The sequence below is a fragment of the Streptomyces sp. NPDC059851 genome (assembly GCF_042732005.1).
Taxonomy (GTDB): domain Bacteria; phylum Actinomycetota; class Actinomycetes; order Streptomycetales; family Streptomycetaceae; genus Streptomyces.
Genome location: NZ_JBHWJJ010000047.1, coordinates 1 through 52,182, shown reverse-complemented (window position 1 = coordinate 52,182; position 52,182 = coordinate 1). Strand labels below are relative to the sequence as shown.

At 73.7% G+C, this 52,182-nt stretch carries 47 protein-coding genes; 21 read left to right on the top strand and 26 right to left on the bottom strand.

Annotated features, from left to right (window positions below; genetic code table 11):
- Positions 1-70: 70 nt before the first annotated feature.
- The 9 genes from pssA to ACFV7Q_RS18560 all read right to left on the bottom strand — a co-directional run bounded on the left by pssA (position 71) and on the right by ACFV7Q_RS18560 (position 11,228).
- Positions 71-853 carry a CDP-diacylglycerol--serine O-phosphatidyltransferase gene (pssA, locus tag ACFV7Q_RS18600; protein WP_385429622.1) on the bottom strand — a complete coding sequence of 261 codons (783 nt, stop codon included), beginning with the start codon at positions 851-853 and terminating at the stop codon, positions 71-73.
- Between the two features lie 67 nt (positions 854-920).
- Positions 921-1,577, bottom strand: coding sequence for a phosphatidylserine decarboxylase (locus tag ACFV7Q_RS18595; protein ID WP_385429614.1), 657 nt, complete (start codon positions 1,575-1,577; stop codon positions 921-923).
- Positions 1,578-1,763: 186 nt separating this feature from the next.
- Positions 1,764-2,969 (bottom strand): acyl-CoA dehydrogenase family protein, encoded by a 1,206-nt coding sequence (locus tag ACFV7Q_RS18590; RefSeq protein ID WP_385429612.1) that lies wholly within the window; start codon positions 2,967-2,969, stop codon positions 1,764-1,766.
- A gap of 27 nt (positions 2,970-2,996) precedes the next feature.
- Positions 2,997-3,500: a MaoC family dehydratase gene (locus ACFV7Q_RS18585; protein WP_385429610.1), complete on the bottom strand. Its 504-nt coding sequence runs from the start codon at positions 3,498-3,500 to the stop codon at positions 2,997-2,999.
- Between the two features lie 4 nt (positions 3,501-3,504).
- Positions 3,505-4,485 (bottom strand): HpcH/HpaI aldolase/citrate lyase family protein, encoded by a 981-nt coding sequence (locus tag ACFV7Q_RS18580; RefSeq protein WP_385429608.1) that lies wholly within the window; start codon positions 4,483-4,485, stop codon positions 3,505-3,507.
- On the bottom strand, positions 4,482-6,542 hold the full coding sequence (locus ACFV7Q_RS18575; RefSeq protein WP_385429606.1) for a protein meaA: 2,061 nt from the start codon (positions 6,540-6,542) through the stop codon (positions 4,482-4,484). The genes ACFV7Q_RS18580 and ACFV7Q_RS18575 overlap by 4 nt, the downstream gene beginning before the upstream one ends.
- An 83-nt stretch (positions 6,543-6,625) precedes the next feature.
- Positions 6,626-7,963 (bottom strand): crotonyl-CoA carboxylase/reductase, encoded by a 1,338-nt coding sequence (gene ccrA / locus ACFV7Q_RS18570; protein WP_385429604.1) that lies wholly within the window; start codon positions 7,961-7,963, stop codon positions 6,626-6,628.
- 441 nt (positions 7,964-8,404) lie between these two features.
- Positions 8,405-9,250, bottom strand: a complete 846-nt coding sequence (locus ACFV7Q_RS18565) for a TetR family transcriptional regulator (protein ID WP_385429602.1) — start codon at positions 9,248-9,250, stop codon at positions 8,405-8,407.
- Between the two features lie 175 nt (positions 9,251-9,425).
- Complete coding sequence (locus ACFV7Q_RS18560; protein ID WP_385429600.1) at positions 9,426-11,228, bottom strand: 3-hydroxyacyl-CoA dehydrogenase family protein; 1,803 nt, start codon at positions 11,226-11,228, stop codon at positions 9,426-9,428.
- A gap of 540 nt (positions 11,229-11,768) precedes the next feature.
- Here ACFV7Q_RS18560 and ACFV7Q_RS18555 point away from each other — a divergent pair.
- Entirely contained in the window at positions 11,769-12,338 is a 570-nt protein-coding gene (locus tag ACFV7Q_RS18555) for an adenylosuccinate lyase (RefSeq protein ID WP_385429599.1), read from the top strand.
- An 11-nt stretch (positions 12,339-12,349) separates the two neighbouring features.
- Here ACFV7Q_RS18555 and ACFV7Q_RS18550 read toward each other — a convergent pair whose 3' ends face one another.
- From ACFV7Q_RS18550 to ACFV7Q_RS18540, 3 genes are all read right to left on the bottom strand, one after another.
- Positions 12,350-12,766 (bottom strand): RidA family protein, encoded by a 417-nt coding sequence (locus ACFV7Q_RS18550; protein WP_385429598.1) that lies wholly within the window; start codon positions 12,764-12,766, stop codon positions 12,350-12,352.
- A gap of 130 nt (positions 12,767-12,896) precedes the next feature.
- On the bottom strand, positions 12,897-14,489 hold the full coding sequence (locus ACFV7Q_RS18545) for an alpha/beta hydrolase (RefSeq protein WP_385429597.1): 1,593 nt from the start codon (positions 14,487-14,489) through the stop codon (positions 12,897-12,899).
- A 298-nt stretch (positions 14,490-14,787) separates the two neighbouring features.
- Complete coding sequence (locus ACFV7Q_RS18540; protein WP_385429595.1) at positions 14,788-15,399, bottom strand: hypothetical protein; 612 nt, start codon at positions 15,397-15,399, stop codon at positions 14,788-14,790.
- Between the two features lie 171 nt (positions 15,400-15,570).
- Between ACFV7Q_RS18540 and ACFV7Q_RS18535 the strand changes: the two genes are divergently transcribed.
- The 5 genes from ACFV7Q_RS18535 (at position 15,571) to ACFV7Q_RS18515 (ending at position 21,449) form a co-directional block, all read left to right on the top strand.
- Positions 15,571-16,368 (top strand): hypothetical protein, encoded by a 798-nt coding sequence (locus ACFV7Q_RS18535; protein WP_385429593.1) that lies wholly within the window; start codon positions 15,571-15,573, stop codon positions 16,366-16,368.
- An 82-nt stretch (positions 16,369-16,450) separates the two neighbouring features.
- The gene (locus tag ACFV7Q_RS18530) at positions 16,451-16,894 is read left to right on the top strand and encodes an SRPBCC family protein (RefSeq protein WP_179178179.1); all 444 of its coding nucleotides are present in this window, start codon (positions 16,451-16,453) and stop codon (positions 16,892-16,894) included.
- 203 nt (positions 16,895-17,097) lie between these two features.
- The gene (locus ACFV7Q_RS18525; RefSeq protein ID WP_385429591.1) at positions 17,098-17,931 is read left to right on the top strand and encodes a M55 family metallopeptidase; all 834 of its coding nucleotides are present in this window, start codon (positions 17,098-17,100) and stop codon (positions 17,929-17,931) included.
- Positions 17,924-19,381 carry a M20/M25/M40 family metallo-hydrolase gene (locus ACFV7Q_RS18520; protein WP_385429589.1) on the top strand — a complete coding sequence of 486 codons (1,458 nt, stop codon included), beginning with the start codon at positions 17,924-17,926 and terminating at the stop codon, positions 19,379-19,381. Before ACFV7Q_RS18525 ends, ACFV7Q_RS18520 begins: the two co-directional genes overlap by 8 nt.
- Positions 19,382-19,391: 10 nt before the next feature.
- The gene (locus ACFV7Q_RS18515; protein ID WP_385429588.1) at positions 19,392-21,449 is read left to right on the top strand and encodes a prolyl oligopeptidase family serine peptidase; all 2,058 of its coding nucleotides are present in this window, start codon (positions 19,392-19,394) and stop codon (positions 21,447-21,449) included.
- A 28-nt stretch (positions 21,450-21,477) separates the two neighbouring features.
- Here the strand turns inward: ACFV7Q_RS18515 and ACFV7Q_RS18510 are convergent, their stop codons facing one another.
- Positions 21,478-22,191, bottom strand: a complete 714-nt coding sequence (locus tag ACFV7Q_RS18510) for a hypothetical protein (protein WP_385429620.1) — start codon at positions 22,189-22,191, stop codon at positions 21,478-21,480.
- Between the two features lie 37 nt (positions 22,192-22,228).
- Here ACFV7Q_RS18510 and ACFV7Q_RS18505 point away from each other — a divergent pair, with 37 nt between their 5' ends.
- The 6 genes from ACFV7Q_RS18505 to ACFV7Q_RS18480 all read left to right on the top strand — a co-directional run bounded on the left by ACFV7Q_RS18505 (position 22,229) and on the right by ACFV7Q_RS18480 (position 29,002).
- Positions 22,229-22,780 (top strand): GNAT family N-acetyltransferase, encoded by a 552-nt coding sequence (locus ACFV7Q_RS18505; protein ID WP_385429586.1) that lies wholly within the window; start codon positions 22,229-22,231, stop codon positions 22,778-22,780.
- Positions 22,781-22,838: 58 nt separating this feature from the next.
- Positions 22,839-23,738: an arginase family protein gene (locus ACFV7Q_RS18500; protein WP_385429584.1), complete on the top strand. Its 900-nt coding sequence runs from the start codon at positions 22,839-22,841 to the stop codon at positions 23,736-23,738.
- 90 nt (positions 23,739-23,828) lie between these two features.
- On the top strand, positions 23,829-25,841 hold the full coding sequence (locus ACFV7Q_RS18495; protein WP_385429582.1) for a DUF5107 domain-containing protein: 2,013 nt from the start codon (positions 23,829-23,831) through the stop codon (positions 25,839-25,841).
- A gap of 115 nt (positions 25,842-25,956) precedes the next feature.
- A complete protein-coding gene (locus ACFV7Q_RS18490; protein ID WP_385429581.1) occupies positions 25,957-26,529 on the top strand; it encodes a TIGR03086 family metal-binding protein in 573 nt (190 codons plus the stop codon).
- A gap of 107 nt (positions 26,530-26,636) precedes the next feature.
- Positions 26,637-27,854, top strand: a complete 1,218-nt coding sequence (locus tag ACFV7Q_RS18485) for an aminotransferase class I/II-fold pyridoxal phosphate-dependent enzyme (RefSeq protein WP_385429579.1) — start codon at positions 26,637-26,639, stop codon at positions 27,852-27,854.
- 41 nt (positions 27,855-27,895) lie between these two features.
- Positions 27,896-29,002: an MBL fold metallo-hydrolase gene (locus ACFV7Q_RS18480; RefSeq protein ID WP_385429577.1), complete on the top strand. Its 1,107-nt coding sequence runs from the start codon at positions 27,896-27,898 to the stop codon at positions 29,000-29,002.
- Positions 29,003-29,033: 31 nt separating this feature from the next.
- Here ACFV7Q_RS18480 and ACFV7Q_RS18475 read toward each other — a convergent pair whose 3' ends face one another.
- Together ACFV7Q_RS18475 and ACFV7Q_RS18470 are read right to left on the bottom strand one after the other, a co-directional pair.
- The gene (locus tag ACFV7Q_RS18475; RefSeq protein WP_385429575.1) at positions 29,034-29,681 is read right to left on the bottom strand and encodes a DedA family protein; all 648 of its coding nucleotides are present in this window, start codon (positions 29,679-29,681) and stop codon (positions 29,034-29,036) included.
- Complete coding sequence (locus tag ACFV7Q_RS18470) at positions 29,678-30,454, bottom strand: MBL fold metallo-hydrolase (protein WP_385429573.1); 777 nt, start codon at positions 30,452-30,454, stop codon at positions 29,678-29,680. Before ACFV7Q_RS18470 ends, ACFV7Q_RS18475 begins: the two co-directional genes overlap by 4 nt.
- A gap of 139 nt (positions 30,455-30,593) precedes the next feature.
- On the opposite strand from ACFV7Q_RS18470, the gene ACFV7Q_RS18465 reads away from it, so the two are divergent.
- The 4 genes from ACFV7Q_RS18465 to ACFV7Q_RS18450 all read left to right on the top strand — a co-directional run bounded on the left by ACFV7Q_RS18465 (position 30,594) and on the right by ACFV7Q_RS18450 (position 35,381).
- Positions 30,594-30,998 carry a hypothetical protein gene (locus ACFV7Q_RS18465; RefSeq protein ID WP_385429572.1) on the top strand — a complete coding sequence of 135 codons (405 nt, stop codon included), beginning with the start codon at positions 30,594-30,596 and terminating at the stop codon, positions 30,996-30,998.
- A gap of 241 nt (positions 30,999-31,239) precedes the next feature.
- Positions 31,240-33,369: an alkaline phosphatase family protein gene (locus tag ACFV7Q_RS18460; protein ID WP_385429618.1), complete on the top strand. Its 2,130-nt coding sequence runs from the start codon at positions 31,240-31,242 to the stop codon at positions 33,367-33,369.
- A gap of 123 nt (positions 33,370-33,492) precedes the next feature.
- Complete coding sequence (locus tag ACFV7Q_RS18455; RefSeq protein ID WP_385429570.1) at positions 33,493-34,884, top strand: amino acid permease; 1,392 nt, start codon at positions 33,493-33,495, stop codon at positions 34,882-34,884.
- A gap of 56 nt (positions 34,885-34,940) precedes the next feature.
- The gene (locus tag ACFV7Q_RS18450) at positions 34,941-35,381 is read left to right on the top strand and encodes an SRPBCC family protein (RefSeq protein WP_385429568.1); all 441 of its coding nucleotides are present in this window, start codon (positions 34,941-34,943) and stop codon (positions 35,379-35,381) included.
- Positions 35,382-35,480: 99 nt separating this feature from the next.
- On the opposite strand, the gene ACFV7Q_RS18445 is transcribed toward ACFV7Q_RS18450, so the two are convergent.
- Complete coding sequence (locus ACFV7Q_RS18445; protein ID WP_385429566.1) at positions 35,481-37,100, bottom strand: RNA polymerase sigma factor; 1,620 nt, start codon at positions 37,098-37,100, stop codon at positions 35,481-35,483.
- 238 nt (positions 37,101-37,338) lie between these two features.
- Positions 37,339-38,100, bottom strand: a complete 762-nt coding sequence (locus ACFV7Q_RS18440; RefSeq protein ID WP_385429564.1) for a class I SAM-dependent methyltransferase — start codon at positions 38,098-38,100, stop codon at positions 37,339-37,341.
- A 275-nt stretch (positions 38,101-38,375) separates the two neighbouring features.
- On the opposite strand from ACFV7Q_RS18440, the gene ACFV7Q_RS18435 reads away from it, so the two are divergent.
- Complete coding sequence (locus ACFV7Q_RS18435) at positions 38,376-39,245, top strand: bifunctional 5,10-methylenetetrahydrofolate dehydrogenase/5,10-methenyltetrahydrofolate cyclohydrolase (protein WP_385429563.1); 870 nt, start codon at positions 38,376-38,378, stop codon at positions 39,243-39,245.
- A 179-nt stretch (positions 39,246-39,424) separates the two neighbouring features.
- Positions 39,425-40,702 carry an NADH:flavin oxidoreductase/NADH oxidase family protein gene (locus ACFV7Q_RS18430; RefSeq protein ID WP_385429561.1) on the top strand — a complete coding sequence of 426 codons (1,278 nt, stop codon included), beginning with the start codon at positions 39,425-39,427 and terminating at the stop codon, positions 40,700-40,702.
- Between the two features lie 61 nt (positions 40,703-40,763).
- Here ACFV7Q_RS18430 and ACFV7Q_RS18425 read toward each other — a convergent pair whose 3' ends face one another.
- On the bottom strand, positions 40,764-41,219 hold the full coding sequence (locus ACFV7Q_RS18425) for a TetR-like C-terminal domain-containing protein (RefSeq protein WP_385429560.1): 456 nt from the start codon (positions 41,217-41,219) through the stop codon (positions 40,764-40,766).
- A gap of 68 nt (positions 41,220-41,287) precedes the next feature.
- On the opposite strand from ACFV7Q_RS18425, the gene ACFV7Q_RS18420 reads away from it, so the two are divergent.
- Positions 41,288-42,136: an MBL fold metallo-hydrolase gene (locus tag ACFV7Q_RS18420; RefSeq protein ID WP_385429616.1), complete on the top strand. Its 849-nt coding sequence runs from the start codon at positions 41,288-41,290 to the stop codon at positions 42,134-42,136.
- On the opposite strand, the gene ACFV7Q_RS18415 is transcribed toward ACFV7Q_RS18420, so the two are convergent.
- The 4 genes from ACFV7Q_RS18415 to ACFV7Q_RS18400 all read right to left on the bottom strand — a co-directional run bounded on the left by ACFV7Q_RS18415 (position 42,133) and on the right by ACFV7Q_RS18400 (position 46,549).
- Positions 42,133-43,320, bottom strand: a complete 1,188-nt coding sequence (locus ACFV7Q_RS18415; RefSeq protein ID WP_385429559.1) for an MAB_1171c family putative transporter — start codon at positions 43,318-43,320, stop codon at positions 42,133-42,135. The two genes, ACFV7Q_RS18420 and ACFV7Q_RS18415, sit on opposite strands and share 4 nt — an antisense overlap.
- Positions 43,317-44,795: an NAD(P)/FAD-dependent oxidoreductase gene (locus tag ACFV7Q_RS18410; RefSeq protein ID WP_385429557.1), complete on the bottom strand. Its 1,479-nt coding sequence runs from the start codon at positions 44,793-44,795 to the stop codon at positions 43,317-43,319. Before ACFV7Q_RS18410 ends, ACFV7Q_RS18415 begins: the two co-directional genes overlap by 4 nt.
- Before the next feature lie 117 nt (positions 44,796-44,912).
- Positions 44,913-45,476, bottom strand: coding sequence for a toxin-antitoxin system, toxin component (locus tag ACFV7Q_RS18405; RefSeq protein WP_385429555.1), 564 nt, complete (start codon positions 45,474-45,476; stop codon positions 44,913-44,915).
- Positions 45,473-46,549, bottom strand: a complete 1,077-nt coding sequence (locus ACFV7Q_RS18400) for a hypothetical protein (protein ID WP_385429553.1) — start codon at positions 46,547-46,549, stop codon at positions 45,473-45,475. The genes ACFV7Q_RS18405 and ACFV7Q_RS18400 overlap by 4 nt, the downstream gene beginning before the upstream one ends.
- 362 nt (positions 46,550-46,911) lie before the next feature.
- On the opposite strand from ACFV7Q_RS18400, the gene ACFV7Q_RS18395 reads away from it, so the two are divergent.
- Complete coding sequence (locus tag ACFV7Q_RS18395) at positions 46,912-47,358, top strand: hypothetical protein (protein WP_385429552.1); 447 nt, start codon at positions 46,912-46,914, stop codon at positions 47,356-47,358.
- Here ACFV7Q_RS18395 and ACFV7Q_RS18390 read toward each other — a convergent pair.
- Positions 47,344-48,165, bottom strand: a complete 822-nt coding sequence (locus ACFV7Q_RS18390; RefSeq protein ID WP_385429550.1) for a helix-turn-helix domain-containing protein — start codon at positions 48,163-48,165, stop codon at positions 47,344-47,346. The two genes, ACFV7Q_RS18395 and ACFV7Q_RS18390, sit on opposite strands and share 15 nt — an antisense overlap.
- Positions 48,166-48,343: 178 nt before the next feature.
- Between ACFV7Q_RS18390 and ACFV7Q_RS18385 the strand changes: the two genes are divergently transcribed.
- On the top strand, positions 48,344-48,649 hold the full coding sequence (locus ACFV7Q_RS18385) for a 4a-hydroxytetrahydrobiopterin dehydratase (RefSeq protein ID WP_385429548.1): 306 nt from the start codon (positions 48,344-48,346) through the stop codon (positions 48,647-48,649).
- 61 nt (positions 48,650-48,710) lie between these two features.
- Here the strand turns inward: ACFV7Q_RS18385 and ACFV7Q_RS18380 are convergent, their stop codons facing one another.
- The 3 genes from ACFV7Q_RS18380 to ACFV7Q_RS18370 all read right to left on the bottom strand — a co-directional run bounded on the left by ACFV7Q_RS18380 (position 48,711) and on the right by ACFV7Q_RS18370 (position 51,955).
- Positions 48,711-49,136 carry an RICIN domain-containing protein gene (locus ACFV7Q_RS18380; RefSeq protein ID WP_385429546.1) on the bottom strand — a complete coding sequence of 142 codons (426 nt, stop codon included), beginning with the start codon at positions 49,134-49,136 and terminating at the stop codon, positions 48,711-48,713.
- A gap of 13 nt (positions 49,137-49,149) precedes the next feature.
- Entirely contained in the window at positions 49,150-49,998 is an 849-nt protein-coding gene (locus ACFV7Q_RS18375; protein ID WP_385429544.1) for an aldo/keto reductase, read from the bottom strand.
- Between the two features lie 64 nt (positions 49,999-50,062).
- Positions 50,063-51,955, bottom strand: a complete 1,893-nt coding sequence (locus tag ACFV7Q_RS18370) for an AMP-dependent synthetase/ligase (RefSeq protein ID WP_385429543.1) — start codon at positions 51,953-51,955, stop codon at positions 50,063-50,065.
- Positions 51,956-52,182 lie beyond the last annotated feature (227 nt).

The following is a 52,182-nucleotide window of genomic DNA, read 5'->3' as shown; positions in this document are numbered from 1 at the left end:
GGCCGGGGCAGCGCGAAGGCCCCGGGTCAGGGGGACCCGGGGCCTTCGTACGGTCAAAGCCAGCGCAGCGCTACGGCAGCTGGGCCGCCCGCGCCTCCCGCCGGTTGTGCCGGAACGTGTTCGCCCGGCGGGTGGTCGCGAACAGCGGAATCGTGGCCGCGAGCGCGATCTGCAGGGCGCAGCCGGTCTGGAGCAGCATCTGACCGCCGGGGGCGTCGAACGCCCAGGCCGCCAGCAGGCCCATCGCCGAGACGATCCAGCTGAGCATCGCCACCGCGAGGACGCCCCGCGGCTTCGGGTACTCGACCCGGCTCACCATCAGCCACGCGACACCGATGATCGCCAGCAGCGTCGGGACGAACGGCAGCTCCAGCAGCACGACCGAGACGACCGTGAGCGCGCCGAACGGGCTCGGCATGCCCTGGAACATGCCGTCCTTCATCGTCACGCAGCTGAACCTGGCGAGCCGCAGGACCACGGCCAGCAGTACGACGATCGCCGCGAGCGCCGACACCTTCTGGTGGGCGTCGTCGGCGACCATGCCGTAGACCAGCACGAAGTACGCCGGCGCGAGGCCGAAGCTGATCAGGTCGGACAGGTTGTCCAGCTCGGCGCCCATCGGGGAGCTGCGCAGCTTGCGTGCGACGATGCCGTCGAAGAGGTCGAAGACCGCGGCGAGCAGCATCAGTATCACCGCGGTCGCCGCGCTGTGCCGGGCCATGCCGGACTCGCCGCTGCCGGTGAGGTGCGGGATGAGGATTCCGGTGGTGGTGAAGTACACCGCCATGAATCCGCAGGTCGCGTTGCCGAGGGTGAGGGTGTCCGCTATCGACAGCCGCAGCGAGAGCGGCATGTCGTCCTCGGCGGACTCCTCCTCTTCGGCGGCCTCGGGCACCCAGCCTGTGGCAGGGGTCTCGGGGTCAGTCACGGTCAATTCGGGTCACCCCCGCGGTGGTGGTCTGACCGACCTCGACCGCGACCTCGACGCCCTCGGGGAGGTAGATGTCGACGCGGGAGCCGAAGCGGATCAGACCGATGCGTTCGCCCTGCTCCACCTTGGTTCCGGCCGGCAGGTAGGGGACGATGCGGCGCGCGACCGCACCGGCGATCTGCACCATCTCGATGTCGCCGAGCTCGGTGTCGAAGTGCCAGACAACGCGCTCGTTGTTCTCGCTCTCCTTGTTGAACGCGGGGACGAACCCGCCGGGGACGTGCTCCACGGACGTGATCGTGCCCGCGAGGGGCGCGCGGTTCACGTGGACGTTCAGCGGGCTCATGAAGATCGCGACGCGGGTCCGCCCGTCCTTCCACGGCATGATGCTCTGCACCACACCGTCGGCGGGCGAGATGACGCGGCCCTGGGCGATCTCGCGCTCGGGGTCCCGGAAGAACCACAGCATGCCCGCGGCGAGCGCGGTGGCGGGCACGGCCGCGGCGGCCCAGCGTCCGGACTTACGGGCCCGGGCGAGGCTGAGCGCCGCGGTGGCGACGGTCGGCAGGAGCCACGGCGATGCTCCGCGCGCGAGGCGTACGCCCATGAGGCTGTCGCGAGGTGCAGAGGTTTGGCTGTGGGGCATGGATGACCTTCGTAGCGGTGGATTGCCGCGCCGCAAATAGGGGGACGGGACGGCGGCTTTACTGGAATGCTATCGGTTGCGCGCGACAACTGGGCAAGCCAGAAGCCGAGTCGATGCCCGTCAGCCAGTCACTGCAAGTGATTCTTTTGCGGCGAACCCCTGGAGGATTCGCCGCAAAAGGGACTTTCAGCCCTGGAGTCGGTACTCCTCGAGCAGGCGTCGCCCAATGATCATTTTCTGGATCTCGGCAGTACCTTCACCGATCAGCAGCATCGGAGCCTCGCGGTAGAGGCGCTCGATCTCGTACTCCTTCGAGAAGCCGTAGCCGCCGTGGATGCGGAACGCGTCCTCCACCACCTCCTTGCAGTACTCGGAGGCGAGGTACTTCGCCATCCCTGCTTCGAGGTCGTTTCGTTCCCCGGAGTCCTTTTTGCGTGCTGCGTTGACCATCATGGCATGAGCGGCCTCGACCTTGGTAGCCATCTCGGCCAGCTTGAACTGGATCGCCTGGTGCTGGGCGATCGGCTTGCCGAAAGTGTGACGTTGCTGGGCATACGAGACACCCAGCTCGAAGGCACGCTGAGCGACGCCGCAGCCACGCGCCGCCACGTTGACGCGGCCCACCTCGACGCCGTCCATCATTTGGTAAAACCCTCGGCCGGTGACCCCGCCCAGGACCCGATTGGCCGGAATGCGCAGTCCGTCCATGATGAGCTCGGTCGTGTCGACGCCCTTGTAGCCCATCTTGTCGATCTTGCCCGGGATGGTCAGGCCGGGCCGGACCTCGCCGAAGCCGGGCTCCTTCTCCACCAGGAAGGTCGTCATGGACTTGTGCGGCGCCGTGCCCTCGGGGTGTCCTTCGTCACTCCGGCACAGCACCGCCACCAGCGTCGAGCTGCCGCCGTTCGTCAGCCACATCTTCTGGCCGTTGAGGACGTACTCGTCGCCCTCCTTGACCGCCTTGGACGTGATGGCCGACACATCGGAGCCCAGCCCCGGCTCGGACATCGAGAACGCGCCCCGCACCTCGCCCAGCGCCATGCGCGGCAGGAAGTGGTCCTTCTGCTCCTGCGTGCCGTGCTGCTTGAGCATGTACGCGACGATGAAGTGCGTGTTGATGATGCCCGAGACGGACATCCAGCCGCGCGCTATCTCCTCCACGCACAGCGCGTAGGTGAGCAGGGACTCACCGAGACCGCCGTACTCCTCGGGGATCATCAGCCCGAACAGGCCGAGCTCCTTGAGCCCGTCCACGATCTGCTGCGGGTACTCGTCGCGGTGCTCCAGCTCGGTCGCGACCGGGATGATCTCCTTGTCCACGAATTCGCGGACGGTCTTGAGGATCTCCTGCTGGACGTCGGTCAGCCCGGCGGTCTGGGCGAGTCGTGCCATGGCTACTTCCCCTGTTCCTTGACTCTGTTAATTGGAAAGCGTGGGGCGGCCGGGCTGCTCGCCGCCGCGCTCCTTGATGTACGTCTCGGTCGGGACCATCACCTTGCGCCGGAAGACGCAGACGAGGGTGCCGTCCTGCTTGTAGCCCTTGGTCTCCACGTACACGATCCCGCGGTCGCTCTTGGACTTCGAGGGGGTCTTGTCAAGGACCGTGGTCTCGCCGTAGATCGTGTCGCCGTGGAAGGTCGGCGCCACGTGCCGCAGCGACTCGATCTCCAGGTTGGCGATGGCCTTGCCGGAGACGTCCGGCACGGACATGCCGAGCAGCAGCGAGTAGATGTAGTTGCCCACGACCACGTTCTTGCCGAAGTCCGTCGTCTTCTCGGCGTAGTTCGTGTCCATGTGGAGCGGGTGGTGGTTCATGGTGAGGAGGCAGAAGAGGTGGTCGTCGTACTCCGTGACCGTCTTCCCGGGCCAGTGCTTGTAGACCGCCCCGACCTCGAACTCCTCGTACGTGCGTCCGAACTGCATGGGGTCAGGCCTCCGGAATCTCGAACTTGCTGGTGCGCTGCATGCCGGCGGCCCGGCCCTTGCCCGCGATGACGAGGGCCATCTTGCGGCTGGCCTCGTCGATCATCTCGTCGCCGAGCATCGCCGAGCCCTTCTTGCCGCCGGCCTCGGACGTGCACCATTCGTACGCGTCCAGGATCAGCTCGGCGTGGTCGTAGTCCTCCTGGGAGGGGGAGAAGACCTCGTTGGCCGCCTCGACCTGGCCCGGGTGCAGCACCCACTTGCCGTCGAAGCCGAGCGCGGCGGCGCGGCGGGCGACCTCGCGGTAGCCGTCCACGTTCTTGATCTGGAGGTAGGGGCCGTCGATCGCCTGGAGATCGTTGGCGCGGGCGGCCATCAGGATCTTCATCAGGATGTAGTGGTAGGCGTCCGCCGGGTAGCCGGGCGGCTGCTCGCCGACGACCAGCGACTTCATGTTGATGGAGGCCATGAAGTCGGCCGGGCCGAAGATGATCGTCTCCAGGCGCGGGGAGGCCTGAGCGATCGCGTTGACGTTGTTCAGGCCCTGGGCGTTCTCGATCTGCGCCTCGATGCCGATCTTGCCGACCTCGAAGCCCATGGTCTTCTCGATCTGGGTCAGCAGGAGGTCGAGCGCCACGACCTGCTCGGCGTTCTGCACCTTCGGCAGCATGATGCAGTCCAGGTTCTGGCCCGCGCCCTCGACGACCGTGACCACGTCGCGGTAGGTCCAGTGGGTGGTCCAGTCGTTCACCCGCACGACCCGGGTCTTGCCGGTCCAGTCGCCCTCGTTCAGGAACTTGACGATGGTGTGGCGGGCCTCGGGCTTGGCGAGCGGGGCGCAGGCGTCCTCCAGGTCCAGGAATACCTGGTCGGCGGGCAGGCCCTGGGCCTTCTCCAGGAAGCGCGGGTTCGAGCCCGGGACGGCGAGGCAGGAGCGTCGCGGCCGCAGTCGGTTCACCGGGGACGTGGGCGTGGGCGTGGTCATGCGAGGACCTCCGTGCTGATGAGGGGGGCGAGCTTGTTCGCTTTCCGGATCTCGTCGACGATACGGCCGATGATCTCCGTGATACCGAAGTCTTTGGGGGTGAACACGGCGGCGACACCGGCCGCCTTCAGTTCTGTGGCGTCAGCCTGGGGAATGATGCCGCCCAGGACGACGGGTATGTCACCCGCCCCCGCCGTGCGCAACCGCTCCAGCACCTCCGGCACGAGGGCGCTGTGCGAGCCGGACAGGATGGACAGGCCCACGCAGTGCACGTCCTCGGCCAGGGCCGCGGTGGAGATCTCCTCCGGGGTGAGCCGGATGCCCTGGTAGACCACCTCGAAGCCGGCGTCGCGGGCACGGACGGCGATCTGCTCGGCGCCGTTGGAGTGCCCGTCCAGGCCGGGCTTGCCGACCAGCAGGCGCAGCCGGCCGCTGCCGAGGTCCTCCGCGGTCCGGCTGACCTTCTCGCGGACGAGCGCCAGGGGCGTGCCCTCCTCGGCGGCGACGGCCACCGGGGCCGACGAGACGCCGGTCGGAGCGCGGAACTCGCCGAACACCTCGCGCAGGGCGCTGGCCCACTCGCCCGTGGTGACGCCGGCGCGGGCGCACTCCAAAGTGGCCTCCATCAGGTTCTCGGTCCCGGCGGCGGCCTCCTTCAGCCGGTCCAGGGCCTGCCCGACGGTCGGGAAGACGAACGGGTCGCCGCCGCCCTGCCGGTCCGAGGACTCCTGCCGCTCGGCGCGCCAGCGCACGATCCGCTCGACGATGGTGTCCTCCACGGCCCCGTCCACCGTCATGATCGCGGTGTCCAGGTCGGCGGTGAGCGGGTTGGGCTCGGTCTGCTCGAAGCAGTTCACGCCGACGATCTTGTCCTCGCCGGTCTCGATCCGGGCGCGGCGCTCCGCGTGCGAGGAGACCAGCTGGGACTTCAGGTAGCCGGACTCGACGGCGGCCATCGCGCCGCCCATCTCCTGGATCCGGTCGATCTCGGCCGTGCAGTCGGCGACCAGCGCGTCGACCTTGGCCTCGATGACGTGCGAGCCGGCGAAGATGTCGTCGTACTCCAGCAGGTCGCTCTCGTGGGCGAGGACCTGCTGGATGCGCAGCGACCACTGCTGGTCCCAGGGCCGGGGGAGGCCGAGGGCCTCGTTCCAGGCGGGCAGCTGCACGGCGCGGGCGCGGGCGTCCTTGGAGAGGGTGACGGCCAGCATCTCCAGGACGATGCGCTGGACGTTGTTCTCCGGCTGGGCCTCGGTCAGTCCGAGGGAGTTGACCTGGACGCCGTAGCGGAAGCGGCGCTGCTTGGGGTCCTCGATGCCGTACCGCTCGCGGGTGATCGTGTCCCAGATGCGGCCGAAGGCGCGCATCTTGCACATCTCCTCGATGAAGCGGACGCCCGCGTTCACGAAGAAGGAGATACGGGCGACGACCTCGCCGAACCGCTCCTCGGGCACCTGGCCCGAGTCGCGCACCGAGTCCAGCACGGCGATGGCGGTGGCCATCGCGTAGCTGATCTCCTGGACCGGGGTGGCCCCCGCCTCCTGCAGGTGGTAGCTGCAGATGTTGATCGGGTTCCACTTCGGGATGTGGTTGACCGTGTACGCGATCATGTCGGTCGTCAGGCGGAGCGAGGGTCCGGGCGGGAAGACGTGCGTCCCGCGCGAGAGGTACTCCTTGACGATGTCGTTCTGGGTGGTGCCCTGGAGCTTGGAGATGTCCGCGCCCTGCTCCTCGGCGGCCACCTGGTAGAGCGCCAGCAGCCACATGGCGGTGGCGTTGATCGTCATCGAGGTGTTCATCTGCTCCAGGGGGATGTCCTGGAACAGCCGCCGCATGTCGCCGAGGTGGGAGACCGGGACCCCGACCCGGCCGACCTCGCCGCGGGCGAGGATGTGGTCGGGGTCGTAGCCGGTCTGGGTCGGCAGGTCGAAGGCGACCGACAGGCCGGTCTGGCCCTTGGCGAGGTTGCGGCGGTAGAGCTCGTTGGACGCCTCGGCCGTGGAGTGGCCGGCGTACGTCCGCATGAGCCACGGACGGTCTTTCTGGCGCTCTGTCATCTCAGGCTGTCCCTTTGGCCCTTGATCGGTACGACGACGGTTCGGGTGTCAGATGGTGCGGCTGGCTGGATTCGTCCGCTCCGCTACGCGTCGCGGAACCGGTTGATGGCGTCGAGGTGCTTGTCGCGCATCTCCTGGTCGCGGACGCCCAGGCCCTCCTCGGGGGAGAGGCAGAGCACGCCGACCTTGCCCTGGTGCAGGTTGCGGTGCACGTCGTACGCGGCCTGGCCGGTCTCCTCCAGGGAGTAGACCTTCGACAGGGTGGGGTGGATCTTGCCCTTGGCGATGAGGCGGTTGGCCTCCCACGCCTCGCGGTAGTTGGCGAAGTGCGAGCCGATGATCCGCTTCAGCGACATCCACAGGTAGCGGTTGTCGTACTCGTGCATGTAGCCCGAGGTCGAGGCGCAGGTGGTGATGGTGCCGCCCTTGCGGGTGACGTAGACGCTCGCGCCGAAGGTCTCGCGGCCGGGGTGCTCGAAGACGATGTCGATGTCCTCGCCGCCGGTCAGCTCGCGGATCTTGGAGCCGAAGCGCTTCCACTCCCGCGGGTCCTGGGTGCGCTCGTCCTTCCAGAACTTGTAGCCCTCGGCGTTGCGGTCGATGACCGCCTCGGCGCCCATCTTCCGGCAGATGTCGGCCTTCTCCGGCGAGGAGACCACGCAGATCGGGTTGGCGCCGCCGGCGAGGGCGAACTGGGTGGCGTACGAGCCGAGGCCGCCGCTCGCGCCCCAGATCAGGACGTTGTCGCCCTGCTTCATTCCGGCGCCGTTGCGGGAGACCAGCTGGCGGTAGGCGGTGGAGTTGACCAGGCCGGGGGAGGCGGCCTCCTCCCAGCTCAGGTGGGCCGGCTTGGGCATCAGCTGGTTGGACTTGACGAGGGCGATCTCCGCCAGGCCGCCGAAGTTGGTCTCGAAGCCCCAGATGCGCTGCTCGGGGTCGAGCATCGTGTCGTTGTGGCCGTCGGAGGACTCCAGCTCGACGGAGAGGCAGTGCGCGACGACCTCGTCGCCCGGCTTCCAGGAGTTGACGCCGGGGCCGGTGCGCAGGACGACGCCGGCGAGGTCGGAGCCGATGATGTGGTAAGGCAGGTCGTGGCGCTTGGTGAGCTCGCTGAGCCGGCCGTAGCGCTCCAGGAAGCCGAAGGTGGACAGCGGCTCGAAGATCGAGGTCCACACGGAGTTGTAGTTGACCGACGAGGCCATGACGGCCACCAGGGCTTCGCCCGGGCCGAGTTCCGGCACCGGGACCTGGTCGAGGTGCAGGGACTTGCGCGGGTCCTTCTCGCGGGACGGGAGCCCGGCGAACATCTCCGTCTCGTCCTTGTGCACGGTGACCGCGCGGTACGAGTCGGGGAGCGGAAGGGCCGCGAAGTCGGCGGCGGTGGCGGCCTGGGACTGGATCGCGTCCAGGATGTCCTTCACGGTGTTGCCTCCTGGGGTCCTCCCGGGCGGGGCCGGGGGAGAGCGCTGGATGAGGGTGCGCTGAGGGGTACGCGGGTGCGTTCGGATACGTGGGGCGGTGCTGCTGTGGTGCCGTCGGTCCGGCGGAGCGGTGGTGCGGGAGCGGCGCCCGTGGTGCGGCGCGCGGTGCCTGGTGACGCAGGCGTCCGGGGCGCGTTCCGTGCCGAGTGGGCGTGGACCGCGGGGACATCCGGACGGGATTCAACGTATGGCACCCCGTGTCACTCAGCAAGGCACCGCGTGCCAAAACTTTCTCTCATTTGCCGATTGACCTGCGCAGATGAGCGATGATCGATCATAGTTACCGGTGAGTAGGGGCAACTCGGACAAACGGAAGCGGCCGCTCCCGGAAGGGGAGCGGCCGCTGTGACGAGCGTCGCTTCGTGTGGTTCTTCGTGTTGCTCAGGACACCGCGCCGGGTGGCTGGGTACCGCGCAGGGCCTCTTCGATGGTCCGCATGACCTCTTCCAGCGGGGCGTCCGTCCGCGCCACCGCCACCAGCACCTCGTCCTGCGCGCGGACCGCGGCCGCCGGAGCCGCCGCCGGGGCGGGCGTCGCGGTCAGGGCCCGGCCGGCGCCGATCCCCGTGCCGAAGGTCTTGCGCACGATCGCGAAGGCGTGGTCCAGCTGCGCCTCCACGTCCCCCTGGCCGCCCGACCGCAGCCAGCGCCGCAGCACGTGGTTGTGGGCCGTCACCACCGCCGAGGCGGCCACCTCGGCCAGCAGCGGGTCGTCATTGCCGTCGTGGGGCTCGGTCTCGTCGAAGTGGGCCAGCAGGTAGCGGGTGAAGAGCCGCTCGTACCGGGCCACCGAGGCGATCTCCCGCTCGCGCAGCGCCGGCACCTCCCGGGTCAGCCGGTAGCGCTCGACCGACACCGCCGGGGAGGCGGCGTACATCTTCATGACTTCCTTGATCCCGCGGCACACCGTGTCGAGCGGGTGCTCGTGCGCCGGGGCCACGTCCAGCACGGCCTCGGCCCGGGTCAGCGTGTCGTCGTGGTCCGGGAAGATCGCCTCTTCCTTGGACCGGAAGTGTCGGAAGAAGGTCCGGCGCGCCACCCCCGCGGCCGCGGCGATCTCGTCGACCGTCGTGGCCTCGTACCCCTTGGTCGCGAACAGCTCCATCGCGGCGGCGGCGAGCTCGCGGCGCATCTTGAGCCGCTGGGCGGCCGCCTTGCTGCCGGCCGCGCTCTCGGGGTTGTCGGAGGCCGCGGTGGCGCGGGGTGAGGTCTTGGCGGGCTGGGACATAGAGCGAAAGTACTTCATCCGCGCCGGGGCGCGCGCCTGAGGGGGGCGGTACGGGGATGGATGCGGGGGAGGGCCCGCACTGGGCTCGGAGGGTACGGTCCGCCGTGAGGGTGCGGCAGACCCGAGCAGCCCTCCCCACGCATCCGGATCGGGGGCCCCGTGGGCCGGGCCCGTCTTACCGGCGGGCGTACTCACGGAATCCGCGGCCGGTCTTGCGGCCCAGGCAGCCCGCCGCCACCAGGTGCTCCAGCAGCGGGGAGGGGGCCAGGCCGGGCTCGCGGAACTCCTTGTGGAGCACCTTCTCGATGGCCAGGGAGACGTCCAGGCCGACCACGTCGAGCAGCTCGAACGGGCCCATCGGGTAGCCGCCGCCGAGCTTCATGGCCGCGTCGATGTCGTCGATGCCGGCGTAGTGCTGCTCCACCATCTTGATCGCGTTGTTCAGGTACGGGAACAGCAGCGCGTTGACGATGAAACCGGCCCGGTCGCCGCAGTCGACGGGGTGCTTGCGCACCTTCGTGCAGACCGCGCGGACCGTGGCGTGCACGTCGTCCGAGGTCAGGACCGTCCGGACCACCTCGACCAGCTTCATCGCCGGCGCCGGGTTGAAGAAGTGCATGCCGATCACGTCCTGCGGGCGCGAGGTCGCCCGGGCGCAGGCGATCACCGGCAGCGAGGAGGTCGTGGTGGCCAGCACCGCGCCCGGCTTGCAGATCTTGTCCAGGGTCGCGAACAGTTCCTGCTTGACCGCCAGGTCCTCGGCGACGGCCTCCACGGCCAGGTCGACCTCGGCGAACGCCTCCAGCGACCCGGCCGGAGTGATCCGTGCCAGCGTCTGCGCCGCGGCCTCCTCGGTCAGCCGGCCCTTCGACACGGCGCGGCCCAGGGACTTGCCGATGGCCGCCTTCGCCGCCTCGGCCTTCTCCTGGCTGCGGGCGGCCAGCACGACCGCGTAGCCGGCCTGCGCGAAGACCTGCGCGATCCCGCTCGCCATGGTGCCCGAGCCGGCCACGCCGACCGACGAGACCGGACGGCCCTCTCCGAGCCGGGCCCCCTCCAGCGGGGTCTGCGCGTCGCGGACGATCTCGGAGCTGCCCGGCTCCGCGTACGTGTAGAAGCCGCGCCCGGACTTCTGCCCGGTCAGCCCGGCCTCGGCCAGGTGGCCCAGGATCGGGGCCGGGGCGTGCAGCCGGTCGCCGGAGGAGGCGTACATGGCCTCCAGGACGGTCCGCGCGGTGTCCACGCCGATCAGGTCGAGCAGGGCGAGCGGGCCCATGGGCAGACCGCAGCCCAGCCTCATCGCCGCGTCGATGTCCTCGCGCGAGGCGTACTTCGACTCGTACATGGCGGCGGCCTGGTTGAGGTAGCCGAAGAGCAGGCCGTCCGCGACGAAGCCGGGGCGGTCGCCGACGGAGACCGGCTGCTTGCCCAGATCGCGGGCCAGGGCGGTGACCGCCTCGACGGCCGGCGGGGCGGTCAGGACGCTGGAGACCACCTCGACGAGCTTCATCGCGGGCGCCGGGTTGAAGAAGTGCAGCCCGAGGACCCGCTCGGGACGCAGCGACTCCGCGGCGAGCCGGGTCACCGACAGGGCGTTGGTGCCGGTGGCCAGGATCGCGTCGGGGCGGACGATCGCGTCCAGCTCGGTGAAGATCCGGTGCTTGAGCTCGTAGTCCTCCGGGACGACCTCGATGACGAGGTCGGCGCCGGCGGCGGCGTCCAGCTCGGTGTAGGTCCGCAGCCGGGCGAGCACGCCTTCGCGCTCCTCCTCGGTGAGGCGGCCGCGGGCCACCGAACGGGCCGTGGCGGCCGCGAGCGAGGCCGTCGCCCGGCGGGTGGCGCTCTCGCTGACGTCGATGCCGACGACCTCGCGGCCGGCGCGGGCGAGGACCTCGGCGATGCCGGTGCCCATCGTGCCGAGGCCGACGACGGCGATGGTCTGGAGGGTGGACTGACTGGACGTGGACGGAAGGTCCATCGCGGGACTCCAGTGGATGAGGGTGACGACTGGGGACGGCGCGCGGCGCACGACGCGCGGCCGGAAGAACGGGAGATGTCCGCAGCGACGCCGTGATCGGGCGGGGCGGGGCGGAGAGCGGCGGACCCTGTCCCGGGGCCACGCCGTACGTGGAGCGCAGTCCGCGGACGGCTGACGGCCGCGTGCTGGGAGCGGTACCTAGCGGTACTGGTGGAGCCGTGCGGTACCTGGGTACCGGACCGACCGACTGCACGGGGTGGCTGCGTCACCAGGCCGACCCCGTACGTGTAGCAGCGAGACTAACTCGTCGGTAACTCCTTGGCCAGAGCGCAGGGGAGACCGGCCGGTGTGACGTACGCCGCCCCCGCTGGCCCCGCGTCAGGCGTCCACGTCCCGGGCGGCGTCGGGGCACCGCCCGGCGCCCCCCGGGGTCCGGGGCGGTCGGTTCGTCCGTTCCCCTCCGCCGCCCCTGCCACGGGACCGCGGCCAATGCGGGAGAACGTCGAACCACCCGGCCCGGCAGCCCCTAGGGTGGGCCGCGTGAGCGACGAACGGGACGCGACGGACGTACTGGAACGCCTGCGGGCCGAAGCGGACGGATCCCCCCGCTTCCGGGAACTGCTCACAGCGGACCCGGACGAGCTCGCGGCCTCCCTGACCTCCGCCGGCCTGCCGCTCTGGGCCCGGGAGCTGGCCGCGTACCGGCTGGGGCTGGCCGGAGACCGCCGGGCCTTCGAACCGCTGGTCCTGCTCCTCAACCACCGCGACCCGCCGCGCTGCGCCGCCGCGGCCGAGGCCCTGGCGGCGCTCGGCGACCCGCGCACGGCCCGTGCGGCCGCCGCCCTGGCCACGAACGAGCTGCGCACCGCGTACGCCCTCCAGCCCGTCCGCCTCCTCGTGGCGCTCCGCGCGCCCGAGTCCGCCCCCGCCCTGATCCGGACCCTGTCCCGGCGGCTCTCGCCGCACGACCCGTACTGGCGGGTGGCCCTGGCCTGCGTGGAGGGCCTGGGGGCACTGTCCGACCCGGCCGCCCGCGAGGTCCTCACCCGGGCCCAGGCCCACCCCCGCCTGGCGGTGGCCGCCACCCGGGCCCTGCGCGCGCTGCCCTGACGGACGGGCCGTCAGGGCCGCCCGGGCCCCGGGAGCACGGCGAAGGCCTCGACCTCCATGAGCAGGTCCGGGTGGACCAGGGCCGCGACCTGGACCGCCGAGGAGGCGGGGAGGCGGTCCGGGGCGATCACCGCGTCGCGGGCCGACCGCAGGGCGTCGAGGTGGTCCACGTCCGTCACGAAGTAGGTGAGCTTCACGACGTCGTCGAAGCCCGCCCCGGCGGCGGCCAGGCACCGGCGCAGGTTCTCGAAGACCTGTCGGGCCTGCGCCCCGGGGTCTCCGGTTCCCACGATGCCGCCCTGCTCGTCGAACGCGCACTGGCCGGACACGGCGACGAAGGTCCCGGTCCCCACGACGACGTGGCTGTAACCGGTGCCGGGGGCGACGCCCCCCGGCGCCGCGATACGGGTGAGGTGGTTGTCGGTCATGGTCGATGATCATGCCGGTCGCCCCGGCCCCCTGGCCACCCCGGGCGGCCGCGCGGTGCTGGAGCGGGGCCGGGGCCGGTGCCGGGCTGGTGCCGCACCGCCCCCGCACCCGCCCCTGCCCGTCCTCCGCTCAGTTGCGGAAGCCCAGCAGGCCGTGCAGGGCGGCGCCGCCCGCCGAGGGGGTGGCCGCGCGGCCGGCCGACGCCGGCTTCGGGTCGGGCTGTGCCGGGCAGGTCGCGTCCGCCGCCCGGCCCGTCCGCAGGTACGCCGACACCTTCTCGTCCAGGCAGGTGTTCCCGCTCAGCGAGACCCCGTGGTTCCCGCCGCCCTCCTCCACCACCAGCGCCGAGCCCTTCAGCTTGTCCCGCATGGTCAGCGCGCCCCCGAACGGCGTCGCGGCGTCCTGCGTGGCCTGGAGCAGCAGCGTCGGCGGGAGGTCGGCGTTGGAGACGTCAGGTGCCCGGAGCGGATCCGCCTTCCAGAACGCGCACGGGGCGTTGTACCAGGCGTTGTTCCAGGTCATGAAGGGCGCCACGGCGTGCGTGCGCCACATGTCGCCCCGCCACGTGTTCCAGTCCTTCGGCCAGGCCGAGTCCCGGCACTGCACGGCCGTGTACACGCTGTACCCGTTGCCGGCCGTGGGAGCGACCGCCCCGAACCGCTCGTACGCCGCCACCAGTGGCTTGGCGTCCCCGTCCACCGCGTACGCCGAGAACGCCGCGGCCAGGTCGGGCCAGTAGCCGTTGTAGTAGCCGCCCGGCATGTAGGTGTCCTCCAGCTCCGCCGGACCGACCTTGCCGCCCGCCGGCTCCCCGCGCAGCGCGGCGCGCAGGGCGTACCAGCGCTGCTCGACCTGCGCCGGGTCGGTGCCGAGCCGGTAGGTGGCGTCGTGTTCGGCCACCCAGGCCAGGAACGCCTTGTGGCGGGCGTCGAAGGCGCGGTCCTGCGCGAGGTTGTCCGCGTACCAGACCCCGCTCGGGTCGACGACCGAGTCCAGGACCATGCGGTGGACGCGGCCCGGGTACAGCTTGGCGTACACCGCGCCCAGGTAGGTGCCGTACGAGTAGCCGAAGTAGCTGAGCTTCGGCGCGCCGAGGGCGGTGCGGATCGCCTCGATGTCGCGGGCGGTCGAGACGGTGTCGATGTACGGGAGCACGTCCCCGTGCTTGGCGTGGCAGGCCTCGGCGAAGGTCTGCGCCCGCTCCAGGTTGGCCTGCTCGGTCTGCCGCGAGTACGGCACGGAGTCGGGGCGTACGGGATTGAAGTGGCCGGTCGTGCAGTCGAGGGCGGGCTCGCTCTTGCCGACCCCGCGGGGGTCGAAGCCGACCACGTCGTACTGGGCGGCCACGTCCTTCGGCAGGGCGGAGGCGATGTAGGGGGCGAGGCCCCGGCCGCTGCCGCCGGGGCCACCGGGGTTGACCAGGAGCGGGCCCTGGCCGTTGGCGGCGGTGTGCGGGACGCGGGTCAGCGCCAGGGTGATCTGGCGCCCGGACGGGCGGGCGTGGTCGAGGGGGACCTTGAGGGAGGCGCACTGCAGCGTCGGGTAGCGGCTGGTGGCGCAGCCGGTCCAGCGCAGCGCGGTCGCCGGAGCGGACGCGATGGCGGTGGCGGTGGCGGCGGCCGCGGGGGCCGGTGCGGCCCCGAGCTGGCCGGCCACCGCGGCGACGGTGGCGGTGGCGATCGACAGCAGGACGGCGGCGCGCTTCTTCAAGGGACGGGTCATGGGGCCTCCCAGCCGAGGGTTCTGGGCGGAATCGTCCCGGAAACCCGGCCCGTGAAACCGGATTGGCCCCCGGATTGGCCCGATGGGATGAGGCGGGGTGACGGCCGGTCAGGCGCCGCCGACGCCCACCGCAGCGGGGAACCGCTCGCGCACCCCCGGCCGCAGACGGAGTACCGGGGTTCCGCGCGGGCCGGGCCCCGGGCGCGGCCCCGGTCACCCGGCGGCCCCGCGGAGCGGGGGAGGTCGCGCGCCGGATGAGGGTTTCGGGGCCCTCGGGGCGGCCCCGCCGGAGCCCCGATCAGGGAGACCCGTTGGTCAGGAGCAAGTAGCAGACCCGGTCACGGTGGACGAACGTGGCCGTGTCGGCGTCGCCGCCGTCGAAGTAGACCGGCCGCAACGGCTCCTCCCCGCTGAAGTAGCCGGTCGAGCGGAGGAAATCCGGTTCGACGGAGGCGAACAGCCATGGGCGACCGGGTCGGCCCAGCAGCTGTCGGGTGAACTCGCCGACCAGTCGTTCCGCTTCCGTCGCGGCGAAGTGCCGGCGGTAGGGGCTGAACGCCTCGCAGAGCATCCAGCGCAGCCGTGCCGTGAAACCCGTGGCGTCGAGGGGGGTGACGGTCGCGCGGAACCCGTCGCGCACCAGCGGGCGTCCCGCCGGGATCCCGTGGGCGCGGGAGTCGTCCGACAGGTTGTGCCAGTCGCGCCGACGGGCGGCGGCGACCATCATCTCCTCGAACGGTCCGCTGCGCAGGAAGGAACGGAGAACACGCTGCTGGTCCTCCGCCGTGACCGGCACGTCGACGGCGAACCCGAGCAGCAGGGTGTTGCTGTTCATCGCCCTGTCCACGGCCGACAGGAACCCGTCGACGGCCGGGTGCTCCAGATCGTCCGACCGGTCGGTGAAGCGCACCGTGCACCCCCCTCGCGCCTCTTCGTCGCTGGTCCGGGCGGTCAGGATACGGTCTGCCGTCCCACCTCCCCACGGCGCCGGGACGGGCCGAGCCCGCGGAACGTCCCCCGCCGCCGCCGTCCATCGCTTTCAATGGCCCGGCAGGGGGCTCGCGAGGGACGGGGAGTGGGGATGGGTGTGACGGAACCCGGGCCGGAGGAGACCGGCGGCCGGCAGCCGGGGCGCCGGCTGGGGGAGGTGGCGGCGCTCGTCTCGGCGGTGACCGCCGTCGCCGGACTGCTGCTGGCCGTGTTCGGCCTGCCGGGAGCGATGGTGGCCTCCGGGGCCAGACCCCCAGCCCCGGGGAGCCCCGCCACGCCCGGGCCGAGCGCCACCGCCCCCTCGGGCCCGGGGCAGCCCGCGACCCCGGCGCCTCCCGCACCCTCCGGGCCCGCCCCCGGGACGCCCACCCCCGGGTCGGGCACCACGCAGGCCCCCGCGACGCCCGGCGCGCCCGCACCGTTGCCCGCCGGCTGGCACCGGTTCACCGAGCCGGGGCTCACCCTCTCCGGCGCGGTGCCCGACGGCTGGCAGCCCGACGCGCAGGACGAGCTGCGCCGGAACTGGAAGTCCCCCGACGGCGCGCACGTCCTCGGCTTCAAACGCGACAGCTTCCACGGCACCACCGCCGAGGCCGCCGCCGACGGACAGCTCGCCTGGTACCGGAAGACCGCCGAGTCCGCGATGGAGGGCCTCCAGGTGCAGCGCACCCGCACCGCCCACGACGGCGAGGAGGCCGTCCTCCTCACCCTCGACTACCACTGGCCGGGCCGGAGCGCCCCCCGCAGACGGGTCGAGCTCTTCGTCGCCGGCGCCGACCAGCGGGTCTACCAGCTGCTCGTCGACAGCGAGGCCGGGGCCGGCCGGCCCGCCGAACAGGCCGAGCTGTTCGACACCGCACGCGGCCAACTGCGCACCGAGGTCCGCTGAGCCCGGGCCCGATTTTGGGCCGCCGGCCCCTAAGTGGTTGGCTTGCCGCCGACGAGGCAACACAACCGCTGGAGGAACAGGTATGGCGCAGGTCGAGGCCACCACGGAGCGCATCATCGCCGCGGACGCGGACACCGTGTTCGATGCGCTGGCGGACTACACCGGCACCCGGGGCAAGCTGCTGCCCGAGCACTTCAGCGAGTACGAGGTGCGCGAGGGCGGCGACGGCGAGGGCACCCTCGTCCACTGGAAGCTCCAGGCCACCAGCAAGCGCGTGCGCGACTGCCTGCTGGAGGTCACCGAGCCCACCGACGGCCAGCTCGTGGAGAAGGACCGCAACTCCTCCATGGTGACCACCTGGATCGTCACCCCGGCCGGCGAGGGCAAGTCCAAGGCCGTCGTCACCACCGTCTGGAACGGCGCCGGCGGCATCGGCGGGTTCTTCGAGCGCACCTTCGCCCCCAAGGGCCTCGGCCGGATCTACGACGCGGTCCTGGAGAACCTGGCCCGCGAAGTCGAGGCCTGAGCCCCGCCGTTGCCGGTGGGGCCGGAGAGCGGCCTCACCGGTTCGGGTGGATTCCCGGCGCGGCCGGGCCACCGGTTCCCGGGCGCGCCCGGCGGGCCGGGGCGGGCCCGGAAAGCTAGGGTGGAGACCCGCGTGGACGGCGCCGATCCGCGACGTCCGCGCCGCCCGCCGCGCTGTGCGCGCCACCGACCTCCGGGGGCCCGATGAAGATCCTCATCTCCGCCGACATGGAAGGGGCCACCGGCGTCACCTGGCCCGCCGACGTCCTGCCCGGCACACCCGAGTGGGAGCGCTGCCGCCCGATGTTCACCTCCGACGTGAACGCGGCCGTCCTCGGCTTCCTCGACGGCGGGGCCGACCGGGTGCTCATCAACGAGGCCCACTGGAGCATGCGGAACCTCCTGCTCGAACAGCTCGACGAGCGGGCCGAGATGATCACAGGGCGGCACAAGACCCTGTCGATGGTCGAGGGCGTCCAGCGCGGGGACGTCGACGGCGTCGCCTTCGTCGGCTACCACACCGGCGCCGGAACCGAGGGCGTCCTCGCCCACACCTACCTCGCCAACTCCATCACCGGCGTCTGGCTGAACGGCGTCCGCGCGAGCGAGGGCCTGCTCAACGCCCACGTCGTCGCCGAGTACGGGGTGCCCGTCGTCCTCGTCACCGGGGACGACCTCACCTGCCGCGACGCCGCCGTGTACGCGCCGGACGCCGTCACCGTCGCCGTCAAGGACCACGTCTCCCGCTACGCCGCCGTCTGCCGCACCCCCGCCCGCACCGCCGCCGACATCCGGGCCGCCGCCAAGCAGGCCGCCGCCCTCGCGGTGCGCCGGGACCCGGCACGGGGCGGCCCGTACACGGTGGAGTTGGAGTTCGACGCCGAACACCTGGCGATGTACGCCACCCTCGTCCCGGGCGTGGAACGCAGCGGCGAGCGCCGGGTCGCCTACACCAGTGATGCGATGTACGAGGGGATCCGCACGTTCAAGACGGTCACGACGGTCGTCTCCTCGGCCGTGGAGGAGCAGTATGGCTGACATGTCCCTAGCCACGCCGCAGCACCGTACCGGGGAGATCCCGGCCGGGGAGCCGCCCGTCGGGGAGGCCCCGGCCGCCGGCGTCCAGCCGAACGGCCGGAACCTGACCGGCCGCTCCCCGGACGGCGGCTCCCCGATCGACCGGGTGGCCCTCGACGAGGTCGTCGAGTTCACCTCCCGCCTCATCCGCATCGACACCACCAACCGGGGCGGCGGCGACTGCCACGAGCGCCCCGCCGCCGAGTACGCCGCCGGGCTCCTGGCCTCCGCCGGACTGGAGCCCGTACTCCTCGAACGCACCCCCGGCCGCACCAACGTGGTCGCCCGGATCGCCGGCACCGACCGGTCCGCCGACGCCCTCCTCGTCCACGGCCACCTCGACGTGGTTCCGGCCGAGGCTGCCGACTGGAGCGTGGACCCCTTTTCCGGCGAGGTCCGCGACGGGGTGGTCTGGGGCCGCGGCGCCGTCGACATGAAGAACATGGACGCGATGGTGCTGGCCGTCGTACGGGCCTGGGCGCGCGCCGGGGCGGCCCCCCGCCGGGACATCGTGATCGCGTTCACCGCCGACGAGGAGGACAGCGCCGTCGACGGCTCCGGCTTCCTCGCCGACCACCACCCCGGCCTCTTCGAGGGCTGCACGGAAGGGCTGGGCGAATCCGGCGCCTTCACCGTGCACACCGGCCCCCGGCAGACCCTGTACCCCATCGCAGCCGGCGAACGCGGCACCGCCTGGCTCAAGTTGACCGCCCGCGGCACCACCGGCCACGGCTCCAAGCCCAACCCGGCCAACGCCGTCAGCCGGCTCGCCGCCGCCGTCGCCCGGATCGGCGAACACCGGTGGCCGGTCCGCCTCACCGACACCGTCGCCGCCTGCATCTCCGAACTCGCCGCCCTGCAGGGCCTGTCGGTGGACCCGCGGGGGCGCCAGACCGACCTCGACGAGCTCCTGCCCAAGCTCGGCCCGGCCGCCGCCCTCGTCGAGGCGACCCTGCGCAACAGCGCCAACCCGACCGTGCTCAGCGCCGGCTACAAGGTCAACGTCATCCCGGGCACCGCGACGGCGTACGTGGACGGCCGGACGCTGCCCGGTGGCGAGGAGGAGTTCCTCGCCACCCTCGACGAGCTGACCGGACCCGACGTCACCTGGGAGTTCCACCACCGCGAGGTGGCCCTCGAAGCCCCCGTCGACGGGCGGACCTTCGCCGTGCTGCGCGAGTCCGTGGAGCGCTTCGACCCCGGGGCCCGGGTCGTGCCGTTCTGCATGGCCGGCGGCACCGACGCCAAGCAGTTCTCCCGCCTCGGGATCACCGGCTACGGCTTCTCCCCGCTCCAACTCCCGCCGGGTTTCGACTACTGGTCCCTCTTCCACGGCGTGGACGAGCGGGTCCCCGTCGACGCCCTGCACTTCGGCGTGCGCGTCCTCGACCACGCGCTGCGGACCCTGTGAGGGGGAGCCGGTGAAGGCCGCCCGACCCGACCCCGGGGCAGGCGCCGCGTCCGCGTCCGGCTCCGCCTCCCCGTCCCCGTCCCGGGCCGCGCAGGAGCCGTACGGCAGCTGGCCCTCACCGCTCAGCGCCGAGCTCGCCGCCTCCCTCGACGGCCGGCCCGAGTACGTCGGCACGATCGGCCCCGAGGTGTGGTGGACCGAGCCCCGGCCCGCCGAGGGCGGCCGCCGCACCCTGGTGCGCCGCCCCGCCGACGGTGGCCCCCGAACCCGGGACCTGCCCGCCCCCTGGAACGTCCGCAGCCGGTTCACCGAGTACGGCGGCCGCCCCTGGGCGGGCGCCGAGCGGCCCGAGGGCGGCCCCCTGGTGGTGTTCGTCCACTTCGCCGACCAGCGGATGTACGCGTACGAGCCCGACGCGCCCGGCGGTCCCGCCCCGCGCCCGCTCACCCCGCTCTCCCCGGTCGGTGGCGGGCTGCGCTGGGCGGACCCGGTGCTGCGGGGCGCCGAGGTGTGGTGCGTCCTGGAGGAGTTCACCGGGCCGGCGCCGACCGACGTCCGCCGCGTGCTGGCCGCCGTACCGCTGGACGGGTCGGCCGCCGGCGACCGCTCCCGCGTACGGGAGCTGACCGACGACCGGCACCGGTTCACCACCGGGCCCCGGCTGTCCCCCGACGGGCGGCACGCGGCCTGGCTGGTCTGGGACCACCCGCGGATGCCGTGGGACGGGACCGGGCTGCGGCTCGCCTCCGTCACCGCCGACGGCACCTTGACCGGCGCCCGCACCGTCCTCGGCGGGACCGACGAGGCCGTGGCCCAGGTCGAATGGGGCACCGACGGAAGCCTCCTCGCGGTCAGCGACCGCAGCGGCTGGTGGAACCCGTACCGGGTCGACCCGGACAGCGGCACCGCCGTCAACCTGTGCCTGCGCGAGGAGGAGTTCGGCGGCCCGCTGTGGAAGCCGGGGCTGAGCTGGCTGGCCCCGCTGCCCGACGGGCTCGTCGCCGTCCTGCACGGCCAGGGCTCATCCGTCCTCGGCGTCCTCGACCCGGAGAGCGGCGACCTGGTGGACGCCGCCGGACCCTGGACCGCCTGGCAGCCCACGCTCGCCGCCCACGGCCACCGCGTCTACGGGGTCGCGGCCAGCCCCCGCAGCGCCTACGAGGTGGTGGAGCTCGACACCGAGAGCGGCCACGCCCGCGTGATCGGCGCAGCCGGCGTCGACCCGGTCGACCCCGCCCACTACCCCGAACCGCAGACCCGCACCTTCCTCGGCCCCGACGACCGGGAGATCCACGCCCACGTCTACCCGCCGCACCACCCGGCGCGCCGGGCTCCCGCCGACGAACTGCCCCCGTACGTCATCTGGGCGCACGGCGGCCCCACCGACCACGTGCCGCCCGTGCTCGACCTGCACATCGCCTACTTCACCTCGCGGGGCATCGGCGTCGCCGAGGTCAACTACGGGGGCTCCACCGGCTACGGGCGCGCCTACCGGGAGCGGCTGCGCGAGCAGTGGGGCGTGGTCGACGTCGAGGACTGTGCGGCCGTGGCCCGGGCCCTGGCCGCCGAGGGCACCGCCGACCCGGACCGGCTCGCCATCCGCGGCGGCAGCGCGGGAGGCTGGACCGCCGCGGCCTCACTCGCCTCGACCTCCGTGTACGCGTGCGCCGCCATCCGCTACCCGGTCCTGGACCTGCTGGGCTTCGCCGAAGAGACCCACGACCTGGAGTCCCGCTACGTCGAGGCCCTGGCCGGGCCGCCGCAGACCCTCGCCGTACGCAGCCGCGAGCGGTCCCCCGTGGCCCTCGCCGACCGGATCACCGCACCGTTCCTGCTGCTCCAAGGCCTGGACGACGCGGTCTGCCCGCCCGCCCAGGCGGAGCGGCTGCTCGCCGCCCTGCGCGGGAGGGGCGTGCCGTACGCGTACCTGGCCTTCGAGGGCGAGGGGCACGGCTTCCGCCGGGCCGACACCATGGTCCGCGCCCTGGAGGCTGAACTCGCCCTGTACACACAGGTGTTCGGCATCGAACGGGCGGACGTGCCGCCGCTCCGCCTGGACACCAGCTGACGCACGCGGGCCGCGGTCCGGCGGCGCTTCATGCGGCGTGCAGCCAGACCCGGAGCGGGCCCAGTGCGGCGAAGCCGTGGCGGGCGGCCGTCCGGAGGTCCTCGCCGCTCTCGTACCCCACGACCGGCAGCCCCGGCCACCGCTCCGCGATCCCGGCGAGGGCACCCGCCCAGGCCTCGTCGTCCCCGACCCCTTCGGCGGCGAACACGTTGGACACCCCGACCACGCCGGCGGCGACGTTCGCCGCGGCCCCGGCCACGATCCGTCCGCCGGCGTCCCGCCCGGCGAGGAAGGCGATGTCCACGGTGAGCAGCCGCGGGTGGAACAGGCCCGAGCCGCTCCCCCCGTCCCAGGCGGCCTCCCACCGTTCGAGCTCCGCAGCCTCCCCGACCCGGGACCAGGCCAGGGCCGGCGGCGCCGTCCCCGCCGGCGCGGAGGCGCCCGCCGGGCGGTGGATCCACTGCGCCTCGAACAGCACCTCGAAGCCGGACGGGGCCAGGTCGAGCACGGCGAAGCTGTCCTTGACCGAACAGCCGGGCGAGTCCGTGTCCAGCGCGGCCGCGAGTGCGGCAGCCGGGACGTCCCGACTGAGGGTCACCGCGTCGGGGTAGTAGGGCGGGGTACGGCGCACGCTGGTCCAGGCGTCCGCGGTGAACTCGCCGCCGCCGCAGACCGCGGCGCACCAGGCCGCGTTGTTGCGCGCCGCCGCGTGCAGGAGTTCCTCGTGGTTCGCAAGGGTGATCACGGCGCGATGATCACACACGATCTAGCCTGGCACGATGCGAATGTCCACGTACGTCACCGAGGGGGAGCGGGTCGGGCTGCGCCCCTTCCGGTCCGCCGACGGCCCCGAGTTCACCGCCCGGGTGCGCGAGAGCCGCGAACTGCACCGACCCTGGCTGTTCCCGCCCGCCACGCTGGAGGAGTACGAGCCGTACGCGGCCCGGCTGGCGGAGGGCGACAGCCGCGCCGGATTCCTCGTGTGCGAGCTTTCCACCAGCGCCATCGCCGGATTCATCAACATCAACAACATCGTCCGCGGGGCCTTCCAGTGCGGGGCCCTCGGCTACGGCGCGTTCGCGCACGCCGCCGGGCGCGGGCTCCTCGGCGAGGCGCTCGGCCTCGTCCTCGGTCACGCCTTCGCCCCCGAGCAGCGGGCCGGCCTCGGCCTGCACCGCCTGGAGGCCAACATCCAGCCCGGGAACACCGCTTCCATCGCCCTCGTCCGCGGCCGGGGCTTCCGGCTGGAGGGCCTGTCGCCGGACTTCCTCTTCGTGGACGGGGCCTGGCGCGACCACGAACGCTGGGCGATCACCGCCGAAATGACGTGACCCGGCGGCCCGGCCTTAACGTCTTCGTTCCGCGCCCGCCATGGCGCAGGATGGGGGAATGCGAAGCCTGGTACTCCTCGACGCGCCCTCCAACCTAGGGCTGCGCCCGCCCGCACCCGGCACCGTGCCCGGTGTGTACAAGCTCGCCGGCGCCCTGCGCGATCAGGGCCTACTGAGCCGGCTCGGAGCCCGCGAGGGCGGGGTCGTCGTACCGCCCCGCTACGACCGCGGGGACTGGCAGGAGGGCGACGGGGTGTTCCACGCCGCGCCGCTGGCCGCGTACACCGTCGCCCTCGCCGACCGGATCGAGAAGCACCTGCGGGCCGGGGAGTTCCCCGTCGTGCTCGGCGGGGACTGCTCGATCCAGCTCGGCGCCTCCCTCGCCCTGCGCCGCCTCGGCCGCTACGGGCTGGCCGCGATCGACGGCTCCGCGGACTTCCGCCACCCGGGCAACGAGGCCGTGAACGGGCCCGTGGGTGCTGCCGGCGGGGAGGAGCTCGCCCTCGCGACCGGCCGGGGCCAGGCCGACCTCGCCGACCTGGAGGGCCTCAGCCCCTACCTGCGGGACGAGGACGTACGCCTCTTCGGGCTGCGCGACGGGGACGAGGACCTGCCCGAGCTCCGGGCCGCGGGCATCCGTACCGCCACCGTCGGGGAGATCCGCGCACACGGGGCCGGGGCCGCGGCCCGGGCCGCCCTGGAAGGGCTGCACCCGCCGGTCACCGACGGGTTCTGGGTGCACCTGGACGCCGACGTGCTCGACCCGGAAGTGATGCCCGCCGTCGACGCCCCCGACCCCGGCGGGCTCCTCCCCGGCGAACTGGCCACCCTGCTGCGGGTGCTGGTGGGCTCCCCGCGGTGCGTCGGCCTCAACGTCACCATCTACGACCCGGACCTCGACCCCGACGGGCGGGCCGGCGCCCTGCTCGCCGACCTCGTCGCCGGTGCCTTCGAGTGACCGCCCGGACCACGGCTTTGCGTAATCCTGACCGGTGGTGATCCGCAGAACCCCTGTGCGCCGGCCGCCGTGGCGTGTTCCATTTCCTCCATGGCCACCACCGTCCGCCGTGCCGTACTGACCCTGCCCGCCGCCCCGTTGGGGCCCGAGAACCCCCTACCGGCCCTCGGCGCACCCGCCGACGCCCACGTCCCGGACGAGCGCACCCGGGTCGGCCTGCCCCGCGACACGGCCCGGCAGATCGGCTACGGGCCGCTGCGCTCGCTGCTGCCCGTCAGGATCCTCGACGGGTACGGACGCCGGCGGCAGGAGCGGGAGTTCGAGGCGCTCGTCCTGGAGAACGCCCACCTGCGGGCCACCGTCCTGCCCGGCCTGGGCGGCCGCGTCCACTCCCTCGTCCACCTGCCGACCGGCCGCGAACTGCTCTACCGCAACCCGGTGTTCCAGCCGGCGAACTTCGCCCTGAACGGGGCCTGGTTCTCCGGCGGCATCGAATGGAACATCGGCGCCACCGGCCACACCACCCTGTCCTGCGCCCCGCTGCACGCCGCGGCCGTCCCCGCACCGGACGGCGGCGTGATGCTGCGGCTGTGGGAATGGGAGCGCCTGCGCGACCTGCCGTTCCAGGTGGACCTGTGGCTGCCGGAGGACTCGGAGTTCCTGTTCGTGGGAGTCCGCATCCGCAACCCGCACGAGCGGCCCGCGCCCGTCTACTGGTGGTCCAACACCGCCGTCCCCGAGGACCACGGCACCCGCATCCTCGCCCCCGCCGACGAGGCGTGGCTCCCCCACCGGCCCAAGGGCGGGGGAGGCGCTCCCACCGGCGGCGAACGCACCCTGCGCCGCATCCCGGTCCCCGAATGGCAGGGCGCGGACCGCACGTACCCCCAGCGCAGCGAGTACGCGGCGGACTTCTTCTACGAACTCCACCCGGGCGGCGCGCCCGGAACGCGCCCCTGGATCGCCGCCCTGGACGCCGCCGGCAGCGGCCTCGCCCAGACCTCCACGGACGCGCTGCGCGGGCGGAAGCTCTTCGTGTGGGGCGCCGGAGCGGGCGGCCGGCGCTGGCAGGACTGGCTGACCGAGCCGGGCAGCGGCGGCTACGCCGAGATCCAGGCCGGGCTCACCCGCACCCAGTTGGAACACGTACGCCTGGAGGCCGGGGCGGAGCTGAGCTGGCTGGAAGCGTACGGCCCGCTGACCGCGGACCCGGCGGCCGTGCACGGGCCCGACTGGGCGGCGGCCCGCGCCGAGGCGGGCCGGGCCCTGGACGAGGCCCTTCCCCGGGACCGGGTCCGGACGGCGTACGCGGCCTGGCGGGGCGCGGCCGACACCGAGCCGGGGGAGCGGCTGGCCCGCGGCTCGGGATGGGGAGCCCTGGAAGTGCTGTGCGGCGGCCACGAGCTCCCGGGCACCCCGTTCGCCGAATCCGACCTGGGGGAGGAGCAGCAGCCCTGGCTGGAGCTGTGGCGCAGCGGGGTCTTCCCCGGCCCGGACCGCGCGGCGCCCCCGGGCCCCAGCCTGGTCGCCCCGCACTGGCGGGACATGCTGGAGACGGCCCCCGCCGACCCGCTGGCCGAGTACCACCTGGGTGTGGCCCAGTGGCATGCGGGCGACGTGGCCCAGGCGGTCCGCAGCTGGGAGCGCGGCCTTTCCCGGGCCGCGCCGCGCTGGCCGCTGCTGCGCTGTCTGGCGGCCGCGGACACGCTGTCCGGAGACCCGGTGCGCGGGGCCCTGCGCTACGCGGAGGCCTTCGCCGACCTGGCGCAGGAGGACCGCGGCGGCACCGCGTGGGGGGCCGCGCAGTCCGCACTGGGCCGGGAGGCGATGACCGCCCTGCTGGAGACGGGCCGCCCGGCCGAGGCCCGGGCGGTGTGGGACCGGCTCCGCCCCGCCTTGAGCGAGCAGCCCCGCTTCCGCCTGCTCGCGGCGCTGCTGCTGGCCGCGGAGGGCCACATGGCCGCGGCCCGCCGCGTCTTCGAGGACGGCTTCGAACTCCCGGACCTCAGGGAGGGCGACGAGATCCTGGCGGAGGTCTGGTTCCGGATCACGGACCGACCCCTCCCGCAGGCGTACGACTTCCGCATGCGCCCGCCGGCCTGAGGCCGGCCGGCGGGGCGCCCCGCCCCGCCCGCCCCGCCCTGGGGTGGCGGGTCGGGACGCGGGCGAGGAGAGTGACGTGGAGGGGAGCACGCCACGGCAAGAGGCGGTGAGACCCATGCCGGAGACCCTGCTCGAACAGCACGCCGCCGCGCTCAGGCTCTTCGGCGAGCGCGTGCGGGCCGTCGCGGACGACCAGTGGGGCGCCCCCACCCCGTGCACGGAGTGGACCGTGCGCGACCTCGTCAACCACGTCACCGGCGAGCAACTGTGGGTCCCGCCGCTGGTCACCGACGGCAGCACCGTCGCGCAGGTCGGTGACCGGTTCGCCGGCGACGTGCTCGGCGACGACCCGGTCGCCGCCTGGGACCGGGCCGCCGGGGCCGCGCACGCCGCGTTCGCGGCGCCCGGGGCGCTGGAACGCACCGTCGCGCTGTCGTACGGGCCCGCGAAGGGCACGGCGTACTGTGCGGAGCTGACCGCGGACTGCGTCGTGCACACCTGGGACCTGGCGCGGGCCACCGGCACCGACGACCGGCTGCCCGACGGGCTCGTCGAGTTCTCCCTCAAGGAAGTCATGCCGTACGCGGACGGGCTCGCGGCCAGCGGGATGTACGCCCCGCCGCTGGACGTCCCGCCGGGCGCCGACGCCCAGACCAGACTGCTGGCGCTGGTCGGCCGCAAGGGCTGATACAACGGGCGGAGTCCGGCGAACACTCGTATAAAGGGCATGTTCGGTCGGCGGAGCGGTACGGACGCGTCAGGACGAGCCGGGGAAGGCAGGGCCAGGTGGAGGGGATGCGGCGCACGACGGAGGGCCGGGGGCCGGTCCGGTTCGGGCCGCTCGCGCCCCCGCCCGGGCTGCCCGTGACGCCCGAGCTCACCGCCGTGCTGGCCGCGGCTGCCGAGCGCTCCGCCCCCGAGCCCACGGGCGGCGGCGCACCCGTACGCGAAGCCGCCTGCCGGCACTGGGAGCGGCGCGGCCTCGCCGTCGACCCGGAGCACGTGGCCGCCGCGCCCGGCGCGCCCGCGCTACTGCTGGCGCTGGTCGGCGCGTACGGGGGCGACGTGATGCTGCCCCGGCCGTGCCCGGCGTGGTGGACCCCGCAGGTCCGGCTGCTGGGGCGGCGGGCGTACCACGTGCCGACCCCGGCCGAGTGCGGGGGCGTTCCCGACCCGTACGCCCTGTTGGAGACCGTACGCCGGGTGCGGGCCGAGGGCGGCGACCCGCGAGTGCTGCTGCTGTCCGTCGCCGACGACCCGACCGCGACCGTGCCGCCGCCGGAACTGCTGCTGGAGGCCTGCGAGGCCGCGGTCACCGCCGACCTCTTCGTGATCAGCGACGAGAGCTGGCGCGACACCGTGCACCGGCCGCACGACACGCTCGTCCTCAGCCCCGCCGAGATGCTGCCCGACCGGGTCGCCGTACTCCTCGACCTGTCCGGCGCCCTGCTGCCCGCCGGCTGGCCCGCTGCCGTCGCCCGCTTCCCCGTCACCCCGCAGGGCACGTGGCTGCGGGCCCGCACCCTGGACGTCCTCTCCGCCACCGGCGCCCTGGTCGCGGCGCCCGTCGCCGCCGCGGCGGTGCACGCCCTCCACGAGCCCGACGCCGTCGCCGAACGCGCCCGCGCTGCCGCCGCCCTGCACGGGACGGTGGCCGCCGCCGTCCACCGGCACCTCCTGGCCGCCGGAGCCCTGGCCCGACCGCCGCAGGCCGGCCGTCACGTGTACGCCGACCTGACGCCGCTGCGGCCCGGGCTGGCCCGCCAGGGCGTCCGCGACGCCATGGAGCTGGAGGACTGGCTCGGCGCCCGACTCGGCGCCCCCACCCCCGGCGGGCAGCGCTTCGCCGACGAGCTGGGCGAGCTACGGGTCCGCCTGTCCACCGGGCCGTTCCTCGGCACGGACCCGGACGAGCGGCTCGCCGCGCTCACCGCCCCCCAGCCCCTCGAACTCCCGCAGATACACGCCTCCTTGGACCTCCTCGACTCGGTCCTGGCCGGGCTGGCCACCTGACCGGGTCCCACGCCGACCGACCCGACGAGCGGAGCTCTTCGATGAGGGACCTGCCCCCCGCCGCCCCGGCCCCCACCACGTCGGCCCCCGCCCCACCGGCCCCCGCGCCAACAGCCCCGGCCCCACCGGCCCCCGCCCCGCCGGCGCCCGGCACGCCCGTACCGCCCGACTCCGGGGCGGGCAGCGGTCTGCGGCCGGTCGGGGAGCGGCGGAGCTGGCCGCGGTCCTTCGCCGACCGGCTCACCACCCCGCTGCCGGGGCTGCGCGCGTACGCCCGGCTCGCGCGCGAGGGCGTCTTCCGGCCCGGCCCCGAGGGCCTGCGCGGCATCCCCGACCTGCCCTACGCGCCGGGCCCGCTGCCCGACCTCGCCCCCGGCACCGCATGCGTCACCTGGGCCGGGCACGCCAGCTGGGTGGTGCGGACCGGCGGGCTGACCGTCCTCACCGACCCCGTCTGGTCCCGCCGGATCCTCGCCACCCCGCCGCGGATGAACCCCCCCGGCGTCCGCTGGGAGGACCTGCCGCCCGTCGACGCGGTGGTGATCAGCCACAACCACTACGACCACCTCGACGCCCCCACCCTCAAACGGCTGCCCCGGCACACCCCCCTCTTCGTCCCGGCCGGCCTCGGCCGCTGGTGCCGCCGCCGCGGCTTCACCCGCGTCACCGAGCTCGACTGGTGGGAGGCCGCCGAACTGGGCGGCGTGCGCTTCGACTTCGTCCCCGCCCACCACTGGTCGAAGCGGTCCCTCATCGACACCTGCCGCACCCTGTGGGGCGGCTGGATCCTCACCGACACCCGGTCCGCCGCCCCGCACAAGGTGTACTTCGCCGGTGACACCGGATACGGCCACTGGTTCACCGAGATCGGCCGCCGCCACCCCGGCATCGAGCTGGCCCTGCTCCCGATCGGCGCCTACGCGCCCCGCTGGTGGTTGTGCGACGTCCACGCCGACCCCGAGGAGGCCGTACGGGCGTGCCAGGACGTCGGGGCCCGTCGGATGGCCCCCATGCACTGGGGCATGTTCGTCCTGTCCGCCGAACCCGTCATGGAGCCGCTGCACCGCGTCCGTGCCGCCTGGGCCCGCGCCGGCCTCGACCGCCGGGACCTGTGGGACCTGCCCGTGGGGGCGTCCCGCACGTGGTGAACCCCCCACCGTACGGGCCGCCGTCGCCCACCTACTGCGTCGGCCGCAGCCGGCGCCACACCGCCGGCCCCGCACTGACCAGCAGGGCCAGCGCGACCGCCACCACCACACCCTTCCACGGCTCCGCGAACAGCGACCCGCCCACGATCCCGATCAGCCCGTACGTCGCCGCCCACGCCAGGCACGCCGGCAGGTCGCCCCGCGCGAACCGCCCCAGCGGAAGCTGCGCCAACAGGCAGGCCACCATCACCGGGATCCGGCCCGCCGGAACCAACCGGGACAGCACCAGCACCAGCACCCCGTGCTCGTCCAGCCGCCTCCGGGCCTGGTCCAGCCGCTCCGGCGTGGCCCGCTCGCGCAGCGCCTCCAGCCGCCGCGATCCGCCCGGGGACCGCACCCCGCGCTGCCCCAGCCAGTACAGGGCGACGTCCCCCGTGAACGCCGCCAGCGCGGCCACCCCGAACGCCATCAGCACCGCCACGGGCGGCGACTGCTGATGGACCGCCACCACCGCCGCCGAACTCACCAGCGCCCCCGTCGGCACCACCGGCACCAACGCACCCAGCGCCACCAGCACGAACAGCGCCGGATATCCGACCGCCTGCTGGGTGGTCTCCGGCGGCACCCGCCCGACCGACGCCGCTGCCGACGCCACCACCGCGAGCCCGGGCCGGATCACGGCAGCCGCACCCGCTCCCCGTGCCCCGGCACCCGGACCGCCACCTTCGGCGCCAGCCGCCCCGCATGCCGCAGGAAATCGTCGCCCGGCGCATGGAACTCGTGCGGCCGCACCGCGTCCAGCCCGATCGGCCAGTACGTCCCGTAGTGCACCGGCACCGCCGCGGCCGGCGCCAGCGCGGCCAGCGCCCGGGCCGCCCGGGCCGCGTCCAGATGCCCCGGCCCCAGGTACGGGCCCCAACCGCCCACCGGCAGCAGCGCCACGTCCACCGGCCCGACCTCCTCGGCCATCGACGCGAACAACCCGGTGTCCCCGGCGAAGTACGTCCGCCGCGCGCCCTGCACCACGTACCCGAGGGCGGGCGCCAGATGCGGCCCGAACGGCAGCCGCCGCCCGTCGTGCCGCGCACTGACCGCCCGTACCGTCACCCCGGAACCCACGCCCACCTCGTCCCCCGGGACCACCTCCGTCACCGTCAGGGACCGCACCGCGGACAGCCGGGCGAGCCCCGGCACCGCCCGCCGCGCCCCCCGCGGGACGACCAGCCGGGTCCCCGGCGCCAGCCGGGCCAGTGAGGGCAGGTGCAGGTGGTCGGCGTGCAGGTGCGACACCACCGCCACGTCCGCCCGGGCCGCCTCCGCCGGCGGCAGGGCCCCGCGCCGCCGGCGCAGGTGCGCCAGCCGTCGGGCGAACAACGGGTCCGTCAGCACCCGCACCCCGGAGTCCTCCACCGTGCACGCGGCATGCCCCCACCAGGTGATCTCCACCGGCATCCGGCACCCCCGTCCTGTCGCGGCCCCGCACCGCACCGGCCGCACCCACGAGCCTAGATGCTGCCCTCCGTGGGCGCCCGCAACCGAAACCGGCCGCACCCCTCCTCCCGGGCCGCGGATCGGAGTAGGGTCGGGCGGCATGGATGAGCTGCGCGTGGCCGCGATCGCCAGCCTGGCCCCGCTCGAGGATCTGGACACCGACCCCTTCGCCGTGGACACCCGGAGCCAGCGCGCCATGTGCGACCGCTGGGCCGCCGACCAGGGCTACGTCGTCACCAGGGAGCTGCTCGTCTACGGGCTGCGCCCCGACCACTGCGCGCTGTGGTGCGACGTGGACGCCGGGCAGGTCGACCTGTTCGTCGCCCCCAACCACCGCGTGCTCGCCCGGGCGTTGCGCTCCGTCGAGGAGTTCACCGCGGAGTGCCGGCGGCGCGGCGTACGACTGGAGACCGCCGGGCTCGACGAGCCGCACTACACCTCCGCGATGAAGGCCGAGGTGCACCGCCGGCTCTCCATGCCGACCGCAGGCTACGACGGCACCTGACCGCTGCGACGGCACCCCGGGCACCGACCGGAGGGGGCGCACCCGGCCGCGCCCCGACGCCCGCTGTGCGACGCTGGACGAGGCGGCGGGGACCGCGGGCGGCGCGCGCGGGCCCGGTGGTGCTTCCCGGCCGTGGCCGGGGGCGACACGAGGCGGGTGCGGCGTGCGGCGAGGACGGTTGCGGAGCACGGGCGGCGCCCTGCTGCGCGTGATCGTGGTCTGGGCGGTGTCCACCCTGACGATGCTGGTGCTGGCCGGCGTCCTGCCCGACTTCCGGCTCCAGTCCGGCGACGGTGACAGCGTCACCAAGGTCGGGCTGACGGCGGCCTGGGGCGCCGGGGCGTTCGGCCTGCTGAGCGCGCTGGTGTGGCCGGTGCTGGTACGGGCCCTGCTGCTGGTGCCGGCTCTGGTGCTCGGCCTGCTCGTCTTCTTCCTCAACGGCTCCCTGCTGCTGATGGCGCTCCGCCTGATCCCGTCCGGGCACGGACAGGCGGCCCCCGAGACCGCGGTCGTGGTGGCCGCGGTCATGTCCGCCGTGGCGTCGGCGACGTCGACCGCCCTCGCGGTCCGCGACGACGAGGCGTACCGGCGGCGCCTCTACCGGCTCGCCGACCGGCGGCGCCGGCGCCACCGCGGGCCGGGCGCCGCCGGCGCCCGGCAGCCGCCGGGCCTGCTCTTCCTCCAACTCGACGGCGTCGGCCACCGCGTGCTGCGCGAGGCCGCCGACCGGGGGGTGATGCCGACGGTCGCGGACTGGCTGGAGCGCAGCCACCGCATCACCCCCTGGCACACCGACTGGTCCAGCCAGACCGGCGCCAGCCAGCTCGGCATCCTGCACGGCTCCACCTTCGACGTGCCCGCCTTCCGCTGGTACGAGAAGGAGAGCGGTGAGGTGATGGTCTGCAACCGGCCCACCAGCGCCGCAGAACTCCAGCGCCGGGCCGTCGCCCGCACCGGGGACGGCGGGCTGCTCACCCTGGACGGGGCCAGCCGCGGCAACCTGTTCAGCGGCGGCGCCGACCAGCTCGCCCTGGTGCTGTCGGTCTCGGCCCGTCGGGGCCGGGCGAACCGCTCGCGGGCCGGCTACTTCGCGTACTTCTCCGACCCGGCCAACGCCGTCCGCACCGCGGTGTCCTTCGTCGCCGAGGTGTGCCGGGAGATCGTCCAGTCGGTACGGGCACGGCTGCACGGGGACGGCCCCCGGGTGTCCCGGGGCGGCCTGTACCCGCTGATCCGCGCCTTCGCGACGGTCGTCGAACGGGACGTGGTCGTCGCCGCGGTGATCGGTGACGTGTTGGCCGGCCGCTCCGCGATCTACGCCGACCTCGTCGCGTACGACGAGGTCGCCCACCACTCGGGCCCGCGCGGACGGGACACCGACCAGGTGCTGGCCCGGCTCGACCGCAGTCTCGCGCTCCTCGCCCGGGTCACCGAGCACGCGCCGCGCACCTACCGGATCGTGCTGCTGTCGGACCACGGGCAGAGCCCGGGGGAGACCTTCCTGAGCCGGTACGGGCTGACCTTGAAGGACCTGGTCCGGGCGGGTTGCGGGCTGCCCGTCTCCCGTCGGGCCGGCGGCACCCCCAGCGGGGCCGAGGCCCGGGCGGCCGTACTGGCGGCCCTCCACCGGCCCGTGGAGGAAGGCGAGGAGGAGCTCCCCCGGCCGGGGCGCCGGGAACCGGTGGTGCTGGCCTCCGGCAACCTCGGGGTGATCTCCTTCCCCGACATCCGGGGCCGGGCGTCGCGGGCGCGGATCGAGCGCGCGCACCCGGCCCTGCTGCCGACCCTGGCCAACCATCCCGGCATCGGGTTCCTGCTGGTGGACGGGGAGGTCCTGGGCCCGGGCGGGGTGACGGCCCGGCTGGCCGAGCCGGGGGAGGCGGAGGCCCTGCTGGACCGGTTCGGACCGGGGGCGGCCGAGGCGGTCCGGCGCAGCGACGGCTTCCCGCACGTCCCCGACGTCATGGTGAACTCGGCGTACGACCCGGAGACCGGGCAGGTGCACGCCTTCGAGGAGCAGATCGGCTCGCACGGCGGGCTGGGCGGGGAGCAGGGGGAGGCGTTCTTGATGTGGCCGGTGGAGCTGTCGGATCCGGAACCGCCGTTCCCGGTGGGCGCGGAGGCCGTGCACCGCGTCCTGCGGGGCTGGCTGCGGGAGCTGGACGGCCCGCAGGTGCCGCTGGGACCTGCCCGCCCGGCGGCGGCGGCGCGGACGGCGGCGGGGACGGCGGCGGCCGCGGAGGAGGCCGCGGTCGCGAGGGCAACGGTCGCGAGGGCAGTGGAGGAAGCGGCCGCCGAGGCCCCGGAGCCGGGTGGGACGGGCGTGGTCGCGGAGGCCGTACTGAAGGATCCACGGCCGCAGGCCCCGTAGAACGGAATCCTTCCGTCCGCAGGGGCCTCCGTTCCGGACGAAAGCCGTTGATTTTGCGGTGCCCGCACCGTACCGGAGCATGTGTCGACCTGTCCGGCATGTGAAACACCCGAGGCGCCACCCTTGAGCACCACCCCTGCCATAGCCCCGGCCCCCCAGGCCCCCGCCACCCCCGAGACCGCAGAGGAGGGCGCGGGCGGCCCGCACGCCCGCCGCTTCGGCCTCCCGATCGCGACCTGCCTGGTCATGGGCAACATCATCGGCGGCGGCATCTTCCTCCTGCCCGCCTCCGTGGCTCCGTTCGGCACGATCAGCCTGGTCGCGTTCGGCGTGCTCACGCTCGGCGCGATCGCCCTCGCCCTGGTCTTCGGCCGGCTCGCCGAGCGCCTCCCGCAGACCGGCGGCCCGTACGTGTACGCCCGCGCCGCCTTCGGCGACTTCGCAGGCTTCCTCGCGGCCTGGACGTACTGGATCACATCCTGGGTGTCGAACGCGGCCCTCGCCGTCGCCTCGGTCGGCTACCTCTCGGTCCTCTTCCCGGCCATCGGCGCGCACAAGTGGTCCATGTGCCTGGCCGCCCTGGCCATGCAGTGGCTCCCGGCGCTCGCCAACCTGGCCGGCACCCGCTGGGTGGGCACCGTCCAGCTGGTCGCCACCGTCCTGAAGTTCGCCCCGCTGCTGCTGGTGGCCGTGGGCGGCCTGTTCTTCTTCGACCCGGCCAACCTCGGCCCGTTCCAGGCCACCGACCAGAGTCCGGCCGGCGCCCTCTCCGCCTCCGCGGCGATCCTCCTCTTCAGCTACCTCGGCGTGGAGTCCGCCGCCGTCAGCGCCGGCGAGGTCCGCGACCCCGCTCGCAACGTCGGCCGGGCCACCATCCTCGGCACCGCCGGCGCGGCCGTCGTCTACCTGCTGGGCACCCTCTCCGTGTTCGGCCTGGTCGCCCACGACCGGCTGGTCGACTCCGAGGCCCCCTTCACCGACGCCGTCAACGCCATGTTCGGCGGGACCTGGGGCGGCACCCTCGTCGCCTGCGCCGCCGTGATCTCGATGGCGGGCGCCCTCAACGGCTGGACCCTGCTCAGCGCGCAGACCCCGTACGCCGCCGCCAAGGACGGCCTCTTCCCGAAGGCCTTCGAGAAGAAGCAGCGCGGCGTCCCGGTGATGGGCGTGCTCGTCACCACCGCCCTGGCCTCCGCCCTGACCGTCTACAACTACACGGCCGGCTCCGGCGGCGTCTTCGAGGTCCTCGTCCTGGTCACCACCTTCACCGCGACCGTCCCCTACCTGCTGGCCACCGCCGCGCAGATCCGCTTCCTGCTGGAGGGCAAGACCGAGCAGGTCCACCGCGGCCGCCTCGTCCGCGACGCCTCCCTCGCCACCGTGTCCTTCGGCTTCTCCATGTGGCTGGTCGCCGGCTCCGGCTACGCCGCCGTCTACCAGGGCACCCTGTTCCTCTTCGCCGGTGTCCTCGTCTACGCCGTGATCGCCGCCCGCAAAGCCCGCGCGGCCGCCTGACCTGCGGGGGTAGTTTGGTAGGGAGAGGACAAGCAGGGGGGCACTAAGGGGCCGCCATGTCCGCGATCAGAGAGACCATCGACATTTCCGCCACTCCCGAGGACGTCTACGCCTACGTGACGGACCCCAGGCACCTCCCGGAGTGGCAGGAGAGCGCCGTCTCCGCCCGCCCGCTGGACGGCGCGCCGCCCCACGTAGGGCAGCGGGTCGCCGTCACCCGAAGGCTGGGCAAGCGGGAGTTCCCGACGACGATGGAGGTCAAGCAGCTCGACCCGCCCCGCAGTTGGCACATGCAGGGCGTGGACGGGCCCGTACGCGGCAACGTGCACGGGGCCATCGAGCCGCTGGACGGCGGCAAGCGCTCCCGCCTGACCCTGGACGTCGAGATCGAGGGACACGGCATCGGCAGGGTCATCGCGCCGCTCGTGGCCAAGCCGCACGCGCGCAAGGAGATGGCCCGCAACGAGGAGCGGCTGCGGAACCTCCTGGAGCACTGAACCCGCGGGTACGCGAAGGCCCCCGTACCCCGCCCTCACGGGCGGGGTACGGGGGCCGGTGCTTTTCCGGCCGACCCGCGGATCAGTCGAGCCCGCGGATCAGTCGAGGTAGTCGCGCAGCACCTGGGAGCGCGACGGGTGGCGCAGCTTCGACATGGTCTTCGACTCGATCTGGCGGATGCGCTCACGGGTCACCCCGTACACGCGGCCGATCTCGTCGAGGGTCTTCGGCTGGCCGTCGTTCAGGCCGTAGCGCATGGAGACCACGCCCGCCTCACGCTCGGAGAGCGTGCCCAGGATCGACTGCAGCTGCTCCTGGAGGAAGGTGAAGGAGACCGCGTCGGCCGGGACGACCGCCTCGGAGTCCTCGATGAGGTCACCGAACTCGCTGTCGCCCTCCTCACCCAGCGGGGTGTGCAGGGAGATCGGCTCGCGGCCGTACTTCTGGACCTCGATGACCTTCTCCGGGGTCATGTCGAGCTCCTTGCCCAGCTCCTCCGGCGTGGGCTCGCGGCCGAGGTCCTGGAGCATCTGCCGCTGCACACGGGCGAGCTTGTTGATGATCTCGACCATGTGGACGGGGATGCGGATCGTGCGCGACTGGTCGGCCATGGCACGCGTGATCGCCTGCCGGATCCACCAGGTCGCGTACGTGGAGAACTTGAAGCCCTTGGTGTAGTCGAACTTCTCCACGGCGCGGATCAGACCGACGTTGCCCTCCTGGATCAGGTCCAGGAAGAGCATGCCGCGGCCGGTGTAGCGCTTGGCCAGGGAGACCACGAGGCGGAGGTTGGCCTCCAGCAGGTGGTTCTTGGCCCGGCGGCCGTCCTCGACCAGGATCTCCAGCTCGCGCCGGTACGCCGGCTTGAGGTCCTCCTCCTCTTCGAGCTTGTACTCGGAGAACAGTCCGGCCTCGATCCGCTTGGCGAGCTCGACCTCCTGCTCGGCGTTGAGCAGCGGCACCTTGCCGATGAGCTTGAGGTAGTCCTTGACCGGGTCGGCGGTGGCACCGGCCACCATGACCGTCTGGGCGGGGGCGTCGTCCTCGTCCTCGTCGGACAGCACGAAGCCCTGGCCGCCGCTGCCGGGGGTCTCCTCCTCGACCTCGTCGACGAGGTCCTCGGTCTGCCAGTCCTCGCCCTCCAGGGACGGGTTCTCGGCGTCGTCCACGTCCTTGGCGGTGGTCTTCTTGGCCGCCGTCGTCTTCTTCGCGGCGGTCTTCTTGGCCGCGGCGGCCTTCTTGACCGTCCGCTTCTTCGGCTCGGCGGCATCGGCCGCCACGGCCTGCGGCGCGGCGGCCGGGGTGGCGGATATCGCCGCGGCGGGGGCGGCGGCCGCCGGGGCCGCGGCCTGGGCCGCAGCGGCGGCCGCAGCAGCAGCGGTCGCGGCCTTGCTGCGCGCGCCGATCGGGCGCGGCGCGGCGACCTTCTTGGTCACGGTGCGGGCCGGGGCGGCAGCAGCCTTGCGGGGCTTCTTGGCGGCAGCCTTGGTGGCGGGGGCCGCGCTGACGTGGAGGGCCACGCCCTCCTCGTCCAGGACCTGGTTCAGGCTGCGCAGGACCCGCTTCCACTGGTCCACCGGGATGCGGCCGGCCTCGAAGGCCTGGCGCACGTCGTCGCCGTTGATGTGACCCTGCTCGCGGCCGCGCTCGACGAGCGCGACCAGGGCCTCGGAATCGGCGATCTCCGGAGGGAACGTACGGGACGGGCTGAGCGACACAAGAAGCCTCTCGTTGCGAACAGATAAGGAGTGGGCGGGACATCATCGCGCGGACTCGGGAAACAGACCCGAGGGGGGTCTGTATTCCGGGCCGCGCGAGGACAACCTGTCGGTTCATCGCATGCCCGAGTCGATTCGTTACGCGCTGAATTGAGTGACCTGCGCCACGCTGTGGACAGGCAACCGATCGGCCGGAAATCCGTCCGGGCGTCCGCGCCCCTCCGGCAGCGCCACCCGCTCAGCCCGGTTTGCGTGCTTCGATGAGGAAACGGGCGGTATGCGCCACGAACGGGCCCTCGCGCTCGATCTCCTCGTGAAGTTCCCGCAGGCGGTCGCGGTACTGGGCGACGGTGAAGCCCGGCACCATCCAGATCACCTTCCGCAGGAAGTAGATCACCGCCCCGATGTCGTGGAACTCCGTCCGCAGCCGCTCGGAACGCAGGTCGACGACCTCCAGCCCCGCCTTCCCGGCGTCGGCGACCGCGTCGTCCGGGTGCCGAGCGCGCCGGACCCCCTCCGGCTGCGGCCCGAGGAAGTACTCGACCAGCTCGAAGACGCTCGACGGCCCGACCTGCTGGGAGAAGTACGTGCCGCCCGGGCGCAGCACCCGTGCGATCTCCTCCCACCAGATGGTCACCGGATGCCGGCTGCACACCAGCTCGAACGCCTCGTCCCCGAACGGCAGCGGCGGCTCGTCGGCGTCCGCGACCACCACCGCGCCCAGCGGGTGCAGGAGCCGGGTGGCCCTGTCGATGTTCGGCGGCCACGACTCGGTCGCCGCCATCAGCGGCGGCAGCGGCCCCGCCCCGGCGAGCACCTCGCCCCCGCCGGTCTGGACGTCCAGCGCGGAGCGGACCCGGGCGAGCCGCTCGCCCAGCATCCGTTGGTAGCCCCAGGAGGGGCGCTGTTCGGTGGCGCGGCCGTCGAGCCAGGAGAAGTCCCACCCCTCCACCGAGACGGACTCGGCCTCCGCCACCAGGGAATCGAACGTGCGCGTCATGTCCCACATCGTTCCAGGGGTGGCGCCGGTGATCCACCGATTTGCCCTTCTGTCCGGCCCGGCACGGGCCCGCGGACGGGCCCCCGGACCGGCCCGTGGGCCGCCGCGCGCCGTCGACTACAGTGGGCGCGGGCCGTGACTGGCGTTCGGGTGGATCACCACCGGGGAGCGGCCCGGCGTACGGCACCCCGTCGTGCGTCCGGCGTACCGCGCGTACGGCCGACTGCCGCGCGCCTGGGCGAACCGCGATCCGCAGCGACGCCCAGGAGACCCCTATGACGACTGCCACCGCCCGCCTCATGGACGGCACCGCCCTCGCCCGCCGCATCACCGAGCGGACCGCCGCCCGGGCGGCGAAGCTCACCGAGCGCACCGGCACCGCGCCCTGCCTCGCGACGGTCCTGGTCGGCGAGGACCCGGCCTCCGTCACCTACGTCCGCATGAAGCAGAACCGCTGCGCCAAGGCCGGGATCACCTCCCGCCACGTGGCGCTGCCGGCCGGGACCACCACCGAGGAGCTCGTCGCCACCATCACGGCCCTCTCCGAGGACCCGGCGATCAGCGGCATCCTGCTCCAGCACCCCGTCCCGCACCACATCGACGAGCGCGCCGCCTTCGAGGCCATCGCCCCGGGCAAGGACGTCGACGGCGTCACCATGCACTCCTTCGCCGCGATGGGCTTCGGCCTGCCGGGCTTCGTCTCCTGCACCCCCGGCGGCATCATGCGCCTGCTCGCCGAGTACGACGTGGACCTCACCGGCAAGCACGCCGTCGTCGTCGGCCGCAGCGCCATCCTCGGGAAGCCCGCCGGCATGCTGCTGCTGGAGCAGAACGCCACCGTCACCTACTGCCACTCCCGCACCCGGGACCTGTCCTCGATCGTCCGCCAGGCAGACGTCCTGGTCGCCGCCGTCGGCAAGGCCGAATTCATCCGCGGTGAGGACATCAAGCCGGGCGCCGTGGTCCTGGACGCCGGCTACAACGAGGGCAACGTCGGCGACGTCCACTTCGAGTCCGCCGCCGCCCGCGCCTCGCTGATCACCCCGGTTCCCGGCGGCGTCGGCCCGATGACCATCGCGGTGCTGCTGGAGCAGACCGTGCAGGCGGCCGCCGCCCAGGCCGGGCTTTCCCCCGCGGACCTCTGACCGGCACTCCCGCAGGTCCCCCCGGTACCCCGGGCGGCCCTGCCCGGGGCCGGGGTCCCGCGCGATCCCGCCGCCCGCCGTCACGGCCGGCAGAGGACTGACGTTTCTCGGACACCTGGCGGTATCTTGTCGGCCGAATGCGGGTGGCACGTGCCACCCGCGGTCCGGGGGGAGCGCAGATGGACCTTTTCACGCCACTCGACCTGCCCCATGGCGGCCGGCTGCCGAACCGGCTGGCGAAGGCCGCGATGGAGGAGAGCCTCGCCGGGCCCGGCCAGCTGCCCGGCGAGCGCATCGAGCGCCTCTACCGCCGGTGGGCGCAGGGCGGCGCCGGACTGTTGATCACCGGCAACGTGATGGTGGACCGCCGGGCCCTGACCGCCCCCGGGACGATCGTCCTCGACGCACACGCCCCGCTCGGCCCGTTCCGCCGCTGGGCCCGGGCCGCCGCATCCGGCGGCGGCCAGGTCTGGATGCAGATCAACCACCCCGGCCGGCAGGTCGGCGCGGAGATGCCCGGCACCGCCTGGGCGCCCTCGGAGATCGGGGTGAGCCTCGGCAGGCACACCAAGCGGTTCGCCCGGCCCACCGCGATGACCGAGGCCGACATCCGGGCCACCGTCGGGCGTTTCGCGGTCACCGCCCGACGGGCGCAGGAGGCCGGCTTCCACGGCGTCCAGATCCACGCCGCCCACGGCTACCTCCTCAGCCAGTTCCTCTCCCCGCTGGTCAACCGGCGCACCGACCGCTGGGGCGGCAGCCTCCCCAACCGGGTCCGGCTGCTCGCCGAGGTCGTCCGGGCCGTCCGCGCCCGGGTCCGGGAGGACTTCGCGGTCGCGGTCAAGCTGAACACCGCCGACTTCCAGCGCGGCGGTTTCGACACCGAGGACGCCGCCCGGGTCCTGGAGGTGCTCGGCGGGCTCGGCGTCGACCTGGTCGAACTGTCCGGGGGCAGCGTCGAGAGCCCCGCGACCCTGGGCCGTACGGCCGACCTGCGGACCCTGGAGCGCGAGGCGTACTTCCTCGCCTTCGCCGAACAGTTCGTCGAGGCGGCCCCCATGCCGCTGATGCTGACCGGCGGGATAGCCCGCAGCCAGACCGCCCGCCGGGTCCTGGACCGCGGCTTCGCCGTCGTCGGCCTCGCCTCCGCCCTGGCGTTCCGCCCCGATCTGCCGGCCCGCTGGCGCGCGGGGGAGGACGTACGCGTGATCGTGGAACGGCTGCAGTGGAAGGACCGGGACCTGGCCGGCGCCGGGTTGCTGGCCTTCGTACGCTTCCAGATGCACCGGCTGGCCCGGGGCCTGGAACCGCGGCCGCACGCCTCGGCCCGGGCGGCGTTCGCCCTCGACCAGCTCCGGCACTGGCGCCGCGTCCGCGCCTACGGGGCCTGGCTCGCCCGTAACCCCGAGCCCGATCCCGAGCCCGGGTCCGGCCCCGAGGAGGTCCTCGCGGCCTGACCGCGGCCCGGGGCGGGTCCGGGCCGGCACGCCCCGTCGCGTGTCCGGAGGGGCGAACCGGTCACCGGCCGGCCGGGCCGAGGACGGCCGTCACGAGTCGGCGGGCGTACGCGGTCTCGAGCCCGTCCGGTCGGAACAGGATGCGGTACATCAGCGGGGCGACGACGTGGTCGAGGACCGTCTCGACGTCGGGCGTCCGCTCCCCGCGTCCGGTCGCGCGGGTGAGGATGGCGCCGACCTGTTCGGCGGCGTACGCGGAGCACCGGCCGGCGTTGCTGCCGTCCGGGTCCCCGAGCAGGGCGTCGCGGACGTAGGCGCGGCCGGTGGGGGAGGACATCTCGTCGAGGAACTGCTCGGCCCAGGCCGTCAGGTCCGAGGAGAGGGACCCGTGGTCCCCGGGCGCGGTGTCGGGCCTCAGGCGTTCGTAGGGCCCTACGCTAACTAAAAGCAAACCGTTTGCGTTTAGTGTCAAAGGACCCGTCCGTGACCACTGTTGAGACCCGAGCAACCGCACCATCCGTCCGCCCGGCCGTCCGCCCGCCCGCAGTCCCCGGCTGGACCGCGGGCGACGTCACCGTCCACCGCATCGACGAGACCCCCCTGCCGCCCGCCACCGGACCCTGGCTGCTGCCGGACGCCACCCCCGAGGTCGTCGCCGGACAGGACTGGCTGCGCCCCCACTTCGCCGACGACCGGGGCGTCCTGCGCCTCCACAGCCACACCTTCGCGTTCACCCTCGACGGGCTGCGCGTCCTCGTGGACACCGGGATCGGCAACGGCAAGGAGCGCGCCAACCCCGCCTGGCACGACCTGGACACCGACTACCTCCAGCGCCTCACCGCCGCCGGATTCCCCCCGGACTCGGTCGACCTGGTGGTCCTCACCCATCTGCACGCCGACCACGTCGGCTGGAACACCCGGCTGGCAGACGGAGCGTGGGTCCCCACCTTCCCCAACGCCCGCTACGTCACCTCCCGCACCGAGCGGGAGTTCTGGGCCGGGTACGACATGGAGGAGGCGCGCCGGCACATGTTCCTGGACTCCGTGATCCCGGTGGAGGAAGCAGGACTGCTCGACCTCGTCGACGTCCCCGCCGGGGGCGCGGCCATCACCCCGCACCTCCGCCTGCTGCCCACGCCCGGCCACACTCCCGGCCACGTCGCCGTCGAGCTGACCACCCCCGGCCGGACGGTCCTGATCACCGGGGACTGCATCCACCACCCCGTCCAGCTCGCCCGTCCGGCCATCGGCGCGTGCGTCGACATCGACCCCGAGCGGTCAGAGGCCTCGCGCCGCACCCTGCTCGGCTCGCTCGCCGACACGGACACCCTCGTCCTGGGCACCCACTTCGCGCCGCCCACCGCAGGCCGTGTCGTCTCCCACCACGGCGCCTACCGGCTCTCGCCCGTCAACGCCGACGCGGGCCGCAGCTAGTCGCGGCCGCTGCGGACGGCCGCCACGATCGGCGACGAGCTGAACTCCCGGGCCAGCGCCGCCAGAGGCGTCGAGTCCAGCCGGTACGGGTCGGGCGGCCCCTGGTCGGCGCCCTCCCGGTGTTCCCCGACGCAGCCCGCCAGCTCGGCGGCCTCCCGGCGCCGCACCGCCGCCGCGAGCATGGCTGCGTCCGCCACCAGCGACGCCCGCGGCCCGTCCATGCCCTCGGCGCGCGCGGCCTCGTACGCGGCACACCGCACGCCCGGGTCGAACCAGCAGCCCAGGGCCAGGATCCCGTCGTCGATCACCGACTCCCGGTGGATCAGCCGGATCCCGATCGGCGACCACCAGGTCAGCGGCACCGTCCTCACGCTCGGCGAGGCGAAGCCGCGCAGTGCCTTCCACAGCGGGCGCAGCCGCCGGTACCGGCTGTAGTCCCGCCAGGCCTCAGAGCCGCCGACCAGCGGCACGATGAACCCCGCCCCCACCATCAGGGCCGCCGACGCGGCGAGGGGCGGGGCCGCGTACGTGGACAGCCCGTCCCAGTCCCGGCCCGCCCAGCGGGCGCCCACCGCCGCCCACTTCGCCACCAGGTAGCCCAGGTCCAGCACCCCACCGAGCACGATCAGCGCCAGCCCGGTGCGCAGCGGCCGCAGCGAGGGGTCCGCCCGCAGCAGCCACTTCCAGCACAGGCCCGTCAGCGCCGAACTGCCCGCCATGTGGGCCAGCAGGTAGCAGACGATCATCTCGCGCAGCCAGGGCGTGTTGGCGTAGTACGTGTCCAGGTCCCGCACCCGCTCGACCGGTGCGTCCCCCATCACGAACAGGAAGACGATCAGCAGGGCGACGGCGCCGAACACCGCCGACGTGAGCCGGGTCGCCCGGCGCACCACCGCGGGCGGGCCGCCGCCCCAGTGCAGCACCAGGACGATGCACGACCCCGAGAACGCTGTGAGCACCCCGTACACCAGCGGCGCCGAGAAGTTGGTGATGCCCGTCAGCCGGTTCACCGCCGAGATCGTCGGCGGAGCCGCCAGGAACATCACGAGGCAGCCGACGACCAACAGCGTGCACACCGCCCGCATCAGCGGCTGGTCCCAGTTCCTGCGCAGCGTCGGCGCCTTGATCAGCAGCGCCAGGATCAGCACCGACCCCGGGACGTAGAGGATGAGCCCGTCCGTCATCGCGCCTGGCCGACGGGGCCCACCGGATCGACGGGACCGCCCGGTCCGGGCGCGGCCGCGGGCCCGGCCCGCCCGGCCACCCGGTCGAGCCCCGCGACGGCCCGCTCGGCCGCGGTCAGTGGCGGCGCCTTCAGCGCACCCCGGTCCGAGGCGCGCAGCACCTGCCACACCACCGACGGGCGCAACCAGTAGGTGGGCGGGCTGCTCATCGTGATGACCTGGAGGAACGCGGCCGTCAACGCCTCCCGGGTCGTCGCGCCCGTCACCAGCCGGCTGACGTACGCGTTCAGCAGGCCGACCCCGGCCCGCGGCCGCATCCCGGTCGCACCCGGGTACAGGATGTCCTGGGACGTGGCCAGCTCCCAGGCGGTGGCCACCATCGGGGCGAGCGCCCGCTGCGCCTCGCGGCCGAACGACGGGTGGGCGAGCCCCCTGGCGCGCAGCAGTGCCCGTACGGCCAGCAGGCCCTGCGCGGCGACGGTCATGCCCTGCCCGTACAACGGGTTGAAGGTGGCCACGGAGTCCCCGACGGCGAAGAACCCGTCGGGCAGGTCGGCCTTCTCGAAGTAGACCCGCCGGTTGGCGGTGCCCTGGGTGACGGCGACGTCGGTGAGCGGCTTGCGGCCTTCGAGGAGCTCGCCGACGATCGGGTCCCGGATGCCCTTGGCGAACGGGATGAACCGGTCGGGGTCGCCGGTGGGCTGGCCGCCGCGGGTGCCCGACAGGGTGACCTGCCACTGGCCGTTCTCGATGGGCACGATCGTCGCGGTCCGCCCGGGTACGGGAACCCGCGGATCGGACTGGACGTTGACGATGGGGAAGCCCATCTCGTGGGCCCCGGGGGGCGCTTCGAAGATCCGGGTCGCGTACACCAGCCCGGAGTCCACCTGGGCCTGCCGGACGGCGCCCACCCCGAGCTGTTGGAGCCAGGCCCGGGCGCGGGATCCGCGCCCGCTGGCATCCACCACCACGTCGGCGGTGATCAACAGCCCCTCCTCCTCGGGGGTGTCGACGCGGACCCCGGTGACCCGGGCCGCAGTCCCCTCCAGCGCGTGCACCCGGCTCTGCTGCAGGGTGGTGACACCGCTCAGGCCCGTCACGCGGGCGCGTACCACCGCGTCGAGCAGGTCGCGGCTGCACGAGATGTTGAACTGCTTCTCCCCGCAGCGGGGGATCCAGCCCTGCGCCGTCTTGGTGACCAGGTCCGTGGGCAGGCTCCGACGGATGGCGCCCGCCGCCGTCCAGTCCTCGGTGATGCCCGGCAGGATCTCCTCGATGGCGCGCGCCCCGCCCGACCACATGACGTGGACGTGTCGGGCCTGGGGGAGGCCGCGCCGCGGCACCGGGCTGTCGGGCAGCGTGTCGGCGTCGATGATCGTGACCTTCGCGTGCTCGGCGAGCACCGCTGCCGCGAGCAGGCCGGCCATGCTGCCGCCGATCACGACGGCCTGGCGGGGCGGGGTGGAGGGGGTCATCGTGTGTGGTGGGCTCTCTGTCGGGGCCGTGCGGGGGCAGCGGCGCGTGAGGTGCGTCGGCAGGGCGGCGGTGGGCCGGTGGCCGCCGCGGCGCCGGGCTGCGCCGCAGGGGTGCACTCAACGGCCCCAGCCGAGCGAGGTCTTGATGCGCTCGATCGCCTCGGGGAACTGCTCCTGGCAGGGCGGCTGCAGGAAGGTCTTGAGGATCTTGCCGAGGTGCAGGCCGAAGGTCTCGGCCCGGATCTCCGCCGGGTCCTCCCGGTCGGCGCGGGCAGCTGCCTGCCGCACGACGCTGCCCAGACCGGTCTCGGAGTGCAGCAGGTCCGCGAGGTCGCCGTTCGGTCCCACGAGCCGGGCGGCCACGGCCATGCCCGGCCCGTGACTGTCGCAGGTGCCTTCCTCCAGGTGCCATAACTCGTGGCACGCGATGACGAGTTGGTGCTCGGGCCGGGTGCGTTCCTCGATGATCAGCAGGTCGCGGTCCGCGAGCTCCAGCCACAGCCCGCTGGCCGTGTCCGGCGGGAACCCCGCGAAGCGGAAGGCCACGGGCCGCCCACCGCGCCTGCGGCCGTACGCCTCGCACAGGCTCCCGACGATCGCGGCGGCGTCGGCCGGCGGCGCCAGGCGCACCTCGGCCAGCAGATCCGCGCCGAGCTTCCGCATGGTCCGTGTGGTCCTCATGGCGCTCCCCCCTCGGCGGTGTCTTCACGGCCCCCTGCCGTGCGGGCCGGGGGTTCACGGTGCGCGCCCGGGCCCTTGAGCAGGCCTTCCCGCGCCAGCAGGTCGTCCAGGTGGTCGGCCAGCGACTTCCAGCCCGCCGCGGACAGCCGACCGGCCCGGGTGACGATGCTGCGCACGTCGTGCGCCCGCAGGACGGCGAGCATCGGGTCCTCCGCGTCCTGCTCCGCCGACCGCAGCTCGTACTCGATGCCGGCGAGGGCGGTGGCGAGGGCCTCCGTGTCGTCGGCCAGCAGGAAGCCGCCGTCGACCCCGTAGAAGCGCTGGATGCCCGCGGCAGCGGCGAGGTTGGGTAGCCCCTCGCCACGGGCGAGGCGGGTCAGCGACTGGCCGGACGCGTCGAAGGAGTGGGCGATGGCGGCCAGTGAGTGGGCCTGCCCGTCGGGCCGCGGGCGGGTGCGGCGCAGGTGGGTGAAACGCTGGTGGACCTGCTCCTTGAGCGGCAGTCGGGGCGGCCGTCCGTCGAGGGTCTGCGCGACGGCGTGCGGGGGCATTCCCGTCAGGTACGACAGGTGTTCCAGGTCGTCCGTTGCGCCGGAGCCGGTCACCGGGGCGCCCGCCGCGGCCCTGGTGCACGCCTCGGCGGCGGTGACGGCCAGTGCCCGCTCCACCGCGCTCTTGCTGTCGGCGAGGAGGAAGCCCGCGTACACCCCGAAGAACCGTTGTACCCCGGCGGCGTGGCCCAGCCGGGGCAGCCCGGTGCCCGCGTTGAGCGGGCCTAACGAGGCGCCGGGCGCATCGAACGCGTCGGCGATGGTGGCCAGCGGCCACTCCCGGCCGTGCCGGTCGCGGCGCGTGGCCCGCAGCCGTAGGAAACGCCGGTGCACCCGCTCGCACAGGGGGGCCGGGGGCGCCGTCCCCGCCACCACCGCGGGGATCAGCGCCGGTTCCACCCCGCACAGCCGGCCCAGCTGCTCCGCGTCCAGCACTTCGGCCGGGTCCTGGCCGCGGCGTTGCGCCAGGGCCGCGACACGCGACCAGGTCGCGGCGAGGTCGGGCCGGGCGGCGGGTGTCACCGTGAGGTTCTCCGTGTGTCGACTGGACGTTCGAGAGCATCGGCTGTGTGCAGCGTAGCCCTCCGGGTCGTAGCGGAACATAAGAACCCCAACGTTTCTTGCGATGTGGGTCAAAGAAGGTTGGCGCCACCCCTGACCGGCCCGCCACCCACCACCTGGCGCGCCGCGACGGCGCACGCGCACCCCCCGAAGACCGGAGCGGGCCCGTTACCCCGGAGGTAATCGACCCCGCCGCGGCCGCGCGGCACAGTGGTGGCACCGGTTCACGGAAGGCCGCGGAGCATCCCGCACCCCTCCCGGCCGGCCTGCCGTCGGCCCTCGCCGGCCGCTCGAACCCCGACCCTCCCGGAGGCTGATCCGCCATGTCCGCAACCCTGATCGCCGGTATCGCCCGCACCGCCGCCCCGCAGACCGCCCTGCGCCGCTTCCTCGCCCTCGACGCCGTCGTCACCGGCGCCAACGGCCTGGCGTACGCCGCCTTCAGCGCCCCGACGGGCCGGCTGCTCGGCATCGACCCGGCCACCCTGTTCGAGCTCGGTCTCTTCCTCACCGCCTACGCCGCCGGCGTCGGCTGGCTGGCCTCCCGCCGCCGGCCCCCGGTGTTCGGCGTGAAGCTCGTGATCGAGGCCAACTGCGCCTGGGTCGTGCTCAGCCTGGTCTCGCTCTTCTTCTGGGACGCGCCCACCGCGGCGGGCCTCGCCTGGATCCCGGCCCAGGCGCTCACCGTCGCCGCCTTCGCGCTGTTCCAGCAGCTGGCGCTGCGTCAGGTCGCCGCCGCGCGTGCGGCGCGGGCCTCAGGGCCCCAGTGAGCGTAGGTACTTCACCGTCGCCGGGTCGGCCGGGAGCATGGTCTCGATGGCCAGCTCGGCGACGGTCACGTCCATCGGGGTGTTGAACGTCGCGATGGACGACACGAACGACAGCCGGTGCCCGTCGTGCTCGATGACCAGGGGCAGCGCGATGTACGGAACGGCTTCGGCCGGTTCTCGGTCACCCGGGCGGTCGGCCACCGGGTACGCCGCGACCTCCTCGTACAGGGCGCGCAGCGGCGCGGAGCGGGCCAGCGCGATCTGCCGCTCCATCTGGGCCAGCAGGTGGCCGCGCCACTCCTTGAGGTTGTGGATCCGCGACGCCAGGCCCTCGGGGTGCAGGGTGATCCGCATCGCGTTCAGCGGCGGGGTCAGCAGGTGCTCGGGCAGACCGTCCAGCAGCATCGCGATGCCCCGGTTGGCGGCGATCACGTTGTACATGGCGTCCACGACCAGCGCCGGGTACGGCTCGTAGCCCGTCAGCAGGCGCTCCAGGCCCTCGCGCAGGGTGCCCATCGCCGGGTCGTCCATCGGGGTCTGCGCGTACTGGGGGGCGTACCCGGCGGCGAGCAGCAACGCGTTGCGCTCCCGTACGGGGACGTCGAGGCGGTCCGCGAGCCGAAGCACCATCTCCTGGCTGGGCCGGGACCTGCCGGTCTCGATGAAGCTGATGTGGCGCGCGGAGGAGTCGGCGCGACCGGCCAGTTCCAGCTGGCTGATGCCGCGCCGCTCGCGCCAGGTGCGGAGCAGGGAGCCGACGGACCCCCCGGTGTCCGCGTGTGCCGTGGTGGTCGTCGTGGTCGCCATGCGCATGACGCTACCTCAGGGAGGCTTCCCGCAGGTGCGGGCGACCCTCCGTTGGGAAGGTGCGCGACCGCTACGGAAAGGCGCGCGACCGGCCGCGCGCACCCCCGCCCACCGCCCCGGCTGTGGGAACCTTGACCCCACGTCAGGAGTTCGTCCCGTACGGGGAAGGAGCATGCCGATGGCAGCCGAGCCGCTTTCGCAGAAGGAGATCGAGGACCGGTTGCGGGAACTGCCCGGGTGGGCGTTCGAGGACGACCGGATCATCCGCACCTACCGGCTGGGCTCGCACGTCGCCGCGAGCGCGCTCGTCGCCCACATCGCCGCCGTGCAGGACGAGCTGAACCACCACTCCGACCTCACCCTCGGCTACAACACCGTCCGGCTGTCGATGAACACCCACAGCGCGGGCGACGCCGTCACCGAGGCGGACTTCACCCTCGCCGAACGCGTCGAGGCCCTCGCCCCGGCCCACGGCGCGAGCTGACACCGCCCGCCCCGGACCCGGGTTCCGGGCGTCGCGCCCGGAGCCCCGGGGCGGGCGCCGGTCAGACGGGCTCCAGCCGCCACCACTGCGCCGGCGAGTCGGTGTCCTCGCACTGCCGGGCGAGGCCCTCCTCGTCCACCTCCAGCGACAGCCCGCTGATGCAGGCGACCAGGGACACCACCCCCGGATCGTCGAGGTGCTCTTCGACGATCCACTCCTGCGCGCCGAAGGCGTTCGGCCGCCACACCTGGACGCGGGCGCCGCTCTCCGTCGACGCGTTCGCCACGTCCAGCCGCCTGTCGCCGTGCACGCTCACGACGTGGACGATCCCGCCACCGCTGTGCACGGGCGAGATCCGCCACTCCAGGGCGGCCGCCGGCGCCGGCGGGCCGTCGGGCCCCACCCCCACCCGGCTGCCGCCCTCCACCCGCAGCAGCAGACCGGTCGCCACGTTACGCACCCGGTACACCCCGTCGGGGACACCCATTGCCCGCCCCCGCTCAGAGGTCGCAGACGGCCGGGTCCGGCCCGATCCGCCCCGCCCGCGGCCCGTCGGCGAGGGCGTCCAGCGCCGCCATGTCGGCGGCGTCCAGCTCGAAACCGAACACGTCCAGGTTCTCCCTGATCCGCGACGGCGTCACCGACTTCGGGATCGCGATGTTCCCGAGCTGCAGGTGCCAGCGCAGCACCACCTGGGCCGCGGAGCGGCCGTGCCGGGCCGCGACCGCCTCGACGGCGGGCAGTGCCAGCAGCCCCGCACCCTGGCCGAGCGGGGACCAGGCCTCGGTGGCGATGCCGCGGCGGGCGTGCTCCGCCCGCAGTTCGGCCTGCGGGAACAGCGGATGCAGCTCGACCTGGTTCACGGCCGGCACCAGGGAGCTCCGCTCCCGGAGCCTGTCCAGGTCCGTCGGGCGGAAGTTCGACACGCCGACGGCGCGGGCCCGGCCGCTCGCCGCGATCTCCTCGAACGCCTCCCAGATGTACAGGAAGTCGTCGCGCATGGGACGCGGCCAGTGGATCAGGTACAGGTCGACGTGGTCGAGGCCGAGCCGGGAGAGCGAATCCTCGAACGCCCGCAGCACCTCCTTCCGGCGCCACTTCCGCCGCGTGCTGTTCCACAGCTTGGTGGTGACGAACAGCTCCTCGCGCGGCAGCCCGGACCCGGCGATGGCCTTGCCCGTGCCCGGCTCGTTCCGGTACACGGACGCCGTGTCGATGCTGCGGTAGCCCGCCTCCAGCGCGGTCCCGACCGCGCGCTCGGCCTCGTCGTCGGGGATCTGCCAGACACCGAAGCCGAGCCGGGGCATCGAGGTGCCGTTGTTGAGCGTGATGGCGGGGACCTGGTTCACGTGCTGTCGTTCCCTCGGGGGTCGCCGGGCGCCGCGTACGGGCGTCGCCGGATCTCGTCGGATCTCATCGGACGTCGTCGGGAACCGGCCGCCGGACCGGCCTATTCCCGACTCCGGACGTCCGCGGGAGGGCAGGGTCCCCGTACAAGGCGGCGACCTCCTGCGCGTACACCTTCTCGATCGCCCGCCGCTTCAGTTTCAGCGAGGGCGTCAGCAGCCCCCGCTCCTCCGTGAACTGCTCCTCCAGCACCCGGAACGTCCTGATCGCCTCGGCCTGCGAGACCAGCGTGTTCGCCGCCACCACCGCCCGCCGCACCTCCGCCGCCAGGTCCGGGTCGTGGACCAGCTGGGCCGGTGGCCGCTGCGGCAGACCGCGCATCGACAGCCAGTGCGCGATGCCCTCCGGGTCCAGGGTGACCAGCGCGGCCACGTACGGCCGGTCGTTGCCGACGAGCACGCACTGCGCGACCAGCGGGTGCGAACGCACCCGCTCTTCCAGGGCGGCCGGCGCGACGCTCTTGCCGTTGGAGGTGACCAGGATCTCCTTCTTCCGCCCGGTGATGGTGAGGTAGCCGTCCTGGTCCAGCCGCCCCAGGTCCCCGGTCGCCAGCCAGCCGTCGCGCAGCACGGCCTGCGTGGCGAGCGCGTCGTTGAGGTACCCCGAGAAGACGTGCGCCCCGTGCAGCCACACTTCCCCGTCCTCGGCGATGTGCACCGCACTGCCCGGGATGGGCCGGCCCACCGTGCCGTACTTGACGGCCCCCGGCGGGTTCGCGGTCGCGGCCGCGCAGGACTCGGTCAGCCCGTACCCCTCGAACACCGTGATTCCGGCCCCGTCGAAGAACAGTCCGAGCCGGCGCGACATCGCCGACCCGCCCGACATGGCGTGCCGCACCCGCCCGCCAAGCGCCTCCCGTACCTTCCCGTACACCAGCCTCTCGAACAGCTGGTGCTCCACGCGCAGCGCGGCCGACGGCCCCGGCCCGACGCCGAACGCCTTCTGCTCGCGCGCTTCCGCGTACCGTACGGCCGTCTCGACGGCCCGGTCGAAGGGACCAAGGCGCCCCTCCGCCTCCGCCGTGCGGCGGGCCGCCGCGAAGAGCTTCTCGAAGACGTGCGGCACCCCCAGCACGAACGTCGGCCGGAACGCGGCGAGGTCCGGCAGCAGCTCGGCCGCCGCCAGCACCGGCTGGTGCCCGAGCTTGACCCGGGCCCGGACGGCAGCCACCTCCACCATCCGCCCGAAGACGTGCGCGAGCGGCAGGAACAGGAGGGTGGAGGGCACCTCCCCGGACCCGGCCCGGAACACCGACTCCCAGCGGGCCACGAGCGTGTCCGCCTCGTACATGAAATTGCCGTGCGTGAGCACGCAGCCCTTCGGGCGGCCCATGGTCCCGGACGTGTAGATGACGGTCGCGACGGCGTCGGGCGTGACCGCGGCGCGGTGCCGGTGCACGACGTCCTCGGCGACCCCGCGCCCGTCCGCGAGGAGCGACTCGACGGCCCCGGCGTCGAGCTGCCACAGCCGCCGCAGCTGCGGCAGCCCCTCGACGACGGAACCGACGGTCATGGCCTGGTCCTCGTTCTCCACGACGCACGCCGTGCACCCGGAGTCGGACAGGATCCAGTGCACCTGCTCGGCGGAGGAGGACGGATAGACGGGTACGGGCTGGGCGCCGACCGCCCACAGCGCGAAGTCGAACAGCGTCCACTCGTACCGGGTACGGGACATCACGGCCACGCGGTCCCCGAACCGGACCCCCTGCGCCAGCAGCCCGCGCGCGAGCCCGAGCACCTCGGAGGCGAACTCCCCGGACGTCACGTCCCGCCAGCCCCCGTCCCCCTTGCGCCCCAGCACGACACGGTCGGGATCGTCGAGCGCGTACCGGAACACGCAGTCGGCGAGCCCGCCGACGGGTGTTCCCGTGACGACCGGTGGGACCGTGACCTCGCGCATGCCCCGCTCCTCTCCCGCAGCGCGGCGACGCTACTCCACCCCTCCGCCGCGTTGATCACCCCCGAAGGACCTGCACAAGACCTCCCCACCCACCCGCACTCCCGAACCCGGAAGACCCCTCGTACTCGGCCGGACCACCGCCTCCCGCCCGCCGCCGGTCGCTGCGGCGCCGGTCGGCGGCCGGTACCGGTGCCGTCCCGACACGCCCCGGGGCCAGCCCCTGCTGG

What these genes read in the sequence shown, in the direction of transcription:
- pssA (WP_385429622.1), bottom strand. Translation starts at nt 853, where the DNA reads ATGCCGCTCTCGCTGCGGCTGTCGATAGCGGACACCCTCACCCTCGGC.
- ACFV7Q_RS18595 (WP_385429614.1), bottom strand. Translation starts at nt 1,577, where the DNA reads ATGCCCCACAGCCAAACCTCTGCACCTCGCGACAGCCTCATGGGCGTA.
- ACFV7Q_RS18590 (WP_385429612.1), bottom strand. Translation starts at nt 2,969, where the DNA reads ATGGCACGACTCGCCCAGACCGCCGGGCTGACCGACGTCCAGCAGGAG.
- ACFV7Q_RS18585 (WP_385429610.1), bottom strand. Translation starts at nt 3,500, where the DNA reads ATGCAGTTCGGACGCACGTACGAGGAGTTCGAGGTCGGGGCGGTCTAC.
- ACFV7Q_RS18580 (WP_385429608.1), bottom strand. Translation starts at nt 4,485, where the DNA reads ATGACCACGCCCACGCCCACGTCCCCGGTGAACCGACTGCGGCCGCGA.
- ACFV7Q_RS18575 (WP_385429606.1), bottom strand. Translation starts at nt 6,542, where the DNA reads ATGACAGAGCGCCAGAAAGACCGTCCGTGGCTCATGCGGACGTACGCC.
- ACFV7Q_RS18565 (WP_385429602.1), bottom strand. Translation starts at nt 9,250, where the DNA reads ATGTCCCAGCCCGCCAAGACCTCACCCCGCGCCACCGCGGCCTCCGAC.
- ACFV7Q_RS18560 (WP_385429600.1), bottom strand. Translation starts at nt 11,228, where the DNA reads ATGGACCTTCCGTCCACGTCCAGTCAGTCCACCCTCCAGACCATCGCC.
- ACFV7Q_RS18550 (WP_385429598.1), bottom strand. Translation starts at nt 12,766, where the DNA reads ATGACCGACAACCACCTCACCCGTATCGCGGCGCCGGGGGGCGTCGCC.
- ACFV7Q_RS18545 (WP_385429597.1), bottom strand. Translation starts at nt 14,489, where the DNA reads ATGACCCGTCCCTTGAAGAAGCGCGCCGCCGTCCTGCTGTCGATCGCC.
- ACFV7Q_RS18535 (WP_385429593.1), top strand. Translation starts at nt 15,571, where the DNA reads ATGGGTGTGACGGAACCCGGGCCGGAGGAGACCGGCGGCCGGCAGCCG.
- ACFV7Q_RS18530 (WP_179178179.1), top strand. Translation starts at nt 16,451, where the DNA reads ATGGCGCAGGTCGAGGCCACCACGGAGCGCATCATCGCCGCGGACGCG.
- ACFV7Q_RS18525 (WP_385429591.1), top strand. Translation starts at nt 17,098, where the DNA reads ATGAAGATCCTCATCTCCGCCGACATGGAAGGGGCCACCGGCGTCACC.
- ACFV7Q_RS18520 (WP_385429589.1), top strand. Translation starts at nt 17,924, where the DNA reads ATGGCTGACATGTCCCTAGCCACGCCGCAGCACCGTACCGGGGAGATC.
- ACFV7Q_RS18505 (WP_385429586.1), top strand. Translation starts at nt 22,229, where the DNA reads ATGCGAATGTCCACGTACGTCACCGAGGGGGAGCGGGTCGGGCTGCGC.
- ACFV7Q_RS18500 (WP_385429584.1), top strand. Translation starts at nt 22,839, where the DNA reads ATGCGAAGCCTGGTACTCCTCGACGCGCCCTCCAACCTAGGGCTGCGC.
- ACFV7Q_RS18495 (WP_385429582.1), top strand. Translation starts at nt 23,829, where the DNA reads ATGGCCACCACCGTCCGCCGTGCCGTACTGACCCTGCCCGCCGCCCCG.
- ACFV7Q_RS18490 (WP_385429581.1), top strand. Translation starts at nt 25,957, where the DNA reads ATGCCGGAGACCCTGCTCGAACAGCACGCCGCCGCGCTCAGGCTCTTC.
- ACFV7Q_RS18485 (WP_385429579.1), top strand. Translation starts at nt 26,637, where the DNA reads ATGCGGCGCACGACGGAGGGCCGGGGGCCGGTCCGGTTCGGGCCGCTC.
- ACFV7Q_RS18480 (WP_385429577.1), top strand. Translation starts at nt 27,896, where the DNA reads ATGAGGGACCTGCCCCCCGCCGCCCCGGCCCCCACCACGTCGGCCCCC.
- ACFV7Q_RS18470 (WP_385429573.1), bottom strand. Translation starts at nt 30,454, where the DNA reads ATGCCGGTGGAGATCACCTGGTGGGGGCATGCCGCGTGCACGGTGGAG.
- ACFV7Q_RS18465 (WP_385429572.1), top strand. Translation starts at nt 30,594, where the DNA reads ATGGATGAGCTGCGCGTGGCCGCGATCGCCAGCCTGGCCCCGCTCGAG.
- ACFV7Q_RS18460 (WP_385429618.1), top strand. Translation starts at nt 31,240, where the DNA reads ATGCTGGTGCTGGCCGGCGTCCTGCCCGACTTCCGGCTCCAGTCCGGC.
- ACFV7Q_RS18450 (WP_385429568.1), top strand. Translation starts at nt 34,941, where the DNA reads ATGTCCGCGATCAGAGAGACCATCGACATTTCCGCCACTCCCGAGGAC.
- ACFV7Q_RS18440 (WP_385429564.1), bottom strand. Translation starts at nt 38,100, where the DNA reads ATGACGCGCACGTTCGATTCCCTGGTGGCGGAGGCCGAGTCCGTCTCG.
- ACFV7Q_RS18435 (WP_385429563.1), top strand. Translation starts at nt 38,376, where the DNA reads ATGACGACTGCCACCGCCCGCCTCATGGACGGCACCGCCCTCGCCCGC.
- ACFV7Q_RS18430 (WP_385429561.1), top strand. Translation starts at nt 39,425, where the DNA reads ATGGACCTTTTCACGCCACTCGACCTGCCCCATGGCGGCCGGCTGCCG.
- ACFV7Q_RS18425 (WP_385429560.1), bottom strand. Translation starts at nt 41,219, where the DNA reads ATGGTGCGGTTGCTCGGGTCTCAACAGTGGTCACGGACGGGTCCTTTG.
- ACFV7Q_RS18415 (WP_385429559.1), bottom strand. Translation starts at nt 43,320, where the DNA reads ATGACGGACGGGCTCATCCTCTACGTCCCGGGGTCGGTGCTGATCCTG.
- ACFV7Q_RS18410 (WP_385429557.1), bottom strand. Translation starts at nt 44,795, where the DNA reads ATGACCCCCTCCACCCCGCCCCGCCAGGCCGTCGTGATCGGCGGCAGC.
- ACFV7Q_RS18405 (WP_385429555.1), bottom strand. Translation starts at nt 45,476, where the DNA reads ATGAGGACCACACGGACCATGCGGAAGCTCGGCGCGGATCTGCTGGCC.
- ACFV7Q_RS18395 (WP_385429552.1), top strand. Translation starts at nt 46,912, where the DNA reads ATGTCCGCAACCCTGATCGCCGGTATCGCCCGCACCGCCGCCCCGCAG.
- ACFV7Q_RS18390 (WP_385429550.1), bottom strand. Translation starts at nt 48,165, where the DNA reads ATGGCGACCACGACGACCACCACGGCACACGCGGACACCGGGGGGTCC.
- ACFV7Q_RS18385 (WP_385429548.1), top strand. Translation starts at nt 48,344, where the DNA reads ATGGCAGCCGAGCCGCTTTCGCAGAAGGAGATCGAGGACCGGTTGCGG.
- ACFV7Q_RS18380 (WP_385429546.1), bottom strand. Translation starts at nt 49,136, where the DNA reads ATGGGTGTCCCCGACGGGGTGTACCGGGTGCGTAACGTGGCGACCGGT.
- ACFV7Q_RS18370 (WP_385429543.1), bottom strand. Translation starts at nt 51,955, where the DNA reads ATGCGCGAGGTCACGGTCCCACCGGTCGTCACGGGAACACCCGTCGGC.